The organism is Mesorhizobium sp. WSM4842, assembly GCF_055901575.1.
This window is the reverse complement of the sequence record NZ_CM148372.1, coordinates 1,134,714-1,190,058: the sequence shown is the minus strand read 5'-3', so window position 1 is coordinate 1,190,058 and position 55,345 is coordinate 1,134,714. Positions and strand designations below refer to the sequence as shown.

57 protein-coding genes (2 of these 57 only partly in view) are annotated in these 55,345 nt (G+C 63.3%); 20 read left to right on the top strand and 37 right to left on the bottom strand.

The window, feature by feature from the left end:
• On the top strand, window positions 1–212 hold the 3' end of the coding sequence (locus AC0NIE_RS05570) for a ubiquinone biosynthesis hydroxylase (RefSeq protein ID WP_473486011.1). It extends 1,051 nt beyond the left edge of the window; the window shows 212 of its 1,263 coding nt (coding positions 1,052–1,263); its start codon lies off the left edge, out of view; the stop codon is at window positions 210–212.
• Window positions 213–257: 45 nt separating this feature from the next.
• Here AC0NIE_RS05570 and AC0NIE_RS05565 read toward each other — a convergent pair whose 3' ends face one another.
• Together AC0NIE_RS05565 and AC0NIE_RS05560 are read right to left on the bottom strand one after the other, a co-directional pair.
• Window positions 258–785, bottom strand: a complete 528-nt coding sequence (locus AC0NIE_RS05565; protein WP_473485916.1) for a hypothetical protein — start codon at window positions 783–785, stop codon at window positions 258–260.
• A 114-nt stretch (window positions 786–899) separates the two neighbouring features.
• Entirely contained in the window at window positions 900–1,256 is a 357-nt protein-coding gene (locus tag AC0NIE_RS05560) for a YciI family protein (protein ID WP_095495584.1), read from the bottom strand.
• A gap of 409 nt (window positions 1,257–1,665) precedes the next feature.
• On the opposite strand from AC0NIE_RS05560, the gene AC0NIE_RS05555 reads away from it, so the two are divergent.
• Window positions 1,666–2,091: an OsmC family protein gene (locus AC0NIE_RS05555; protein WP_135934169.1), complete on the top strand. Its 426-nt coding sequence runs from the start codon at window positions 1,666–1,668 to the stop codon at window positions 2,089–2,091.
• Window positions 2,092–2,225: 134 nt separating this feature from the next.
• On the opposite strand, the gene AC0NIE_RS05550 is transcribed toward AC0NIE_RS05555, so the two are convergent.
• The 6 genes from AC0NIE_RS05550 to AC0NIE_RS05525 all read right to left on the bottom strand — a co-directional run bounded on the left by AC0NIE_RS05550 (window position 2,226) and on the right by AC0NIE_RS05525 (window position 7,399).
• Window positions 2,226–2,867: a YceH family protein gene (locus AC0NIE_RS05550; protein ID WP_473485917.1), complete on the bottom strand. Its 642-nt coding sequence runs from the start codon at window positions 2,865–2,867 to the stop codon at window positions 2,226–2,228.
• A 216-nt stretch (window positions 2,868–3,083) separates the two neighbouring features.
• Window positions 3,084–3,863 (bottom strand): succinate dehydrogenase iron-sulfur subunit, encoded by a 780-nt coding sequence (locus tag AC0NIE_RS05545; protein WP_473485918.1) that lies wholly within the window; start codon window positions 3,861–3,863, stop codon window positions 3,084–3,086.
• 64 nt (window positions 3,864–3,927) lie between these two features.
• Window positions 3,928–5,766 (bottom strand): succinate dehydrogenase flavoprotein subunit, encoded by a 1,839-nt coding sequence (gene sdhA / locus AC0NIE_RS05540; RefSeq protein WP_473485919.1) that lies wholly within the window; start codon window positions 5,764–5,766, stop codon window positions 3,928–3,930.
• Between the two features lie 3 nt (window positions 5,767–5,769).
• On the bottom strand, window positions 5,770–6,144 hold the full coding sequence (sdhD, locus tag AC0NIE_RS05535; RefSeq protein ID WP_473486012.1) for a succinate dehydrogenase, hydrophobic membrane anchor protein: 375 nt from the start codon (window positions 6,142–6,144) through the stop codon (window positions 5,770–5,772).
• A gap of 23 nt (window positions 6,145–6,167) precedes the next feature.
• A complete protein-coding gene (gene sdhC, locus AC0NIE_RS05530) occupies window positions 6,168–6,587 on the bottom strand; it encodes a succinate dehydrogenase, cytochrome b556 subunit (protein ID WP_473485920.1) in 420 nt (139 codons plus the stop codon).
• Between the two features lie 467 nt (window positions 6,588–7,054).
• Window positions 7,055–7,399 carry a hypothetical protein gene (locus tag AC0NIE_RS05525; RefSeq protein ID WP_473485921.1) on the bottom strand — a complete coding sequence of 115 codons (345 nt, stop codon included), beginning with the start codon at window positions 7,397–7,399 and terminating at the stop codon, window positions 7,055–7,057.
• 228 nt (window positions 7,400–7,627) lie between these two features.
• On the opposite strand from AC0NIE_RS05525, the gene AC0NIE_RS05520 reads away from it, so the two are divergent.
• The gene (locus AC0NIE_RS05520) at window positions 7,628–7,981 is read left to right on the top strand and encodes a hypothetical protein (RefSeq protein WP_473485922.1); all 354 of its coding nucleotides are present in this window, start codon (window positions 7,628–7,630) and stop codon (window positions 7,979–7,981) included.
• Here the strand turns inward: AC0NIE_RS05520 and AC0NIE_RS05515 are convergent.
• A complete protein-coding gene (locus AC0NIE_RS05515; protein WP_473485923.1) occupies window positions 7,965–9,188 on the bottom strand; it encodes a GGDEF domain-containing protein in 1,224 nt (407 codons plus the stop codon). The genes AC0NIE_RS05520 and AC0NIE_RS05515 overlap by 17 nt on opposite strands.
• A 79-nt stretch (window positions 9,189–9,267) precedes the next feature.
• Complete coding sequence (locus AC0NIE_RS05510; RefSeq protein ID WP_473485924.1) at window positions 9,268–10,464, bottom strand: GGDEF domain-containing protein; 1,197 nt, start codon at window positions 10,462–10,464, stop codon at window positions 9,268–9,270.
• A gap of 154 nt (window positions 10,465–10,618) precedes the next feature.
• Here AC0NIE_RS05510 and AC0NIE_RS05505 point away from each other — a divergent pair, with 154 nt between their 5' ends.
• Window positions 10,619–10,930 (top strand): hypothetical protein, encoded by a 312-nt coding sequence (locus AC0NIE_RS05505; protein WP_095495597.1) that lies wholly within the window; start codon window positions 10,619–10,621, stop codon window positions 10,928–10,930.
• A 72-nt stretch (window positions 10,931–11,002) separates the two neighbouring features.
• Here the strand turns inward: AC0NIE_RS05505 and leuC are convergent, their stop codons facing one another.
• From leuC to rplS, 5 genes are all read right to left on the bottom strand, one after another.
• Window positions 11,003–12,412, bottom strand: a complete 1,410-nt coding sequence (gene leuC, locus AC0NIE_RS05500; RefSeq protein WP_473485925.1) for a 3-isopropylmalate dehydratase large subunit — start codon at window positions 12,410–12,412, stop codon at window positions 11,003–11,005.
• Between the two features lie 432 nt (window positions 12,413–12,844).
• Window positions 12,845–13,480 (bottom strand): class I SAM-dependent DNA methyltransferase, encoded by a 636-nt coding sequence (locus AC0NIE_RS05495; protein ID WP_473485926.1) that lies wholly within the window; start codon window positions 13,478–13,480, stop codon window positions 12,845–12,847.
• Between the two features lie 57 nt (window positions 13,481–13,537).
• Complete coding sequence (locus tag AC0NIE_RS05490; protein ID WP_473485927.1) at window positions 13,538–14,353, bottom strand: amino acid ABC transporter permease; 816 nt, start codon at window positions 14,351–14,353, stop codon at window positions 13,538–13,540.
• 245 nt (window positions 14,354–14,598) lie between these two features.
• Window positions 14,599–15,396 carry a transporter substrate-binding domain-containing protein gene (locus AC0NIE_RS05485; protein WP_029349350.1) on the bottom strand — a complete coding sequence of 266 codons (798 nt, stop codon included), beginning with the start codon at window positions 15,394–15,396 and terminating at the stop codon, window positions 14,599–14,601.
• A gap of 263 nt (window positions 15,397–15,659) precedes the next feature.
• Entirely contained in the window at window positions 15,660–16,199 is a 540-nt protein-coding gene (rplS, locus tag AC0NIE_RS05480; protein WP_473485928.1) for a 50S ribosomal protein L19, read from the bottom strand.
• A 335-nt stretch (window positions 16,200–16,534) separates the two neighbouring features.
• Here rplS and AC0NIE_RS05475 point away from each other — a divergent pair, with 335 nt between their 5' ends.
• Entirely contained in the window at window positions 16,535–17,287 is a 753-nt protein-coding gene (locus AC0NIE_RS05475; RefSeq protein ID WP_473485929.1) for a sulfite exporter TauE/SafE family protein, read from the top strand.
• Here the strand turns inward: AC0NIE_RS05475 and trmD are convergent.
• Together trmD and rimM are read right to left on the bottom strand one after the other, a co-directional pair.
• On the bottom strand, window positions 17,269–17,967 hold the full coding sequence (gene trmD, locus AC0NIE_RS05470) for a tRNA (guanosine(37)-N1)-methyltransferase TrmD (protein ID WP_473485930.1): 699 nt from the start codon (window positions 17,965–17,967) through the stop codon (window positions 17,269–17,271). The genes AC0NIE_RS05475 and trmD overlap by 19 nt on opposite strands.
• A complete protein-coding gene (gene rimM / locus AC0NIE_RS05465; protein ID WP_473485931.1) occupies window positions 17,964–18,563 on the bottom strand; it encodes a ribosome maturation factor RimM in 600 nt (199 codons plus the stop codon). Before rimM ends, trmD begins: the two co-directional genes overlap by 4 nt.
• A gap of 133 nt (window positions 18,564–18,696) precedes the next feature.
• Here rimM and AC0NIE_RS05460 point away from each other — a divergent pair, with 133 nt between their 5' ends.
• Together AC0NIE_RS05460 and AC0NIE_RS05455 are read left to right on the top strand one after the other, a co-directional pair.
• Window positions 18,697–19,635 (top strand): tyrosine recombinase XerC, encoded by a 939-nt coding sequence (locus AC0NIE_RS05460; protein WP_473485932.1) that lies wholly within the window; start codon window positions 18,697–18,699, stop codon window positions 19,633–19,635.
• Between the two features lie 115 nt (window positions 19,636–19,750).
• Entirely contained in the window at window positions 19,751–20,818 is a 1,068-nt protein-coding gene (locus AC0NIE_RS05455) for a TraB/GumN family protein (protein ID WP_473485933.1), read from the top strand.
• A 721-nt stretch (window positions 20,819–21,539) separates the two neighbouring features.
• Here AC0NIE_RS05455 and lpdA read toward each other — a convergent pair.
• The 9 genes from lpdA to mdh all read right to left on the bottom strand — a co-directional run bounded on the left by lpdA (window position 21,540) and on the right by mdh (window position 32,598).
• Complete coding sequence (gene lpdA / locus AC0NIE_RS05450) at window positions 21,540–22,946, bottom strand: dihydrolipoyl dehydrogenase (RefSeq protein ID WP_473485934.1); 1,407 nt, start codon at window positions 22,944–22,946, stop codon at window positions 21,540–21,542.
• 39 nt (window positions 22,947–22,985) lie between these two features.
• Window positions 22,986–23,741, bottom strand: a complete 756-nt coding sequence (locus AC0NIE_RS05445; RefSeq protein ID WP_473485935.1) for an SDR family oxidoreductase — start codon at window positions 23,739–23,741, stop codon at window positions 22,986–22,988.
• Window positions 23,738–24,256, bottom strand: a complete 519-nt coding sequence (locus AC0NIE_RS05440; RefSeq protein ID WP_473486014.1) for a hypothetical protein — start codon at window positions 24,254–24,256, stop codon at window positions 23,738–23,740. The genes AC0NIE_RS05445 and AC0NIE_RS05440 overlap by 4 nt, the downstream gene beginning before the upstream one ends.
• A 45-nt stretch (window positions 24,257–24,301) precedes the next feature.
• A complete protein-coding gene (gene odhB, locus AC0NIE_RS05435) occupies window positions 24,302–25,603 on the bottom strand; it encodes a 2-oxoglutarate dehydrogenase complex dihydrolipoyllysine-residue succinyltransferase (protein ID WP_123148798.1) in 1,302 nt (433 codons plus the stop codon).
• Between the two features lie 50 nt (window positions 25,604–25,653).
• A complete protein-coding gene (locus AC0NIE_RS05430) occupies window positions 25,654–28,641 on the bottom strand; it encodes a 2-oxoglutarate dehydrogenase E1 component (RefSeq protein WP_473485936.1) in 2,988 nt (995 codons plus the stop codon).
• Window positions 28,642–28,780: 139 nt separating this feature from the next.
• On the bottom strand, window positions 28,781–29,683 hold the full coding sequence (gene sucD, locus AC0NIE_RS05425; RefSeq protein WP_473485937.1) for a succinate--CoA ligase subunit alpha: 903 nt from the start codon (window positions 29,681–29,683) through the stop codon (window positions 28,781–28,783).
• A 54-nt stretch (window positions 29,684–29,737) separates the two neighbouring features.
• Window positions 29,738–30,109: a cupin domain-containing protein gene (locus tag AC0NIE_RS05420; RefSeq protein WP_254017006.1), complete on the bottom strand. Its 372-nt coding sequence runs from the start codon at window positions 30,107–30,109 to the stop codon at window positions 29,738–29,740.
• A 295-nt stretch (window positions 30,110–30,404) separates the two neighbouring features.
• The gene (sucC, locus tag AC0NIE_RS05415) at window positions 30,405–31,598 is read right to left on the bottom strand and encodes an ADP-forming succinate--CoA ligase subunit beta (protein ID WP_473485938.1); all 1,194 of its coding nucleotides are present in this window, start codon (window positions 31,596–31,598) and stop codon (window positions 30,405–30,407) included.
• A 31-nt stretch (window positions 31,599–31,629) separates the two neighbouring features.
• On the bottom strand, window positions 31,630–32,598 hold the full coding sequence (gene mdh / locus AC0NIE_RS05410) for a malate dehydrogenase (RefSeq protein ID WP_473485939.1): 969 nt from the start codon (window positions 32,596–32,598) through the stop codon (window positions 31,630–31,632).
• A 218-nt stretch (window positions 32,599–32,816) separates the two neighbouring features.
• Here mdh and AC0NIE_RS05405 point away from each other — a divergent pair, with 218 nt between their 5' ends.
• A complete protein-coding gene (locus tag AC0NIE_RS05405; protein ID WP_473485940.1) occupies window positions 32,817–33,245 on the top strand; it encodes a GNAT family N-acetyltransferase in 429 nt (142 codons plus the stop codon).
• Window positions 33,246–33,456: 211 nt separating this feature from the next.
• On the opposite strand, the gene zapE is transcribed toward AC0NIE_RS05405, so the two are convergent.
• Together zapE and AC0NIE_RS05395 are read right to left on the bottom strand one after the other, a co-directional pair.
• Complete coding sequence (gene zapE, locus AC0NIE_RS05400; RefSeq protein WP_473485941.1) at window positions 33,457–34,653, bottom strand: cell division protein ZapE; 1,197 nt, start codon at window positions 34,651–34,653, stop codon at window positions 33,457–33,459.
• 81 nt (window positions 34,654–34,734) lie between these two features.
• The gene (locus AC0NIE_RS05395; RefSeq protein ID WP_473485942.1) at window positions 34,735–35,274 is read right to left on the bottom strand and encodes an AprI/Inh family metalloprotease inhibitor; all 540 of its coding nucleotides are present in this window, start codon (window positions 35,272–35,274) and stop codon (window positions 34,735–34,737) included.
• 262 nt (window positions 35,275–35,536) lie between these two features.
• Here AC0NIE_RS05395 and AC0NIE_RS05390 point away from each other — a divergent pair, with 262 nt between their 5' ends.
• Window positions 35,537–36,577, top strand: a complete 1,041-nt coding sequence (locus tag AC0NIE_RS05390; RefSeq protein WP_473485943.1) for an MBL fold metallo-hydrolase — start codon at window positions 35,537–35,539, stop codon at window positions 36,575–36,577.
• On the opposite strand, the gene AC0NIE_RS05385 is transcribed toward AC0NIE_RS05390, so the two are convergent.
• Complete coding sequence (locus AC0NIE_RS05385) at window positions 36,574–37,833, bottom strand: flavin-containing monooxygenase (RefSeq protein ID WP_473485944.1); 1,260 nt, start codon at window positions 37,831–37,833, stop codon at window positions 36,574–36,576. The two genes, AC0NIE_RS05390 and AC0NIE_RS05385, sit on opposite strands and share 4 nt — an antisense overlap.
• Before the next feature lie 197 nt (window positions 37,834–38,030).
• Between AC0NIE_RS05385 and AC0NIE_RS05380 the strand changes: the two genes are divergently transcribed.
• From AC0NIE_RS05380 to AC0NIE_RS05350, 7 genes are all read left to right on the top strand, one after another.
• On the top strand, window positions 38,031–38,192 hold the full coding sequence (locus tag AC0NIE_RS05380) for a DUF1328 domain-containing protein (RefSeq protein WP_473486015.1): 162 nt from the start codon (window positions 38,031–38,033) through the stop codon (window positions 38,190–38,192).
• A gap of 175 nt (window positions 38,193–38,367) precedes the next feature.
• Window positions 38,368–39,252, top strand: a complete 885-nt coding sequence (gene dapF, locus AC0NIE_RS05375; RefSeq protein ID WP_473485945.1) for a diaminopimelate epimerase — start codon at window positions 38,368–38,370, stop codon at window positions 39,250–39,252.
• Window positions 39,252–40,589 carry a tRNA (N(6)-L-threonylcarbamoyladenosine(37)-C(2))-methylthiotransferase MtaB gene (mtaB, locus tag AC0NIE_RS05370; protein ID WP_473485946.1) on the top strand — a complete coding sequence of 446 codons (1,338 nt, stop codon included), beginning with the start codon at window positions 39,252–39,254 and terminating at the stop codon, window positions 40,587–40,589. The genes dapF and mtaB overlap by 1 nt, the downstream gene beginning before the upstream one ends.
• Window positions 40,590–40,600: 11 nt before the next feature.
• Window positions 40,601–42,310 (top strand): signal recognition particle-docking protein FtsY, encoded by a 1,710-nt coding sequence (ftsY, locus tag AC0NIE_RS05365; protein ID WP_473485947.1) that lies wholly within the window; start codon window positions 40,601–40,603, stop codon window positions 42,308–42,310.
• A gap of 62 nt (window positions 42,311–42,372) precedes the next feature.
• The gene (locus AC0NIE_RS05360) at window positions 42,373–43,047 is read left to right on the top strand and encodes a septation protein A (RefSeq protein ID WP_473485948.1); all 675 of its coding nucleotides are present in this window, start codon (window positions 42,373–42,375) and stop codon (window positions 43,045–43,047) included.
• 16 nt (window positions 43,048–43,063) lie between these two features.
• Window positions 43,064–43,684, top strand: a complete 621-nt coding sequence (locus tag AC0NIE_RS05355; protein ID WP_473485949.1) for a pyridoxamine 5'-phosphate oxidase family protein — start codon at window positions 43,064–43,066, stop codon at window positions 43,682–43,684.
• A gap of 35 nt (window positions 43,685–43,719) precedes the next feature.
• Complete coding sequence (locus AC0NIE_RS05350) at window positions 43,720–44,253, top strand: NADPH-dependent FMN reductase (RefSeq protein WP_473485950.1); 534 nt, start codon at window positions 43,720–43,722, stop codon at window positions 44,251–44,253.
• 298 nt (window positions 44,254–44,551) lie between these two features.
• On the opposite strand, the gene AC0NIE_RS05345 is transcribed toward AC0NIE_RS05350, so the two are convergent.
• Complete coding sequence (locus AC0NIE_RS05345) at window positions 44,552–44,761, bottom strand: tautomerase family protein (protein ID WP_473485951.1); 210 nt, start codon at window positions 44,759–44,761, stop codon at window positions 44,552–44,554.
• A gap of 32 nt (window positions 44,762–44,793) precedes the next feature.
• Window positions 44,794–45,711, bottom strand: coding sequence for an SMP-30/gluconolactonase/LRE family protein (locus AC0NIE_RS05340; RefSeq protein ID WP_473485952.1), 918 nt, complete (start codon window positions 45,709–45,711; stop codon window positions 44,794–44,796).
• A gap of 309 nt (window positions 45,712–46,020) precedes the next feature.
• Here AC0NIE_RS05340 and AC0NIE_RS05335 point away from each other — a divergent pair, with 309 nt between their 5' ends.
• The gene (locus AC0NIE_RS05335; RefSeq protein WP_084646772.1) at window positions 46,021–46,188 is read left to right on the top strand and encodes a hypothetical protein; all 168 of its coding nucleotides are present in this window, start codon (window positions 46,021–46,023) and stop codon (window positions 46,186–46,188) included.
• 93 nt (window positions 46,189–46,281) lie between these two features.
• Here the strand turns inward: AC0NIE_RS05335 and AC0NIE_RS05330 are convergent, their stop codons facing one another.
• From AC0NIE_RS05330 to ccmA, 5 genes are all read right to left on the bottom strand, one after another.
• On the bottom strand, window positions 46,282–47,325 hold the full coding sequence (locus tag AC0NIE_RS05330; protein WP_473485953.1) for a DUF2332 domain-containing protein: 1,044 nt from the start codon (window positions 47,323–47,325) through the stop codon (window positions 46,282–46,284).
• 15 nt (window positions 47,326–47,340) lie between these two features.
• Window positions 47,341–47,919 (bottom strand): DsbE family thiol:disulfide interchange protein, encoded by a 579-nt coding sequence (locus AC0NIE_RS05325; RefSeq protein ID WP_473485954.1) that lies wholly within the window; start codon window positions 47,917–47,919, stop codon window positions 47,341–47,343.
• Window positions 47,916–48,083, bottom strand: coding sequence for a heme exporter protein CcmD (gene ccmD, locus AC0NIE_RS05320; protein WP_029349414.1), 168 nt, complete (start codon window positions 48,081–48,083; stop codon window positions 47,916–47,918). The genes AC0NIE_RS05325 and ccmD overlap by 4 nt, the downstream gene beginning before the upstream one ends.
• Before the next feature lie 137 nt (window positions 48,084–48,220).
• The gene (ccmB, locus tag AC0NIE_RS05315) at window positions 48,221–48,886 is read right to left on the bottom strand and encodes a heme exporter protein CcmB (RefSeq protein ID WP_473485955.1); all 666 of its coding nucleotides are present in this window, start codon (window positions 48,884–48,886) and stop codon (window positions 48,221–48,223) included.
• Between the two features lie 211 nt (window positions 48,887–49,097).
• Window positions 49,098–49,700, bottom strand: coding sequence for a heme ABC exporter ATP-binding protein CcmA (gene ccmA / locus AC0NIE_RS05310; RefSeq protein ID WP_473485956.1), 603 nt, complete (start codon window positions 49,698–49,700; stop codon window positions 49,098–49,100).
• Window positions 49,701–49,986: 286 nt separating this feature from the next.
• Between ccmA and acnA the strand changes: the two genes are divergently transcribed.
• On the top strand, window positions 49,987–52,677 hold the full coding sequence (acnA, locus tag AC0NIE_RS05305) for an aconitate hydratase AcnA (protein ID WP_473485957.1): 2,691 nt from the start codon (window positions 49,987–49,989) through the stop codon (window positions 52,675–52,677).
• Window positions 52,678–52,749: 72 nt separating this feature from the next.
• On the opposite strand, the gene AC0NIE_RS05300 is transcribed toward acnA, so the two are convergent.
• Window positions 52,750–53,442, bottom strand: a complete 693-nt coding sequence (locus AC0NIE_RS05300; RefSeq protein ID WP_473485958.1) for a ceramidase domain-containing protein — start codon at window positions 53,440–53,442, stop codon at window positions 52,750–52,752.
• A 177-nt stretch (window positions 53,443–53,619) separates the two neighbouring features.
• Between AC0NIE_RS05300 and AC0NIE_RS05295 the strand changes: the two genes are divergently transcribed.
• Complete coding sequence (locus AC0NIE_RS05295) at window positions 53,620–54,399, top strand: DUF1223 domain-containing protein (protein WP_473485959.1); 780 nt, start codon at window positions 53,620–53,622, stop codon at window positions 54,397–54,399.
• Window positions 54,400–55,045: 646 nt separating this feature from the next.
• On the top strand, window positions 55,046–55,345 hold the 5' portion of the coding sequence (locus tag AC0NIE_RS05290) for a DUF2794 domain-containing protein (RefSeq protein ID WP_473485960.1). 87 nt of this gene lie beyond the right edge of the window; the window shows 300 of its 387 coding nt (coding positions 1–300); its start codon is at window positions 55,046–55,048; its stop codon lies beyond the right edge, outside the window.

Here is a 55,345-nt window from a genome sequence, read left to right as displayed (position 1 = left end):
AGCAGTGGCGGCGTTTCGACACGCTGCAGATGGGCATCACCACCGATGTCCTGAACCGGCTGTTTTCCAACGACATCGGCCCGTTGCGGGCCGTCCGCGACATCGGCCTCGGCCTCGTCGAACGCATGCCGCGCTTGAAGGATTTCTTCATCCGCCAGGCGTCCGGACTGTCCGGCAACACGCCGAAACTGCTCAAGGGCGAGGCGATCTGAACCCGGAAGGGCGGCAAACCAATATTGAGCGTCAGGCAATTTCGTTCAGTTGACCTCGAAGCCCAGCTTCTGCCGCAGCCGCAGTACCCGCTGGTCGGATATCTTCAGGGGCTGTTCACCAGCCTGCGCCGCGCGGTTCACCATCTGCAGCAAATCGTTTCGCTCAGTCACATCCAGACGTTCGCGCAGGAACGGCGCCAGCTTGTCGATGACGATCGTGGCATCGTCGATCTGTGACGCCGCCCATTTGGCGTAGACCACGGCCTCATCGGTCTTCTTGTCGTTCGCAATCTCCGAAATCACCGACCGAATCGCGGCTTCGCGCTGCGGCAGGACAGGGCCGTTCTCGGAAACGATGGCGGTGATCAACGTCGCGGCCGCCACGACCGGATCGTCGATCGCCGTCAGCGGTGAGAGCGCTGCCTGCTTGCGCAGTCTCTTGCGGCGAATGTTCCCTTGGACACGCCCGACGACCTCCGCGACCTCGCGCGCCGCATCGTTCATGGCCTTCATCCGATACCACCAGAATGCCGCCGCTCCCAACAGCCCAATTGCAGCAATCAGTATATGCATGCCCGTGATCCCCAAACCGCGGCGACGATAGGAGAAGTGCTGCCTCGCTTCAACACGCAAAAATTGCGCGCGCCGAAGAAATTTGATTCAGCCGGACGCAAAACAGAATAATCGCTAGGACCCCGGCACGTTGTAGATCGCCCTGACCTCGATCGTGCCGATTTCGGCCAGCGGGATGCCGCCGGCAATCTCCAGCGCCTCGTCGATATCCCCGGCCTCGATCATGACGAAGCCGAGCAATTGCTCCTTGGTCTCGGCGAAAGGGCCGTCTGTGATCAGCCGCTTGCCCTTGCGCCGGCGCACGGTTTTCGCGGTCTTCACCGACTGCAGCGCTTGCGCGATGATCAGCCGACCGCTTTGCTCCACCGATTTGTCATAGGCCAGCGAGTCGGCGTCGAGCTTGGCCAGCCTCTCCGGGCTCATTGCATAAAGGTCTTTTTCCTCACCATAGACTAGGCAAACGTATTTCATCTCTCATCTTCCTTGTTGTGACGAACCGTTGGCAACCAAGGTCTCAGCCGGGCTTTTGAGCGCCGCATGATCGACAAGTGACACCGTAACCCCGATGATGGCGACTGCCACAAGCAGTCGACCGAAACCGGAAGGTGACTGATGCAACCAGTCGGCTTCTGTCCAGCAGCCTTTCGGCCGGTGTGCCTCCAGTGAGCAGAAAACAGACTATTCATGTGATCCTCCATCCGGCCACGAAATCAGGGGCCGCCCGCAGGACGACCGAGGCGGATGGAAGTCGACATTTTTGCACGTGGATTTTTTTAACGCGTCGCCATTGACGCGAAAGCACGGGTGGCCTTCGTGCCCACGCGCGCTATAGTCGATCAGACGCCGATCACGGCTCAGCCACCACATCAAGGAGGAATTCATGGACCGCACCGCAAACGCTGTCTGGAAAGGCAATCTGAAAGAGGGCAAGGGCACGCTCGACACGCAGAGCGGGACTCTGAAAGGCACGCCTTACTCGTTCAAGATGCGCTTCGAGGACGAGAGCGGCAAATCCGGCACCAATCCGGAGGAACTGATCGCGGCGGCGCATGCCGGTTGCTTTGCCATGCAGCTTTCGCATGTCCTGGCCGAGAACGGCACCCCCGCCACCGAACTCGACGCCAAGGCCGTGGTGACGCTGGTTCCAGGCACCGGCATCACCGGCAGCGCGCTCACGCTGGTCGGCAAGGTGCCGGGCATCGATGCCGCGAAATTCCAGGAGCTGGCCGAACAGGCCAAGGCCGGGTGTCCGGTTTCGAAGGCGCTCGGCGCCATCAAGGTTTCGCTCGACGCCAAGCTCGGCTGAGCAGATGGCATGAGGTGATAAACGCCGGCTCCAGGGCTGGCGTTTTCATTTGTGGGGCGTCGGTGATCCTTAACACCCCCTCTGTCCTGCAGGACAGACGGGGGTGCTGTCCATCCGACGCCTCAAAAAGGTCGTTAGCTTGCTTCGCCGGTCAGCGCGTCAATTCGTGCGCGCAATTGTGCGACCTCTTCCTCGAGAGCCTGCACGCGCGCTTCGAGGTCCGAAGCCGGCGACGGTGATTGCAGGGGCGTTGCAGCCACCGCTGGCGTCTGCACCGGCCCGCCCAAGAGATGCACATAGCGGTCCTCACGCTGGCCGGGACCACGATCGATCTGCTGAACGAGCGGCGGCTTGCGGCCGATCAACAGGTCGAGATTGCTGCGAAGCTCGTCGATGGAGGGTAACCGCGCCATGCGCTCGCTGCGCGCCAGCAATTCATGCGCGGTCTGCGGACCGCGCAGCAACAGCAGCCCAAGCAGAGCGATCTGCGCCGAAGTCAGCGAAAAGCGCTGCGCAACGACATGCTCGTAACGCTCGACGCGCGAGGCAAAGACCTGCCTGACCAGGCCCTTGTGCTCGAGCTGGCCAAGTGCTCGTCTCACCTCGACAAGCTCAACCGACATCACCGGCTCGCGCGCCGTCTTCTGGTTGGCGGCGGCATGCGCTGCATTGAGCGTCAGCGGGTAGATATCGGGCGTCAGTTCCCTCTTTTCGATCAGGCAACCGAGCACGCGCACTTCGACGGGAGAGAGGATGGGCAGTTCGGTGTCGGTCATTGGTCGGCTATCCTTTGAAGCTGGCGGGACAGCGCCCCCCCACTTGGGGGGAGATTGGATGTCACCTCGGCTTTCGCCAATCTCCAACATTGCAGACGGGGCGAGGTCGGTGAAGCTGCCAATCTCCCTCCTTGTGGGGGAGATGTCCGGCAGGACAGAGGGGGGCGCGAAGGATCACTACCGACGAGATGATCCCTGCAGCAACCCCGTCCGCCGCTACACCCTTCTCTCCACCATCATCTTCTTGATCTCGGCGATCGCCTTGGCCGGATTGAGGCCCTTGGGACAGGTCTGGGCGCAGTTCATGATAGTGTGGCAGCGATAGAGCCGGAACGGGTCTTCGAGGTTGTCGAGCCGTTCGCCCGTGGCCTCGTCCCGGGAATCGATCAGCCAGCGATAGGCCTGCAACAGCGTCGCCGGGCCGAGATAGCGGTCGCCGTTCCACCAGTAGCTCGGGCATGAGGTCGAACAGCACGCGCACAAGATGCATTCATACAGCCCGTCGAGCTTTTCGCGGTCCTCGTGGCTCTGCAGCCATTCCTTGGCCGGCTCGGGCGACACCGTCTTCAACCATGGCTCGATCGAAGCGTGCTGGGCGTAGAAATTGGTGAGGTCGGGCACTAGGTCCTTGACCACCGGCATATGCGGCAGCGGGTAGACCTTGATCGCGCCGGAAATGTCGTCGCAGCCCTTGGTGCAGGCGAGCGTGTTGGAACCGTCGATATTCATGGCGCAGGAGCCGCAAATGCCCTCGCGGCAGGAGCGGCGCAGCGTCAGCGTCGGGTCGATCTTGTTCTTGATGTAGAGCAGCGCGTCGAGCACCATCGGCCCGCAATCGTCCATGTCGACGAAATAGGTGTCCATGCGCGGGTTCTCGTCATCGTCCGGCGACCAGCGGTAGATGCGGTACTCGCGCAGATTGGTCGCGCCTTCCGGCTTTGGCCAGGTTTTCCCGACGTTGATCTTCGAGTTCTTGGGAAGCGTGAGTTCGACCATTACCTCAGGTCCTTTCGGATGACGAGCTTCAGCCCGGACCAAGTCCCGTTCACGGCGGCCATCGTCAATACACCCTGGCCTTGGGCGCGATTTTGGCCGGATTGATGCCGCCGTCTGCTTCCCTAAGCAGCGGCTCGGTGTGCACCGGCCGATAGCTGAGCGTCACCTCGCCGGCGTCGCTGAGCCGGGCCAGCGTGTGCTTGCGCCAGTTCGCATCGTCGCGCGCCGAAAAATCTTCCCGCGCATGCGCGCCGCGGCTCTCCTTGCGCGCTTCGGCGCCGTAGACCGTGGTGATGGCGTTGGCCATCAGATTTTCCAGCTCCAGCGTCTCTACCAGGTCGGAGTTCCAGATCATCGAGCGATCGAACACTTTTACGTCCTTGAGCTCGCCCCAGATCTGCGAAATGCGCTTGCAGCCGCTTTCCAGCGATTCCTGCGTGCGGAACACCGCCGCATCGTCCTGCATCGCCTTCTGCATTTTTTCCCGCAGCACGGCGGTCGGCGTCGAGCCGTTGGCATGACGCAGCCGGTCGAAGCGGTCCATGGTCTTCTCGACCGAGGCCTCATTGGGCGACGGGATCGCCGCGTTGCGGTCGATCACCTTGCCGGCTCGGATCGCCGCCGCGCGGCCAAACACCACCAGATCGATCAGCGAATTCGAGCCCAGCCGGTTGGCGCCATGCACGGAAGCGCAGCCGGCTTCGCCGACCGCCATCAGCCCGGGCGACACCTGGTCCGGGTTCAAGGCAGTGGGGTTGAGCACCTCGCCCCAGTAATTGGTCGGCACGCCGCCCATATTGTAGTGGACCGTCGGCAGTACCGGGATCGGCTCTTTGGTCAGATCGACGCCGGCAAAGATTTTTGCTGACTCCGAAATCCCCGGAAGTCTCTCGTGCAAAACGGCCGGATCGAGGTGGTCGAGGTGGAGAAAAATATGGTCCTTCCTCGGTCCGACGCCGCGCCCTTCGCGGATCTCCAGCGTCATGCAGCGCGAGACCACGTCGCGCGAGGCAAGGTCCTTGGCCGATGGCGCGTAGCGTTCCATGAAGCGCTCGCCTTCGGAATTGACGAGATAGCCGCCCTCGCCGCGCGCGCCCTCGGTGATCAGGCAGCCGGCGCCGTAGATGCCGGTCGGGTGGAACTGCACGAACTCCATATCCTGCAGCGGCAGCCCGGCCCGCGCTGCCATGCCGCCGCCGTCGCCGGTGCATGTGTGCGCCGAGGTCGCCGAGAAATAGGCGCGGCCATAGCCGCCGGTCGCCAGCACCACCATTTTTGCCGAAAAACGGTGGATGGTGCCGTCGTCGAGGTTCCAGGCGACGACGCCGGTGCAGGTGCCGTCCGGCTCCATCATCAGGTCGAGCGCGAAATACTCGATGAAGAACTGCGCATTGTGCTTCAGCGATTGGCCGTAGAGCGTGTGCAGCATGGCGTGGCCGGTACGGTCGGCGGCGGCACAGGTGCGCTGGACCGGCGGTCCCTCGCCGAAATTCATCATCATGCCGCCGAACGGCCGCTGGTAGATTTTCCCGTCCTCCGTGCGGCTGAAGGGAACGCCGTAATGCTCAAGCTCGTAGACCGCCGCCGGCGCCTCGCGAACCATGTATTCCTGTGCGTCGGTGTCACCGAGCCAATCCGAACCCTTGACCGTGTCGAAGAGGTGCCACTGCCAGTTGTCGGGGCCCATATTGGCGAGCGAAGCGGCGATGCCGCCCTGCGCCGCCACCGTATGCGACCGCGTCGGGAAAACCTTGGTGATGCAGGCGGTGCGCAGGCCCTGTTCGGCCATGCCGAGCGTGGCGCGCAGGCCGGCGCCGCCGGCGCCGACCACCACGACGTCGAATTTGTGGTCGACATAGCTATAGGCGGACGCCGTGTTGGCGTTTTTCGCGTCCTTGGCCAAAACTCAGCCTCCAAATGCCAGTTTGAGCAGGGCGAAGATCGATGCGACGCCGACCACTACGGGAAAGAATGTGTTGAGCGCCAGCAGCGCCAGTCTCATGCCCTCGCCATGCACATAGTCCTCGATGATCGCCTGCATGCCGAGCCGCATATGATAGAGCCCGGACAACAGCACCAGGGCCAGGACCAGCGCCACGAACGGGTTGGCAAGCGCGGCGCGCACTTCCGCATAGCCGGCGCCGTTCAACGCGATCAGGAAGCCGACGAAAAACAGGATCAGCGGGATGTTGGCGACCGCCGTCAGGCGCTGGCGCCAGAAATGCTCCGTGCCTTCGCGGGCGGAGCCGAGGCCGCGGACTTTCGCCAGCGGCGTGCGCATGTCGGTGTTGTGGTGGCTCACGATCAGGCTCCCCGCGCCATATAGCCGGCGATCCAGATCAGCAGCGTCAGTACAATCGAGCCGGCCAGCGTCGCCCAGGCGATCCTCGAGGCCGTATCCTTTTCAAGACCTGCCCCGGTGTCCCAGATAAGATGGCGCACGCCGCCCAGCATGTGGTGCATCAGCGCCCAGGTGTAGCCGAACAGCACCAGCCGCCCCAGCCACGAGCCGAAGGCCCAGTTGACGGCATCGAAGGTGGATTGCGAGCTCGCCGCCGCCATCAGCCACAGCGCGACGAGCAGCGTGCCGAAATAGAGCGCCCCACCGGTGATGCGATGGATGATCGACATCGTCATCGTGATCGGCGGTCGATAGACGGTCAGATGCGGCGAAAGCGGCCGTTCACGTCTGGCAAATTCGCGGGTGGCTGGTGATTTGCTCATGGCTCCCCCAGTTCGGTGTCTCTGGAGCCTCAGGTGGAAATGCGGCGTTACCGCTTCCGGATGCGACTTCGGACAGCCGGTTTCTAATGCTCTTTTTGCACCGCGTCAAAGCCGGAAAATCGTTTCGAAAACGTAATTTAGTCTGACTGAATAGCCCGTTTTCGCTTCAATCGATTAGGGCGCGACCCAAAGCCGGCGCAATGTTCGCTGCACTGCGGCATATCTGCCCGGCTTGGGCGTCCAGGGTGTGTTGAGATTCAGGTCAGGCCGAGTCGAAAATGGTAGCTTACGAGAACCGGAGCGGAGCGTACATTTCCGTACGTGAGCCCGCGCATGACCCCGCGGTCATGCGCAAAATCAAAGTTCTACTGCGTCCTTTGCGCGCCCAAGAGGGCGCACGGCGCTGTAGGTAAGCGGAGGAGGCTGCCAGTTGCAGGCCGGCCTCACCTGAATATCAATGCACCCGATTAGCGCTTGCAGGTCAGCGGCGTCTTCCCGCCCTTCATCACCAGCGCGTCGCGCCCGTCGATCACGATTGCGTCATGCGCCTCGCCGAAGCGGCTATTTTGATTGGCTGGTGAGGCCGGCAGGTCCTCGCTGGCGCCGTCCGGGCCAAGCACGCGAACCGAGGTGCCGAGATTTTCGATGGTGATCCTGGCGCCATCGGCGCAAGTGTAGGTCGCGGTGCGCGGCTGCGGCGAATCGGCGAGCGGATTTCCGGTATTCGGCGCATTGGTCTGCGACACGCAGGCAGCAGTGATCAGCAATGGGAAAAGCGCAGGCGTTATCCGAAACGTCCGGCCTAACGCCATATGCTGCCTCCCTACGCGTCAATCCAGCCGCGGTGGTTTGCCGAGATTACCCGCGCCACGCGATGGTGCGGGCAAGCATGGCCGAATGATGGCCGCAGCGCAGGCGCCGGATATTAACCATGTTTGCCGAGATCTGGCTGCCAGCAGGGGGCCGGCATCTTAACAAAGGTTAAGAAAAGGTTAATTTGTGATTCGAGCAAGACTCGCCTCTGACAAATGGGGGACGCCATGCGTTCGAATTCAGGCAGATCGCGCCTCCCGGCGCTCATCCTGGTGGCGGTGGCCATCGGCTTCGCAGCACCGGCACTCGCCGGGACGCGCGACCGCGTCTACGCCGATTCCTTCGGAAATCTCGTCATCGAGAGCGCCGCCGGTTACAAGCGCATCCTCGTTGGCGACGGCAACCTGGCCAAGGAGCTGTCGGACTACACCGGCGCCGGCCAGCCCAAAATCATCTATGAAAACGACGCGGATGACGTCAGCAGCCGCGACTGCTACCGGCCGCCGGTTTTCGTGAAGGGCCGCAGCTATATGTACGGGCTTTCCGACGGCGAGATGCCCGAGCTCAGCCCCTGCCGCTGATCTTCGGCCCGGCGTTGGCGACAGCCGTCTGCCGGGAGGCGATCGACCCTATCGAGATGCGCACGCAATTGCGTCCGCTGCCCTTCGCTTGATAGAGCGCTTCATCGGCGCGCTGCAGCAGGTCGGAAAACCCTTCGGCCGGGTGAAGCTCGGCAACGCCGAAGCTGGCGGTGCAACGATGGTGCGCCGGCAGACAGTCTATCGGCAGGGCCCCGAAAGCGCTGCTCGTGCCTTCGGCGAAGAGCCGCGCGGCGGCGAGGTTGGTTCCCGGCAGGATGATGGCGAATTCCTCACCACCGATGCGGCCGGCGACGTGGTGATCGGCGGCCGCATCACGCAGGAAGCCGGCAAAGGCCTCGATGACCCGGTCGCCGGACGCGTGGCCGAAACTGTCGTTGATGCTCTTGAAATGATCGAGGTCGGCGATGACCAGGGCGACCGGAATACCCTTGCGCACCGCGTCACGCATCGCGAGCTCGGCATGACGTTCGAAGCCGCCCCGGTTGAGCAGCCTTGATAGCGTGTCCGTCTCCGACTTCGATGTCGCCTCGGCGAGCACGTCACGGACCACAATGACCAGAATGAGAAGCGCGATTGTCATGCCGAATACAGTGCCTAGTGATTGCGACACCAGAGCGTAGTTGCTGTGCAGATAGGCCTGCGGATTGACACCCCAGCCGCCCAATGCATGGGCGATGAACGGCTTGCTCACGAATTGCAGGGCGCTGGCCGCCAGAACGGCCATCAGCGCACGGTCGAGCCAGTCGCGTCTTTGCCTGGACGACCAGACGATGGCGACGCCTACGAACTGCATGGCCGCATAGGGAAACTGGTAGGCCATCATGCGGGCAAGCGACTGGCGCGGCAGGTCCTGCACGAAATACACGGCCACGGTGGCCGCAAACAGGAAGACGAACATCGGCGCCCAGGGCGGCGCCACACCGTATTTATGGGCAAGCCCGCCATTGAAGGCGATGGTGGCGCCAAGGAAAACGGCGAAGCCCGCGACGACCGCGGGTCGCGCATTGTCGAAGACCGGAATGCTGAACTCGATGGCGAAATAGGCCATCCCGAGCAGATAACCGAAAACCAGCCAGCGCGCCGGCGCGCGCGCCGCATCGTTGAACGAGATGGTCATGAAGGCAGCCGCCAGCAGGCCGGCCACGAGCAGGTTGATTGCAAGGATGAACTCTGCACCGCCGCCCATGTGGTTTTTCGCACTCCCTGCGCCAGCAAATCACAAACGGGCGAAAAAGACGTTAACGCGAGCCCGGGCGCGGATGCGATCAGCCAGCTTTGAGCGGTTCCACAACGAACACCGTTTCCGACTGGTCATAGGACAGGCGCACGCTGTCGCGGCCGTTTCGTTTGGCTTTGTAAAGCGCCTCGTCGGCGCGGCGCATCAGCGGCTCCAGCCCTTCCTCGCCGGTGCGGGCCGTCACGCCGAAGCTCGCGGTCACTCTTGTGCCGGACGGGAGCCCGTCGACGCTGCCCGCCGAATAGAGCGCGCGAATGGCTTCGGCAAACAGCCTTGCCGCGCCAAGGTCGCTCAGCGGCAAAAGCACTGCGAACTCCTCGCCACCGATGCGGCCGGCGACGCCGCTGGTGCCGGCAGCCGATAGAAGCTTGGCGGCGAAGTCGGCGATCACGCGATCGCCCGCCGCATGACCGTGCAGATCGTTGAGCGCCTTGAAATGATCGAGGTCGGCGAGCACTAGCGCGACCGGAAGTTTGGCGGTGGCGCAGTGCTGCAGGAGAAGCGTGGCGCGCTCCTCGAAGCCGCGGCGGTTGAGCAGGCCCGACAACGGGTCGGTATACGCTTCGGCCTTCAGCGCTTTCATCACATCGAGTGCAGCCGCGCAGAACAGGCAAAGCGCGATGAGCAGCGACAACAGCGCATGCGACAGCAGCGCCGTCGTCCAGTAGGACGAGGCATAGAACCCGTCATAGCTTTGGTAAGGTCCATGCGCGATGACGATGACGAGGGTGCGCACGAAGAAGTTCAGCCCGGAAAGCAGCGACAGCACGAACAGTATCATTTCCGTCGGCCCGCTGTCGCGCACCACGCGCAGTTCGGCGGCGACAACCAGGCTGAGGCCGCCGAAAGCGAAATTCATCACCAGGATCCGCCAGGTGAGATCCGGCTGGATGAACATGAACCAGCAAAAAGCGGTCAGGCCGCCGCTCGCCAGAACGCCAATCGCAGCAAAGGGCACGCGCCGTCCATAACGTGTCACGATCGCGCCGGCGAGACCACAGGCGGCGATGGTGAAGCAGATGTTGGAGAGCAGCTTGGTCGGCGCCATGCCGATGGGCAGCGTGAAATACTGCAACAGGAAACCGGCCGCCGAAAGCCAGTAGCTGGCGGCCAGCACGGCCAGATAGGGGCGGTGACGCTGATAGAACCACAGCACGAGAAACACCGCGCCGAGCACAAGCGCGATCATCGGGTTGAGCAACCCTATCAGCAGACCGGTGTCCAAAGGACCGTGCCCCCACGCTTCCGTAGAGAAGACCTTAGAGCGGAAGCCCAAACAAGCGGTTAAGCAGAGTCGGACATGGTCGCCCATGAAGCTGCTGCACGGAACTTGAAACCGCGGCCGGCGTTTTCCAGCAGCAATCGATGGAGACGCTTTCATGGCCGATACGATCATGCTGACCGATCACGAGGCAATTCGCTCATGGGCCGCGTCACGCGCCGGATTTCCGGCAATCGTCGATGTATCGCCCGAAACAGGCACCCAAGCCATGCTGAGGCTGGTTTTCGGCCAGCACGCTTATCAGGACCAGGATCAGGCCGAACGCCCGGCCAACGCCGGCGGCTACGAACTGGTCGAATGGGACGAATGGTTCAAGCTTTTCGACGAACGCCAGCTGGCGCTCGTGGTGGCAAAGGATCAACCCGGCCGCCGTGAGCAATTCCACGAATTCGTTAGGCGCCCCGGCTGAAAGAAAGGGCCCGAAACGCGTTGCGGCTCGGGCCTGGCATGCTTTCATATACGGACTGTGGCAGCCCTGCGTTTATTTCCACTCACGGATGTCGACGAAATGGCCGGCGATCGCCGCCGCCGCCGCCATGGCCGGCGACACCAGATGGGTACGGCCCTTGAAGCCCTGACGGCCCTCGAAATTGCGGTTCGAGGTCGAGGCGCAGCGTTCATGCGGCTTCAGCCGATCGTCATTCATGGCAAGGCACATCGAGCAGCCCGGCTCACGCCAATCGAAGCCGGCGGCGACAAAGATCTTGTCGAGACCTTCTGCTTCCGCCTGCTCCTTGACCAGACCGGAGCCCGGCACGATCATCGCATCGACATGCGGGCTGACTTTCTTGCCCTCGACCACCTTGGCGACGGCGCGCAGATCTTCGATGCGGCCGTTGGTGCAGGAGCCGATGAAGACGCGGTCGAGCGCGATATCGGTGATCCTGGTACCCGGCGTCAGCCCCATATAGTCGAGCGCGCGCTGCTTGGAGGTGCGCTTGTTCTCATCGGCGATATCGTCGGGGTTCGGCACGATGCCCTGAACCGAGACGACGTCCTCGGGCGAAGAGCCCCAGGAGACGATCGGCGGCAATTTCGCCGCGTCGAGCACGACCACCTTGTCGAAATGCGCGCCCTCGTCGGACTGCAGCGTCTTCCAGTAAGCGAGCGCCGCATCCCACGCCTCGCCCTTGGGGGCACGCGGCTTGTCCTTGACATAGGCGAAGGTCGTCGAGTCAGGCGCGATCAGGCCGGCACGGGCGCCGCCCTCGATCGACATGTTGCAGATGGTCATGCGGCCTTCCATGGACAGCGCGCGGATCGCTTCGCCGGCATATTCGATGACATAGCCGGTGCCGCCGGCAGTGCCGATCTCGCCGATGATCGCCAAAATGATGTCCTTGGCGGTGACGCCTTCCGGCAGTACGCCGTCGACGCGCACCAGCATGTTCTTGGCCTTGCGCTGGATCAGCGTCTGCGTGGCCAGCACATGCTCGACTTCCGAGGTGCCGATGCCATGCGCCAATGCGCCGAAAGCGCCGTGCGTCGAGGTGTGGCTGTCGCCGCAGACGATGGTCATGCCGGGCAGCGTAAAGCCCTGCTCAGGACCGATGATATGGACGATGCCCTGGCGGATATCCTTCTCGGAATAATATTCGACGCCGAAATCCTTGGCGTTCTTGGCCAGCGCCTCGACCTGGATGCGGCTTTCCTCGTTCTTGATGCCGAACTTGCGCTCCGGCGAGGTCGACACATTGTGGTCGACCACGGCCAGCGTCTTTTCCGGATGCCGGACCTTTCTGCCGGTCATGCGCAGGCCTTCGAAGGCTTGCGGGCTGGTCACTTCATGGACGAGATGACGGTCGATGTAGAGCAGGCAGGTGCCGTCGTCCTGGCGGTCGACGACATGGTCGTCGAATATCTTGTCGTAGAGGGTGCGCGGTGCGCTCATGTGCGTAAATCCGTCGATAAAAATGGGAAAGGACAAGCGCCGGCTAGCCGGCGAACACGGCCTAGCGAAGTCGGCTGGTCAGAGCGCCGGAAACGCGCGCCGAGAATCGCGACGGCAGGCGTTTTCTGTCCTGCAGCACGAAGCCCTTGTAAGCCGGATCGCCAAAAAGCTGTTCCATGGCGTGGCTCATATCAATCTTTTGGCTTTTCGGCAATCGCGGCTGCCTGGCGCGGCTCTGCCTTCTCCCCTTGTGGGAGAAGGTGGATCGGCGCGCAGCGCCGAAACGGTTGAGGGGTGTTGGACGGAGTGCGGTTGGTGCCAAGCTGGAACACCGCTCATCCGACCGAGCGGAGCCTGTCCTCGGGCTTGCCGGAGGCAAGACCCGTGGGCTCGGCCACCTTCTCCCACAAGGGGAGAAGGAAGAAGCGCCACTTAAACCACCTCAAACACAAATGTCTTCACCAGCGCCTCGGGCTCGGCGATTGCATAGCAGCGGAACCACGGGCTTTCCTCGACCGACCGCCATTTTTTGTCGCGCTCCAGCTCGGCAAGGACGTCACGAAAGCCGCCGCTCTCAAACACTTGGTCGCGAACGGTGAAGATGGCGTGGCCGCCCCTCTTGGTGATCCGCACCAGTTCATGCAGGCCGGAGGCCGGCGCGTGGCTGATGGTGAACACGCCGGTCGAGAAGAAGGCCCGGAAATACCCGTCCGGCCAAGGCAGCGGACCGCCAAGCATCGCCTGTTTCAGCTCGCTGTAGGCCTGGCGGCTGCCGGCGATGTCGAGCATTTCATCCGACAGGTCGAGCCCGGCGATGTCCTGATAGCCGAGCGCTTTGAGCGATGGTCCCGACAGGCCGGTGCCGCAGCCGGCGTCGAGCAGCGGCCCCTCGCCTGATGGCACATGGCGCGCCACCCAGGCGGCGATCAGGAACGGCAGGAGATAGCCGAGCGAGGCGGTTTCGCTGTCATAGGTCGCAGCCCATGCGGCATAGGCTTGCGCCAGCGCTTCCGGCGTGTCGGCCGTATAGACGGACTCCAAGGCCGCATTGGCTTTGTCGATGATCATGGGCCTGACCCTCCAAAATGCATTGGCTGCAATCGTAGCGCCGTCTTCGCCTGCCGGCTATTCCTCATGCTGGCGGCGCAGCCGTTGCTCCAGCGCCCGCAAGGCCAGCGACAGGCCGACCGTCAGGATAAGATAGATATAGGCGACGATCGAATAGGTCTCGAAGAAGCGGAACGACCCGGCGGCGTAGATCTTGCCCATCTGGGTGATGTCGGCGACGCCGAGCACCGAGACCAGCGAGGAATCCTTGACCATGGCGACGAAATCATTGCCGAGCGGCGGCAGGATGGTGCGGATCGCCTGCGGAAATACGATCAGCCGGAAACGCTGCGTGCGCGTCAGCCCCAGCGCCTTCGCCGCCTCGATCTGGCCCTTCTCCACTGCCTGGATGCCGGCGCGGAAGACCTCCGAGATGAAAGCGGAGTAGCCGATGGTCAGCGCCATGATGGCGCGCCACAGCAACGACACGTCGCGCACCAGCAGTTCTGCGAAGAGACCCGCATTTTGCAATGGCGCGGTCAGCGCGTTCCACGCCGCGACGAAGGCCGGCGCCCCGGCAAAGGCGATCCAGAACAACAGCACCAGCATCGGCACGCCGCGGATGATCTCGACATAGAAGCGGGCAATCTGGCGCAGCCAGCGCGACCCCGACAGTCCCATCAGCGCAATGCCGAGCCCGATTGCCGAGGCCAGCGCGAAGGCGACCATTGTGACGAAGACGGTGATGCCGATGCCCGTGGCGACGGTCGCGAAAACCTGGGCGTAGAGGTCGCTTGCCGCAATGAAGATGGCAGCGGCCACGGCGAGCGCCGCCGCCACGGCAAGCCACCAGGGGAAGTCGGTTTTGGAGGTTGACGATGCTGGCGTTGCCATCAAGGCGCGCCGACGAAACAACGTCGAGCCAAGTGGCCCCCCTCTGTCCTGCCGGACATCTCCCCCTCAAGGGGGGAGATTGGCAGCCTTGACGTCGCCGCCCATTCTGCAACGCTGAAAATTGGCGAATGCCGATCTCCCCCCTTGAGGGGGAGATGTCCGGCAGGACAGAGGGGGGTGCCTTGGCGCAGAGTCAGCGCGAATCCCGGCGCACGATCGTCACGAAAAGCGCGCCACAAAGGAAATCACTGCCCCATCTTGTAATCAAGGAACCATTTCTTGTTGAGCGCGTCGAGCGTGCCGTCGGCCTTCAGTGCGGCGATCGCCGCGTTGACCGGTTTCACCAGATCAGAGCCCTTGGGGAAGATGAAGCCAAAATCCTCGGTGCCGAGCGGTCCGCCGATCAGCTTCAGCCCGCCATTGGACGCCTCGACATAGCCCTTGCCGGCAGTGCCGTCGGTCAGCACGACATCGACGTCGCCGGTCTTCAGCGCCTGCACCGTCGCGCCGAACGTCTCGAACAGTTTGATGCGCGGGTTCTGCTCATTGCCGTCGAGCACGCTGTAGACGGCGGTGTAGAAGGGGGTGGTGCCGGCCTGCGCGCCGATCAGCCCATCCTTGAAGGCGCCAAACGTCTTGGCGTCGGTGAAGCGCTTCTCATCGCCGCGCACCAGCATGAACTGTTCCGAGCGCATGTAGGGGTCGGAGAAATCGACCTTCTGCTTGCGGTCGTCCTTGATGGTGATACCGGTCATGCCGATGTTGTACTGGTTGTCGGAAACCGCCTGGATCATCGCGTCCCAAGAGGTGTTCTGGTACTCGACCTGGAAATTGAGCCGCTTGGCGATCTCGTTCATCGCGTCATATTCCCAGCCGATCTGCTTGCCGGTCTTGGCGTCGATGAACTGCAATGGCGGATAGGCGTTCTCCGTCACCACCACCACCTTCTTGCCGCCGAGATCGGGCAGCGCCTGCGCCAGGGCGGCGACCGGCGCAAGTATCAGAGCCAACAGGCCGGCCAACAGCAGTTTCGATTTGGTCATGGTACACCCCGAGAAATTGAACGGCCTCGACATGGTCGAGGCTTGCAGGAAAATCCGGCGCCGACTTTAGCTTTCCGCAAGCGCCTTGCAAGCCGGCTTGATGCGCCGCTTTGCGCGAAAATGAATTCCCATGCTTTCACCAAACGATTACGGAACGATCCGTTTCGATTGCGTACCAACGCGGCCCGGCAAAATCGAATCCATCCCGCGAAACAAAAAGGCGGCCGAAGCCGCCTTTTCGAAACATGGGTTTTGAAGACGCGTTATTCGGCGACAGCCGCTTCCGCGGCCTTGGCGGCCTCGTCGGCAGCCTTCTTCTCGGCGGCGTCCTGCGCCGCCTTCTCGGCGGCCAGCGCCTGGGCGGCGGCAACCTTCTCGGCCTCGATGCGGGCCTTCTCGGCGTTCAGCGCATCGCGCTCCTCATCGTTCAGCTTGCGGGCGCGCACGCCGGTGTTTTCCGAAATGCGGGCCGATTTGCCGCGACGATCGCGCAGGTAGTAAAGCTTGGCGCGGCGCACCTTGCCGCGGCGTACGATCTCGACGCCCTCGACCATCGGCGAATAGACTGGGAACACGCGCTCCACGCCTTCGCCATAGGAAATCTTGCGAACGGTGAAATTCTCCTGGAAACCGGCGCCGGCGCGGGCGATGACGACGCCCTCATAGGCCTGGACGCGGGTGCGGGTGCCTTCGGTCACGCGGACCTGGACGCGCACGGTATCGCCGGGCTGGAATTCGGGAAGCTTGCGCTTGGCTTCGATCTTGGCGGCCTGTTCGGCCTCGAGCTGACGGAGGATATCCATCTCTACAAATCCACTTCTTGTTCTTCCGACAGTCAGAGCGTCCGACACTCGCCTTGCAGTTGCATCGACCGCTCGGCTATGCCCTTTGTTCGAGACCATCTGGGGTTCGAGAACATCGGGCAGGGGCGACTACACCGTCATTGTTGACGGGTCCGGCAGATTGTTCTTCCGGTTCGGCGCGCACATACAGCTATTTCGACGCTTTGTCACGCCTTCGCCGTGTCTTTTTTGGTCGTTGGCCGACATTGCAATCTTTCAGCGCAGGGGTTGCGTCTAAGGCCCAAGCTTTTTAAGCCGGGTAAAATGTGACTTTCCTCCGGCGGCAATACCCCTCCATGCCAGTTCTCGATGCGGCGCTGCTCTTTTTCGCGGGCTTTCTCTCAGGTGCCGTCAACGCCATAGCCGGCGGCGGGACGTTCATAACCTTCGGCGCCATGTCGCTGGTCGGCTTGCCGCCGATCGTCGCCAACGCCACCTCGTCGCTGACACAGTTTCCCGGCTACATCACCTCGACGCTCGCCTACTGGTCCGACATCAAGCATTTCTGGCGCACGGCGTTGCTGCTCGGCCTTATCTCGGCTTTCGGTGCGCTGGCCGGTGCGCTCATCCTTCTGGCGCTCGACAATCCGTCGTTCCGCGCCCTGGTGCCCTGGCTGTTGCTGGCGGCAACCGCGCTGTTCGCCGCCGGGCCGTGGCTGAGACCGGCGCCCAAGCCGGAGCGTGAGGCCGCGGTGGGTTCGCTGGTCGGTTCCCTCGCGCAGTTCGCCACCGCCGTCTATGGCGGCTTCTTCGGCGCCGGTATGGGCGTCATGATGCTGGCGACGCTCGGCCTCACCCAGGCCGGCGACTATCACCGCCTGAACGCGCTGAAGAACATGCTGGCAGTGGTCATCGCGGCGGTATCCATCCTGGTCTTCGTCTCCGGCGACGTCATCGCCTGGCGGCAGGCGATCGTCATGATACCGGGCGGCGCGCTGGGCGGCTATGCCGGCGTCTGGATCGCCAAACGCGTGCCGCAAATTGCCGTGCGCGGCTTCGTCGTCGGGGTCGGCGTGTTCCTGGCCTTTTACTATTTCACCAGGGGGTGAGCAGCTAACAGGTCCGGCCGCCGCTCCCTAGTCAGTCTTTCCGACTCGGCGCGCCGCCATGCGGCGATCTTCTTGTGATTGCCCGAGGTGAGAACCTCGGGGATTTGCCGGCCCTCGAATTCCTGCGGCCGCGTGTAGTGCGGATGTTCGAGCAGGCCGTTTTCAAAGCTCTCTTCATCGCCCGACACCGCATTGCCCATCACGCCGGGCAACAGCCGCACCACGGCGTCGAGCAGCACCAGCGCTGCCGGCTCGCCGCCGGACAGGATGAAGTCGCCGACCGAGACCTCCTCCAGCCCCCGCGCCTCGATAACCCGCTGGTCGACGCCTTCGAAGCGTCCGCAGACGATGACGATACCCGGCCCGGCGGCCAGTTCGCGCACACGCACCTGCGTCAGCGGTTTTCCACGCGGACTCATTAGCAGCCGTGGCCGTGGATCGCCCGGTGGCGAGGTATGGTCGATCGCCTTGGCCAAAACGTCGGCGCGCATCACCATGCCGGCGCCGCCGCCGGCCGGCGTGTCGTCGACGGTGCGGTGGCGATCGGTGGCGAAATCGCGGATCTGGATCGCTTCCAGCGACCATGTGCCGGCCTCCAGCGCCCGGCCGGCCAGCGACAGGCCGAGCGCGCCGGGAAACATCTCCGGATAGAGCGTCAGCACCGAGGCGGAAAAACTCACCGGTTGCCCCCGGCGTCCTTCGGTCCGCGCGGCCTGCCCTTCGGGTCGAAACCGTCGCGGCCGGGAGCATCGCCGTCTTCGTCATCGATCAAGCCCGCCGCCGCCGGATCGATGCGGACGAAGCCGTCTTTGATCGACAAGTCAGGCACGGCGGCCTGCGTGAACGGGATCAGCACGCCTTTGCGCCCCGCCAGCGTCACGTCGAGAATGTCGCCGCCGCCGAAATTATGCACGGCGACGACCTTGCCGATGTCAGCACCGGTATCGTCCCGGACCGTTAGACCGACGAGATCGGCATGATAGAATTCGTCCTCTTCGCCGTCGTCCGGCAGCATCGAGCGATCGACGAACAATTCCGTGCCGACGAGCGCCTCGGCGGCGTTGCGGTCGCTGATGCCCTTGAAGCGCACCACCACAACGTTATTGGCCGGCCTGATGTCGACGATCTGGAAGGCGCGGCCATCCCTGGCATAGAGCGGCCCATAGTCGGCCAGCGCCAACGGATCGCCGGTGAAGGTCTTCACGCGCAATTCGCCCTTGATGCCGTGGGCGGCGCCGATCACGGCCATCTGGACGGGGTTTTGCGGTTTGGTCATCGGTGGAAAAATCCTTTGGCCTTGCTCTAGCTCCACCCTCTTGTCATTTCAATGACGCGGCTCTTCACCGCTTCCTAACCCGCCTGCCGGAAGATGGCCCAGAATTGGAAGAACGAAATATCGGAAGAGCGCGATGCAGGAATTCCTTATCCCGGCCAGACCAGACCTTCAGGCGGCCCGCGAGAGCTGGCTGAAGATGCTGGCGCGCGAACGCCGGCTGTCGCCGGAAACCGTGGAAGCCTATGAGCGCGACACGCGCCAGTTCCTGCACTTCCTGACAGGCCATTGCGGCGGTTCGCCCGGCATTTCGGATATCGCCGATCTGCGCCCGGCCGATCTGCGCGGCTTTCTCGCCGCCCGCCGCGCCGGAGGCGCCGGCGCCCGCACGCTCGGACGCGGGCTCGCCGGCATCCGCTCGCTGCTGCGCTTTCTGGAGCGGCGCGGCCTCGCCAATGCGGCGGGTGCTGCGGCACTGCGCGCTCCGCGGCAGCCGAAGTCGCTGCCCAAGCCGCTGACGGCAAGCGATGCGAAACACGTCGTTTCGGTGGAGGGCCAGCTGGCGGAGGAACCGTGGATGGCTGCCCGCAACGGCGCCGTGCTGACGCTGCTCTACGGCTCGGGCCTGCGCATTTCCGAGGCGCTCGGCCTGTCCGGCGCCGATCTGTCGTCGCCTGATGAAACGGTGCTGCGCGTCACCGGCAAGGGCGGCAAGACCCGGCTGGTGCCGGTGCTGCCGATCGCGCTGCGGGCGATTGCCGAATACCGCCGGCTCTGCCCCTATCATCTCGACCCGAAGGGCCTGCTGTTTCGCGGCGCCCGCGGCGGCCCGCTCAACCCGGCCATCGTCCAGCGCGACATGGCCAAGCTGCGCTCGGCGCTCAATCTGCCCGACACCGCCACGCCGCACGCCTTGCGCCATTCCTTCGCCACGCATCTGCTTGGGCGCGGCGGCGACCTGCGCACCATCCAGGAATTGTTGGGCCACGCCAGCCTGTCGACGACGCAGATCTATACCGGCGTCGACACCGCGAGGCTGCTCGAAGTCTATGAAGCGGCCCATCCGCGGGCGTAATCGACGCATGATTTCGCAAAGTTGCAGCCAGGATATCAGCCGTCGAACGATGTCCGAGACAATTTTGCTGCGCCGGTTAACCGTTTCGCCGTTCTTTGTCTCTAAAAAGCGGACCATGAAACGCGTCATTGCCATCGCCGACCGCACGGCCCTTGCGTCGTTGAAGCTGCTCGTGGCGCTCAACGTCCTGTTTTTTCTCTCTTTCCTCATCATCGCGCTGCTCGCCGCCGGCAAGGCGCGCGCCGAAACCCCGGTCTGCGCCGGTGCCGACATGCTGTCGACCTTGCAGAAGGACGACCCCGCCACCTACCGCAAGATCGAGACGGAAGCGGCCGCAACACTGAACGGCAAGGGCCTGTTGTGGAAACTGGAAAAGGCGGGCGAAAGGCCGTCCTTCCTGTTCGGCACCATGCACATGACCGACCCGCGCGTGACCACGCTGCCGCCCGCCGCGCAAAAGGCCTTTGACGCCGCCGACACTGTCGTCATCGAGACCACGGAGGTGCTCGATCAGCAGAAGATGATGGCGGCGTTCCTGAAAGAGCCGGAGCTGATGATGTTCACCGACAGCACCACGCTGTCCTCGCTGCTGTCGCCGGACGATGCGGCGGCGGTGAACAAGGCGCTCGACGCGCGCGGCATCCCGCCGGCGAGCGTCGCCAAGATGAAACCGTGGATGCTGTCGACCATGGTCGCGCTCCCGGCCTGTGAACTGGCCCGCCAGGCCGGCGGCGCGCCGGTGCTCGACATCAAGCTCGCGCAGGACGCCAAAGCCTCAGGCAAGGCCGTCGATGGGTTGGAGACCGTCGCCGACCAGCTTCGCGCCATGGCCTCGCTGCCGCTCGCTTTTCACATGAAGGGCCTCGTCGACACATTGAAGCTCGGCAACAGGGTGAACGACGTCAACGAAACCATGATCGTGCTTTACCAGCGCGGCGACATCGGCATGCTCTGGCCGCTGTTTCGTGCCGTCCTCCCCGGCGGCGAAGACGATTCGGCGGGCTATGCCGCCTTCGAGGAAACCATGATCACCCGCCGCAACAAGGTGATGATCGATCATGCCGGGCCGATCCTCGCCAAGGGCAACGCCTTCATGGCGGTCGGCGCCTTGCACCTTCCGGGCGCGGAAGGCCTGGTCGAAGATTTCCGCAAGGCCGGCTACACCGTCACTGCCGTCGACTGAGTTGCACGGTCGAGTTGCAAACCCGGCAAGACGTGATTCGGGGCGATGCCTTTCCCGAATCACGAAAAGCTTGTCTCAGTACAAGAAGGTCGAAAGGTTTGTTTTGGCTCGATTGCTGCGAATTTTGCGAGTAAAGTGCGTGCGGACAAACGATTCTCGGCGAAGATTGCCCTGTTTTCGGCGTTTTCGACCCCTAGCGTGAAACCTGTTCGACGATTGCGCGTTGATGTGTGTTGATTGATACTTTTCATCCCACGGAGGAGACTTTTATGGCGAATCCAAACGACCCGTACACCACTCCGACGCCCCCTCCCAAGTCGGGTGGCGGCAGCACCGGCTGGCTGATTGCCCTGGTTGTCGTTATTCTGGCTATTGTCGCTTACTATGTTTTTGGAAGAAGCGGTGAGGCGCCAGCGCCTGCTGAACCGCCGGCCGCAACCACGCCGGCCCCGGCGCCAGCGCCCGCGGAACCGACGCCTGCTCCGGCAGAGCCTGCGCCAGCCCCGGCACCTGCAGAGCCTGCGCCAGCTCCGGCACCCGCAGAGCCTGCTCCGGCGCCTGCCCCAGCACCTGCTCCGGCGCCTGCAGAGCCAGCGCCTGCCCCGGCGCCCGCACCAGCCCCGCAGTGATCGGCTGCTGACTCCAAATATGAACGGCCCGCTGAAAAGCGGGCCGTTTTGCTTTGAGCCGTCAGATGGCTGCCGGAGTAGCTTGGGAAGGCCTACATGTGGATCGGCTTGAAGAAGGTCGCCAGTGCCGCTTCCTTCACCGCTTCCGACATCGTCGGATGGGCGTGGCAGGTGCGGGCAAGATCTTCCGACGAGCCGCCGAACTCCATCAGCACCGCCGCCTCGTGGATCATCTCGCCGGCGCCGAAGCCGACAATGTGGACGCCGAGCACGCGGTCGCTCTGCTTGTCCGCCAGGATCTTGACGAAGCCGTCGGTGTGCAGCATGGCGCGCGCCCGGCCATTGGCGCTGAACGGAAACTTGCCGGCCTTGTAGTCGATGCCTGCCGCCTTCAGCTCTTCCTCGGTCTTGCCGACCGAGGCGATTTCCGGATTGGTGTAGACGACGTTCGGAATCACCTCGTAATTCACATGGCCGGCCTGGCCGGCAATGATCTCGGCCACCGCCACCCCCTCGTCCTCCGCCTTGTGGGCGAGCATCGGCCCGGCGATGACGTCGCCGATGGCGTAGATGCCGGGTACATTGGTCTTGAGATGGCCGTCCGCCTTGACCCGGCCGCGCTCGTCGACCTCGACCCCGGCCTCCTTCAGCCCGAGACTGTCCGAATAGGCCCGGCGTCCCGTCGCTATCAGCACCGCATCCGCCTCGATCGTCTCGGCCGCGCCGCCCTTGACCGGCTCGAAGGTGACGGTGGCGCCCTTCTTGGCCTTGGCGACACCGGTCACCTTGGCGCCGAGCCTGAATTCGATGCCTTGCTTGGACAGCATGCGCTGGAATTGTTTGGCGACCTCGCCGTCCATGCCACCCAGTATGGCGTCGAGGAACTCGACGACGGTCACCTTGGCACCGAGCCGCGCCCATACCGAGCCGAGCTCCAGCCCGATGACGCCGCCGCCGACCACCACCAGATGGCCCGGCACCTTGTCCAGCGACAGCGCGCCGGTCGAGGACATGATCACCTTCTCGTCGATGTCGACCTTGACCCCCGGGATGCCCGTGACGTCGGAGCCGGTGGCGATGACGATGTTCCTGGTCTCGATCTCCTCGACCTTGCCGCCCTCGCCGGTCACCGACACTTTTCCGGCGGACAGGACCTTGCCGGTGCCGCGAAAGCTGTCGATCTTGTTCTTCTTGAACAGGAAGGCGACGCCGTTGACGTTGGACGCCACTGTCGCGTCCTTGTGCGCCATCATCTTTTCCAGGTTGAGCTTGGGCGCGCTGATTTCGACGCCCAACGTATCGAAGGAATGGCCGGCCTCGGAAAATATCTCGGAGGCATGGAGCAGCGCCTTGGACGGGATGCAGCCGATATTGAGGCAGGTGCCGCCGAAGGTCGGGTTCTTCTCGACCACCGCCGTCTTCAGGCCGAGCTGCGCCGCCTTGATGGCGCAGACATAGCCGCCCGGTCCCGATCCGATGATAACGACGTCATAAGCCATGATTTATCCTTCTGGTCTGGTACTCAGCCTTGGCTGGGATTAGCGGCCGCCGCCCACTTCCAAATTCGCGCCTGTCGTAAAGGACGCCCCGTCCGACAGGAGCCAGAGAATTGCCGCGGCGACCTCTTCGGCGGTTCCCGCCCTTTGCATGGGTACGAGGTGACGCATCCTGTCGACCCGATCCGGCTGCCCGCCGGAGGCGTGAATTTCGGTGTCGATGATCCCTGGACTGACGGCGTTGACGCGGATGCCTTCGCCGGCCACTTCGCGCGCCAGGCCAATCGTGAACGAATCGATGGCGCCCTTCGAGGCGGCGTAGTCGACATATTCGCCCGGCCCGCCAATTCTTGCGGCAATTGAGGAAACATTCACGATGGCGCCACCCTTGCCGCCATGGCTGGTCGACATGCGCTTCACCGCTTCGCGGGCACAGAGCATGGCGCCAATGACATTGATGCGCATCATGCGCTCCAGCCTTGCCCCGCTCATTTCGTCGACACGCGCTCTCCGGTCGACCACGCCAGCATTGTTGACGAGCGCATCGAGCGGGCCGCAGGCGCGATCAATCCTCTCGAACATCGCCTGAATATCGGCCTCGCTGCCGACGTCGCCCTTGATGGCCAGCGCTTCGCCGCCATCCTGCTCGAGCGCCCCGACAAGTGCTGCGGCGGCAGCCTCGTTCGATGCATAGTTGATCGCGACGCGGTATCCGGCCCTGGCGGCAAGCCTGGATGTGGCAGCGCCGATGCCGCGGCTGCCGCCGGTCACCAGCAGCACTTTTTTGGCCACGCTCATTCCTGACAGCCCTTCAACGAAAAAACATCCCACGGCACCTTTGAAAACCCGTTGGCGCCATAGGCGGTCGACCTCTGCAGCGACGGTCCGAGGTCGGGAAAGATCAGGGTCTTCGGCGCGTCCACGCCCTCGGCCGGCAGCAGAGCGATGTTGCCCTTGTCATCAGCACTGTAGACGACCCCCTCCCACAGCGTGCAGGCGGCGAGCTCGTCGCCGGTGACATCGCCTGTCGGGCATTTGTACATTAGCGAGCCATGCGGCCGCGCTACGCCTTGCGTCCACATGACGATGCCGTCGAGCACGACGCCATTATCGAGCACCATCTTGAACGTGTTGGTGACAACAGCCGATCCCCCGGTCGGCCTGAAATCGATCTCGGCCGCACCTTCGGCATCGCCATAGACGGCGAGCTCGAGCGGGCAGGCGGCAAAGGCTGCCGATCCCGTCTGCGCAACGCCGGCCGCGAGCACAGCTGCGAAAAACACCCTGGACCGGAAATGCGCGGAACTGGTCATCATTCGGTGGCGCAGATCCATTCCCCGGCTCACCTCGACCGGCCCCTAGAGGTCGAGCACCAGCCGCTCCGGATCCTCCAGGCTTTCCTTGACCCGGACCAGGAAGGTCACCGCTTCCTTGCCGTCGACGATGCGGTGATCGTAGGAGAGCGCCAGATACATCATCGGCCGGATCACGATCTGGCCGCCAACCACCACCGGCCGCTCCTGGATCTTGTGCATGCCCAGGATGCCCGACTGCGGCGCGTTGAGGATCGGCGTCGACATCAGCGAGCCGTAGACGCCGCCGTTAGAAATCGTAAACGTGCCTCCTTGCATATCCGCCACGGAAAGCTTGCCGTCACGCGCAGCGATGCCCAACCTGCCGATGTCCTTCTCGATCTCGGCGATCGACATCTGGTCGGCGTCGCGCACCACCGGGACGACGAGGCCTTTTTCGGTGCCGACGGCGACGCCGATATGGGCGTAGTTCTTGAAGATGATGTCGGTGCCGTCGATCTCGGCGTTGACCGAAGGGATTTCCTTCAGCGCATGGGTGACGGCCTTGGTGAAGAAGCCCATGAAGCCCAGCTTCACGCCGTGCTTCTTCTCGAACACGTCCTTGTATTTGGTCCTGAGCGCCATCACCGCGCTCATGTCCACCTCGTTGAAGGTGGTCAGCATGGCGGCGGTCGACTGCGCTTCCTTGAGGCGGCGCGCGATGGTCTGCCGCAGCTTGGTCATGCGCACGCGCTCTTCGCGCGACGCGTCATCGGCCGAGGACGGCGCACGGGCAGCGACCGGTGCAGGCGCCTTCGGCGTCTCGGCCGGTTGCGACGGCGCGCCCCTGGCGATTGCGTCGAGCACGTCGCCCTTCAGCACCTGGCCGCGCTTGCCGGAACCCGAGACCTGGTCGACCGCGAGATTGCTCTCGGCCAGCAGCTTCGCCGCCGCCGGCGCCGGCGGCATCGTGCGGGCCTCGATCGGCCCGGCATCGCCGGCGATCTTGGCGGTCTCGGCCGCGGCTTGCTTGACAGTCGATGCGGCGGTCGGCGCCGAGGCCTGCGATACCGCGTCCTGTTTCGGTTCTGGAGTTGACGCCTTCGCGGGTGCTGCCGCTTTTGCCCCGTCGCCCGCCGAAATCATGCCGAGCAAAGCGCCGACCTCGACCGTCTCGCCCTCCTTGACCGCGATCTCGCTAAGCGTTCCTGCGGATGCGGCCGGCACTTCCACCGTTACCTTGTCGGTCTCGAGTTCGACCAGCGGCTCGTCGGTGGCGATCGCGTCGCCCACCTTCTTGAACCATTTGCCGATGGTCGCCTCGGTGACGGATTCGCCAAGAGTGGGGACGCGGATTTCGGTAGCCATTGTGCCTGTCCGTTTTTCTGTCGGTTCTGTTCTATTCGCCCGGCTCTGTTCTATTCACCGAGCGCGTCTTCGAGCAAGGCGGCAAGCTGGGCGAGATGCTTCGACATCAATCCGGTCGCCGGCGACGCGGCGGCCGGCCGGCCGGTATAGCGCACCCGCTGATGCTTGGCATCGATATGCGCCAGCACCCATTCCAGATAGGGATCGATGAACGACCAGGCGCCCATATTCTTGGGCTCCTCCTGGCACCACACCATCTCGGCATTGCGAAAGCGTGACAGTTCGGTGATCAGCGCCTTGGCCGGGAACGGATAGAGCTGTTCGACGCGCAGCAGATAGATGTCGTTGATGCCGCGCTTCTCGCGCTCCTCGTAGAGGTCGTAATAGACCTTGCCCGAGCAGAGCACGACACGGCGGATCTTCGAATCCTTGGTGAGCTTGATCGCCTGGCCGGGGAGCTGCTGGGCATCGTCCCACAACAGCCGGTGGAACGCGCTTTCGCCCGACATCTCCGGCAGCGTCGACACCGCCCGCTTGTGGCGCAGCAGCGACTTCGGCGTCATCAGGATCAGCGGCTTGCGGAAATCCCGCTTCAACTGCCGCCGCAGGATGTGGAAGTAGTTGGCCGGCGTCGTGCAGTAGGCCACTTGCATGTTGTCTTCGGCGCAAAGCTGCAGGAAGCGCTCGAGCCTGGCCGACGAATGTTCCGGCCCCTGGCCTTCATAGCCATGCGGCAGCAGGCAGACGAGGCCCGACATTCTGAGCCATTTGCGCTCGCCCGACGAGATGAACTGGTCGAACACCACCTGGGCGCCGTTGGCGAAATCGCCGAACTGGGCTTCCCAAAGCGTCAGCGCCTTCGGCTCGGCCAGGCTGTAGCCGTATTCAAAGCCGAGCACGGCCTCTTCCGACAGCATCGAGTTGATGACCTCGAAGCCGGCCTGCGCCGCCGACAGATTGTTGAGCGGGATATAGCGTGTCTCGTCGCGCTGGTCGTAGAGCACGGAGTGGCGTTGCGAGAACGTGCCGCGTTCCGAATCCTGTCCGGACAGCCGGACCGGATTGCCGTCGAGCAGGATGGCGCCGAAGGCCAGAGCCTCGGCCGTCGACCAGTCGATGCCCTCGCCCGACTCGATCGCCTGGCGGCGGTTCTCGAGAAACCGCATGATCGTCTTGTGGGCCGCAAAATCCTTCGGCACCTCGGTCAGCTTCTTGCCGATCTCCTTCAGCGTCTTGACCGGCACGGCGGTCTTGCCGCGCCGCTGTTCGTCCTGGTTGTCGGCCGTGCGCAGACCGGACCAGGCGCCATCCAGCCAGTCGGCCTTGTTGGGCTTGTAATGCTGGCCGACCTCGAATTCCTGCTCGAGATGTGCCCGCCAGTCGGCCTTGAGCTTGTCGAATTCGGCCTGGGTGAGGTGGCCTTCGGCGATCAGCCGGTCGGCATAGATCTGCACCGTCGTCTTGTGGCTGCGGATGCTGCTATACATGATCGGCTGGGTGAAGGCCGGCTCGTCGCCTTCGTTGTGGCCGAAGCGGCGATAGCAGAACATGTCGACCACGACAGGCTTGTGGAACTTCATGCGGAATTCGATCGCCACCTTGGTGGCATGGACCACGGCTTCCGGATCGTCGCCATTGACGTGGAAGATCGGCGCCTCGATCATCTTGGCCACATCCGAAGGATAGGGCGACGAGCGCGAGAAGCGCGGATTGGTGGTGAAGCCTATCTGGTTGTTGATGATGAAATGCAGCGTGCCGGCGACGCGGTGGCCGCGCAGCCCCGACAGGCCGAGGATCTCGGCAATCACGCCCTGGCCGGCAAAGGCGGCGTCGCCATGCAGGAGCAGCGGCAGCACCTTGGCGCGCTCTTCCAGTGGCACGATCTCCTCGCGGCTGCGGCCGAACAGCGAGTCCTGCTTGGCCCGCGCCTTGCCCATTACCACCGGATCGACGATTTCCAGATGCGAGGGATTGGCGGTCAGCGACAGGTGCACCTTGTTGCCGTCGAACTCGCGGTCCGACGAAGCACCGAGATGGTACTTCACGTCGCCCGAGCCCTCGACCTCGTCGGGCGCGGCAGAGCCACCCTTGAACTCGTGGAAGATGGCGCGGTGCGGCTTGGCCATCACCTGGGAGAGCACGTTCAGCCGGCCGCGATGCGCCATGCCGAGCACGATCTCCTTCATGCCGAGCTGGCCGCCGCGCTTGACGATCTGCTCCAGCGCCGGGATCAACGCCTCTGCGCCGTCGAGGCCGAAGCGTTTGGTGCCCTTGTACTTGACGTCGATGAACTGCTCGAAGCCCTCGGCCTCGACCAGCTTCTGCAGGATCGCCTTCTTGCCGGTGGCGGTGAAGGAGATCTCCTTGTCGGTGCCCTCGATGCGCGCCTGGATCCAGGCCTTCTCCTCGGGATCGGAAATATGCATGAACTCGACGCCGAGCGTCGAGCAATAGGTGCGGGTCAATATGTCGAGCATCTGACGGATGGTGCCGAATTCGAGCCCGAGCACATTGTCGAGGAAGATCGGGCGATCGTAATCGGCGGCGGTGAAGCCGTAATTTTCCGGCGACAGCTCGTTGTAATCCTCGAGCGGCTTGGCGATGCCGAGCGGATCGAGATTGGCGTGCAGGTGGCCACGCATGCGGTAGGCGCGGATCATCATGATGGCGCGCACGGAATCGCGCGTCGCCTGATGCACGTCGGCGTCCGAAAGGGTGACCCCGTTCATCACCGCCTTGTGCTGGACCTTCTTCTCGATGTGCTTCTCGACGATGCCCCAATCACCGTCGAGCGCCGACACCAATTCGCCATTGGCCTGCAGCGGCCACGAGGGCTTGGCCCATGAGGCGCCCTTGGCATTCTTGCGGACATCGCCGGCGTCGTCCTTCAGCGCCGCGAAGAAATCCTGCCATTCGGGGTCGACCGAAGAGGGATCGTCCTCATAGGCGGCGTAGAGCGCGTCGATATAATCGGCATTGCCGCCATAGAGGAAAGAGGTAAGCGAAAATTGGTCGTTGGCCTGATCGTGTCTTGCCATTTTTTTCCGCGGAGCCTGGCTCCGTCTCCTTTTCCGAAGGGGAGTAAGGGAATAGGGTAGTAGGGCAGTAGGGAAAGTGGCAATTGTCGCCACTCGTCCCGTTCTTCCTATTCCCCTACTCCCATACTGCCCTACTCCCTTAACCTTTGATCGCTTCGACCAGCGTCGTGCCCAGCCGTGCTGGCGACGGCGATACCTTGATCCCGGCCGATTCCATCGCCGCGATCTTGTCTTCCGCGCCGCCCTTGCCACCGGAAATGACCGCTCCCGCATGACCCATGGTGCGGCCGGCCGGGGCCGTGCGCCCGGCGATGAAACCGGCCATCGGCTTCTTGCGGCCACGCTTGGCTTCGTCCTTGAGGAACTGCGCGGCGTCTTCCTCGGCCGAGCCGCCGATCTCGCCGATCATGATGATCGACTGGGTCTCGTCGTCGGCGAGGAACATCTCCAGCACGTCGATGAACTCCGTGCCTTTGACGGGGTCGCCACCGATGCCGACGGCGGTGGTCTGGCCGAGGCCGACATTGGTGGTCTGGAACACAGCCTCATAGGTAAGCGTTCCCGAGCGGGAAACAACGCCGACCGAGCCCTTGCGGAAGATGTTGCCGGGCATGATGCCGATCTTGCATTCGTTGGGGGTCAGGACGCCGGGGCAATTGGGGCCGATGAGCCGCGATGTCGAGCGGTCGAGCCGCGCCTTGACCTTGATCATGTCGATCACCGGGATGCCCTCGGTGATGCAGACGATCAGCGGGATCTCGGCTTCGATCGCTTCCAGGATCGCCTCCGCGGCGCCCGCCGGCGGCACATAGACGACAGACGCATTGGCGCCGGTCTTCGCCTTGCCTTCAGCGACGGTGGAAAAGATCGGCAGCGTCTCGCCCTTGGCGCCGGTCCACGTCTCACCACCCTTCTTGGGATGGATGCCGCCGACCATTTTTGTCCCGTGATAGGCCAGCGCCTGCTCCGTATGGAACGTGCCGGTCTTGCCGGTCAGGCCCTGCACGAGGACCTTGGTATTCTTGTCGACGAGAATGGACATGGTGGTCCTTTTTACAAACCGTTGATGGAGGAAGGCTGCGCGGTCATCGTCAGGTCAGAGCCGCTTGAGATCGGCGACGGTGAGGTCGCTTTTGGCGTTGCCGGTGTTGAGCGTCGTCGCAGGCTCGAACATCAGCACCACCGGCTCCTCGCTCAGCGAGCGCGGCCGGTGCTCGACCGACCGCGGCACCACGATGAATTCGCCGCTGCCAAGTTCCACCGTGCCGTCGCGGAAATCGATGGCAATGCGGCCGCGCAGCACCAGGAACGCCTCGTCCTCATTGTCATGCGCGTGCCAGTCGAAGACATCGCCGAACTTGGCGATCTTGACCTGGGCATCGTTGACGTCACCGGCGATATGCGGATCAAAGACCTTTTTGATCTTCTGATCCGCCGCCTCGACCAGGTTTATCTTGTGCGGAGGCATTACGATTGGACCCAAACCTGAAATTTTTCAAACACACCGTAAAGAGACGTGCAAAGACCGCCCACCAACATGGTCCACGCGATTGGCCTGAATACCCAAAGAGCAATTCCAACGAAGACCGGTCGAAATTGCCTCTGAAATTCAAACTGCCCAGGCAGAAACAGACCGTACTTTATCGCCTTTTTTTCATCGCCCCACCCGGCTATGACTAAGGCAACCACACAAAGCCAAACAAGTCCCATTCCCATGAGGGCCAAGCCACCGATCAACGGAGAAACTGGTTGGCCCATCAGGCTCAGCCCTTCACCGCCGCCACGATTTTCTTCGCGGCATCGTCGAGGTCGTCGGCCGAGACGACGTTGAGCCCGCTGTCGTTGATGATCTTCTTGCCGAGTTCGGCATTGGTGCCTTCCAGCCGCACCACCAGCGGCACTTGCAGCCCGACTTCCTTGACTGCTGCGATCACGCCCTCGGCGATGATGTCGCACTTCATGATGCCGCCAAAAATGTTGATCAGGATGCCCCTGACCGCCGGATCCTTGGTGATGATCTTGAACGCCGCCGTCACCTTCTCCTTCGACGCACCGCCGCCGACATCAAGGAAGTTGGCCGGTTCGGCGCCATAGAGCTTGATGATGTCCATCGTCGCCATGGCGAGGCCGGCGCCATTGACCATGCAGCCGATATTGCCGTCGAGCGCGACATAGGCGAGGTCGTGTTTCGACGCCTCGATCTCCTTCTCGTCCTCTTCGGTGATGTCGCGCAGCTCCATCACGTCGGGATGGCGAAACAACGCGTTATTATCGAACGACACTTTTGCGTCGAGCACGCGCAGCCGGCCGTTCTTCATGACGATCAGCGGGTTGACCTCGAGCAGGCTCATGTCCTTCTCGAGAAAGGCTTTGTAGAGGATCGGGAACAGCGTCTCGCCGTCCTTGGCGGCGTCGCCGTCAAGCTTCAGCGCGCCGTTGAGTTCTTTCAAATCAGCCGCCGTCACACCCTTTTCCGGGTCGATGGCGAGGGTGATGATCTTTTCCGGCGTGTCATGGGCGACCGCCTCGATGTCCATGCCGCCCTCGGTCGAAACGACGAAGGCGATGCGGCCGACGGAGCGGTCGACCAGCAGCGACAGATAGAGTTCGCGCTCGATGTCGGCGCCGTCCTCGATATAGAGGCGGTTGACCTGCTTGCCCGCCGGGCCGGTCTGCTTGGTGACCAGAGTGTGGCCAAGCATTTCCTTGGCGTTAGCGACCACTTCGGCCACCGACTTCGCCAGCCTGACGCCGCCCTTGGCGTCGGGGCCGAGTTCCCTAAACTTGCCCTTGCCGCGGCCGCCGGCATGGATCTGGCTCTTCACCACATAGAGCGGGCCGGGCAACGCCTTGGCGGCGGCTTCCGCCTCGCTTGCCCTAAACACCGGCACGCCTTCGGCCACCGGTGCGCCAAAGCCCTTCAGCAGCGCCTTGCCCTGATATTCATGGATGTTCATGCTAGATATCTCCGGGTCAATTGGCGGCGGGTCACTTGGCGGCGAGTTGCGGAGCGATCTTGACGCAGGCCTCGCACAGGCCCTGCACCGCCGCCACCGAACTGTCGAACATCTTCTGCTCGGCCTTGCCGAGCTCGATCTCGATGACGCGCTCGACGCCGCCGGCGCCGATCACCACCGGCACGCCGACATAGGTGTTCTTGACACCATACTGGCCGGAGAGATGCGCAGCACAGGGCAGCACGCGCTTCTTGTCCTTGAGATAGGCTTCGGCCATGGCGATCGCCGAGGCGGCCGGTGCGTAGAAGGCCGAGCCGGTCTTGAGCAGGCCGACGATCTCGGCGCCGCCGTCTCGGGTGCGCTGCACGATCTGGTCGAGCTTTTCCTTCGAGGTCCAGCCCATCTTGATGAGGTCGGGCAGCGGGATGCCGGCGACCGTCGAATAGCGGATCATCGGCACCATGGAATCGCCATGGCCGCCGAGCACGAAGGCGGTGACATCCTCGACCGACACCTTGAACTCCTCGGCCAGGAAGTAGCGGAAGCGCGAACTGTCCAGCACACCGGCCATGCCGACGACATGGCTCTTCGGCAGTCCGGAGAACTTCTGCAGCGCCCAGACCATGGCGTCGAGCGGGTTGGTGATGCAGATGACGAAGGCTTTCGGCGCGTATTTCTTGAGACCCGCGCCAACCTGCTCCATGACCTTCAGATTGATGCCGAGAAGGTCGTCGCGGCTCATGCCGGGCTTACGCGGCACGCCGGCGGTGACGATGCAGACGTCGGCGCCCTCGATGCCGGCATAATCGTTGACGCCGACCAGCCTGGAGTCGAAGCCATCGACCGGCGACGACTGCGCGATATCCAGCCCCTTGCCTTGCGGGATGCCCTCGGCGATATCGAACAGCACAACGTCGCCGAGATCCTTGAGGCCGATCATGTGGGCGAGCGTGCCGCCGATCATGCCCGAGCCGATGAGCGCTATCTTGTTGCGTGCCATGTGAGGATGTTGTCCCTTTAGACTGTGACGGCGCCATGACGGCGTCGAAGAAGCGGGCCGGAATGCTGCGGGGAAGCCGCGAATTTTCGCCGCCCCCAATAGCCCCAGCGCGGAAGAAATTCAAACGATTATTTTGGAGTGAACAATTTCAATCGGTTAGAAACAACGGGAATTACGTAAGCGTCAAAAGAATTGAGCCGACTTGGGAAAGTTACGCAATGAAGATGGAAATAAGAAGGCTGTTTCCCGGCGATGACACCCTTGTGATGCGGGTCGCCGAGGACGTGTTCGACGAGCCGGTCACGCCCGATCGCCTTGCCGCCTATCTCGCCTCATCAGGTCATTTCATGATTGTGGCATTGGCCGATGGCATAGTCGTCGGCCAATGCGCGGCCGTCATCCACCGCCACCCGGACAAGGTGAGCGAACTCTACATCGACGAAGTCGGCGTGGCGCCGGCCTTCCAGCGCCAGGGCATAGCGACGAACATGCTCGACGCCATGTTTGAGCTCGGCCGGGAGCATGGCTGCGAGGAGGCGTGGGTCGGCACCGAGCCGCACAATGTCGCGGCGCGCGCACTTTATGAGGCGCGGAATGAGCCGCACGGGCCGGCGGAGGCGTTCGTGATGTATGTGTATCGACTATAGGCGCCGGCGGGACAGCGCCCCCCTCTGTCCTGCCGGACATCTCCCCCACATGGGGGGAGATCAGCAGCTTCGACGCTCCGCTCACGCCTGCGACGTTGGAGATTGGCTGGCGAAAGATGACGGCCAATCTCCCCTCTTGTGGCTCTTGTGGGGGAGATGTCCGGCAGGACAGAGGGGGGCGCGAAGGATCGCGACCTTCCGGAGACTATCTTCAGGCCCGAGCCTGCTGCGCTTCGGTCAGCGTCGCCTTCTGCCTCTCCACCCAGTCCTCAAGCCATTCATGGCTCTGCATCTCGATCAGCCGTGACGCTGTGCGCTCGAACTCGAACACCTCGGCGCCGCGCTTGGCCGTATACAGCTGCGGTGGCGGTGCAGCGGCGCTCATTACCAGCCGCACATGATGGTCGTATAGAGTGTCGATCAGCAGGATGAAGCGCTTGGCCTCGTTGCGCATGCCTTCGCCGAGCACCGGCACATGATCGATGAAGACGGTCGAGAAGCGGCCGGCAATCGCCAGGAAATCGCGGGCGCCGAGCGGTTTTTCGCAAAGATCGGCAAAGGAAAACCGCGCCGCTTCGCCGGCGGCACGCGGCACCACGACCTGCCGGCCCTTTACCGTCAGCATAGCCTCGGCCGCCGGCCTGCCATGCGTCATCACTTCCCAGGCCTCGTCGAGAACAGCATCGGCGGCGGCATCGGCGGGGGTGACATAGACTGGCAGGCGGCTGAGCTTGTCCAGCCGATAGTCCTTGTCGGCGTCCAGCGCCAGCACCTGCGCATGCCGCTCCAGGATGCCGATGAAGGGCAGGAAAAGCTTGCGGTTCAAGCCGTCGCGGTAGAGATCCTGCGGCGCGACATTGGACGTGGCGACCAGCACGACGCCGTTGGCAAACAGCGCCGAGAACAGCCGGGACAGGATCATCGCATCGGCGATGTCGGTGACGGAAAACTCGTCGAAGCAAAGCACCCAGGCTTCCTCGGCCAACGTGCGGGCCACCGGCGCGATCGGGTCGTCTTCCCTGACGGTGCCCTCTTTGCGCGCCTGCCGGTGCTTCTGGATACGGTCCTGCACATCGGCCATGAAGTCGTTGAAATGCACACGGCGCTTGCGCCTGACCGGCACCAGCTCGAAGAACATGTCCATCAGCATGGTCTTGCCGCGGCCGACGCCGCCATGGATGTAGAGGCCCTTGACGGGCTCGCGCGTCTCGCGCTTACGGGCGAACAGCCAGCCCAGCGCGCTCGATTTGTGCGCCAGCCGCTTTGCCGAGATCTCATCGATCAGCCGGTCGAGTGCCGCGACGATCCGCTCCTGCGCCGGATCGCGGTCGATCAGGCCTGACACAACCAGATGGTCGTGGCGCTGCCGGACGGTCGCATGGGTCTGAAGGCCGTCACGCAGATGCATCGGTCACGTCGTTCTAGAGCAATTCCAAGAAAAGTATGTCTCGGTTTTCCGTCGGATTTGCGTAAAAATAAATGGGGCGGGTCAGCCTCTTGTAAGCGAGATCGGCAGGCCGTTGGAAGTTTGGCCGTCGAATTTCTCTCCGCCCGAGGAATAGAGCCGTGCCAGCGTGCCGCCATTCTCGTCGTACAGCGTCAACTGCTTGCCGGCGACGTTCCAGGACTTAATGCCGTTGATCGGCGCCGGGCAATGCAGCGGCCCGGCCCGGTAGCCGGCGCCGAATTTGGTCTGTGGCGTCGCCACCTGGCAGCTCTGGCCGGAGACGCTGGCCTTCCACACGCCGGCGACGCTGGAGGCGGTAAGATCCGCAGCCCCGGCCGGAGCCGTCCCGCCCGGTGGCAGCGAAGCCACCTCGGAACCTTGCGGCGCCGTTGGAAATTTCGACGGGTCGGCAGTGCCGGGCGCCGCCGGCGGCGGCAGCTGATTTGCGGTCACCGTGCCGGAGGGCGCGGCCTCAAGCGGCGACGGCTGCTGGTCCATCGACGAGAATCGTGACGTTGAACAGCCGCTCGCAACGAGCGCGGCAAGCGATACGGCCAGCAGACCGGTTTTCGAAAAATTCATTTCAAACCTCCGTCGGATCCGGCTCGGGCTGCCGTCCGCACAATCTCCCATCACCAAGATGGAGAAGGTGGCGAAATTTCAACCCGATATGGTTAAAATACTTTTTGCGGCAGCATCTGTTGCAATTTTACCACAAAATACATGCAGCCTAAAAGCCTGCCCTGTAGGTCTGACAGAGGCGCGCAGCTGTTTTGCTGGACAGGCGTGCTCCTGGCATTCGGCCGCCAAATGCTTGCGCCAGCCGGGTCCGGTCCTATCTCTGATGAAACGGAACCCTGCCGGAGGCGAAACCTTGGCTGCGAGAAAAAGAGCCGCCAATCGCTATTACAGCGGCCCGCCGAGCGATCATTTCGACGGCACCTTGTTCTTCAATCCCAACGGCAAGCTGCCTGCCCGCTTTTCCGATCTTTTGAAGTGGCAGTTGGGCGGCGAACGCTCGAAATGGCCGGCGGCGAATCCAAGTCCGTTTCATCAGGCGACACCGGCCAAACGGATCGACGGCTCCGAACTGAGGCTGACCATGGTCGGCCATTCCTCGCTGTTCATCCAGACAGCCGGCCTGAACATTCTCACCGACCCGGTCTGGTCGCGGCGCGTCTCGCCGCTCTCCTTTGCCGGGCCGAAACGGGTCAATCCGCCGGGCATCGCCTTTTCCAACCTGCCGCCGATCGACCTCGTATTGGTCAGCCACAACCACTACGACCATCTCGACCTCGCCACGCTGAAGCGGCTGAAGACGAAGCACGACCCGCTGGTGCTGACGCCGCTCGGCAACGACGCCATCATCGACGATGGCGTTCCCGGCATGCGGCTTTCCGCGCATGACTGGGGCGAGCGGGTCGATATCGGCAAGGACGTCGCCGTCCATGTCGAGCCGGTGCACCACTGGTCGGCGCGCGGCACCCGCGACCGGCGCATGGCGCTGTGGGCGGGTTTTGTGGTCGAGACGCCAGGCGGAAAGGTCTATTTCGCCGGCGACACCGGTTTCCACGAGGGCATCAACTACCGGCTGATGGCCGAAAGGCACGGCGGCTTCCGCCTCGCCATCCTGCCGATCGGCGCCTACGAGCCGCGCTGGTTCATGGCGCCACACCACCAGAATCCGGAGGAGGCGGTGCAAGGCATGCTTTTGTGCAACGCCGCCCATGCTGCCGGCTGCCACTGGGGCACGTTCCGGCTCACCAACGAGCCGATCGACGAGCCGGCCAGAAAGCTGGGCGAGGCCTTGGATGACCAGGGCGTCCCTCGCGAACGCTTTCGCGCCCTGCGTCCCGGCGAGGTCTGGGACGTGCCGGCGGTCTAGACAGTCGACCGGCTTCGCCGCGCAGGGAATCCCAAGGCTTCCATGTGCCTGGCTATATAGGCGGCGTCGCGACCTACGTACGAGAGAAGGCCGGAGCCAAAGGTGTGCATCCAATGGAGGCCAAGAAAATACAAGCCAGGAAACGCTGTCACGCCACGCTGTTGAACGGGTGCACCGCGCGCATCGAAAATTGGCAAATCCATCCAGTTGTAGTCGAAGAGATATCCCGTTCCCCAGACAACCGAGCTGACGTTCTCGCCGGCAATATCGACTGACCGGGCATCGCCGATTTCCGCCGGGATTGGAGTTAGTGAAAGTTCATCGCTGTCGCGAATGTGGTCTGAGACTTCACGTTTGTCTGCCAACGTCTCCGCAGCGGAAACAAAATCGTCATAAGACTTGTCGGCTTCAGCCAAAATCTGGCAGGCATCGTCGGCAATCGACAGTTTTCCATCGGCGCATCCGAGCACACGTCCCAGCACCGTTCCGCCGTCGCGGGCGAAGCGGCGGACGTTCATATCGTAGCCGCCGTTGACGCCGGTTACGACCGTCGAGGGGGGATACCGCCGCTCCGGGAAACTGTCGATGGTGATCTCGAAACGTCCCATTTTGTCGAACCACCACAAAACATCCTTGCCGCGATAGCGCCGAGGCACCCGACGATGGGGGCTGAACGAAAGATAGACCTTGCGCCCGGATTGCTGGAGTTCATCGGCTATCTGGCTTCCAGATGCGCCGCTGCCCACCACAAGCACCGCTCCGGGGAGAAGCTCGTCGGGGCCGCGGTACTTCGAAGCGTGAACCTGATAAACGGATCGAGGCAAATTCCTGGCGGCAGCCGGAACCATCGAACGCTGGAACGGGCCCGTCGCCACAATGACATGGCGGGCTGTCATGCTGCCGGCGTTTGTGTCCAATGCATAATCGCCGGCATCCCTCTGCCAGAGCCTCGTGACTTCGACACCCTGGCGAACCGGAGCTGCAATTTTTGCTGCATAGTCCTCGATGAATTGCGAGATTGCGGTGTGATGGGCAAACCCTTCCGGCTCAGGGGCCTGATAAGAAAGCCCAGGAAGCTCAATCGACTGGTTGATGAATTGAAATCGAAGCGAATCCCAACGCTCCGTCCGCCAGCGTTCGGCAATACGAGCGCGTTCCAACACCACATGCTTTCGTTCATGCTGCTGAAGATAGTAGCTCATGGCGAGCCCCGCCTGGCCGCTACCGATGATGATCGTATCGCAACGTTCAGCCATTGATTAAAGACTTATCGAGCCGTCAAAACCCAACCATACGAGTGCCGACTTTCTTATCGTCGGCGAGGCGGCCATGCCCGCTACCATGTTGCCAGCTTTCGGTCGCTGGCCCTAGCAGAATCCAAGGAATTGGAACCCAAGCCATCGCAGACGCGTTTGTAGGCAGATCCACAACCGCCGGCTGCGAGGTTTTTCTCCTGATCAAATGGATCATGATTCTTCTGATCATCGCGGCCGCGGCGAGCCTGCTCGGCATGCCGGCGCTGGCCGGGGCCGCCGCCACCGGCGCCCGTATCCTCATCGGCATCGTGCTGATTATCTTCCTGCTGGTCATGCTCGGCGTCTTCGCGGTGGCGTAGACGCATCGGCCCGAAAATCGGAATCGATTTTCGGAAAGCACGATGCGCGGGTTCAAAGTGTCAGAGCGTACTTTGTGCGTCCAAGTGGACGCACGTCCCTCTGACGTCCGCACACTGGTAATTTCGGCCGGTATCCGCCATATAGGCGCCAAACCGGCATGAGACCTTTCGATCCATGGCAAGTACTGCCCCCTTCGCCAAGATGAACGGCATCGGCAACGAGATCATCGTTGCCGACATGCGCGGTCGCGCCGATCGGGTGACGCCGGCTGCCGCCCTTGCGCTCAATGCCGATGCGGCGACGAAATTCGATCAGATCATGGCGATCTACGACGCCAGGACTCCGGGCACCGCCTTTTTCATCGACATCCTGAATTCCGACGGAACCGGCGCGCAGGCCTGCGGCAACGGCATGCGCTGCGTGGTGCAGGCACTTGCCGCCGAGACCGGCCAGAAGACATTCGCCTTCGAGACCGTCGCCGGCATCCTCAACGCCGAAGAACATGCCGACGGGCTGATCTCGGTCGACATGGGCAAGCCGCGTTTTGGCTGGCAAGATATTCCGCTGGCCGAGGAATTCCGCGATACCCGCATGATCGAGCTGCAGATCGGCCCGATCGACGCGCCTGTTCTGCACTCGCCCTCGGTCGTGTCGATGGGCAATCCGCACGCTATCTTCTGGGTCGACCGCGACGTCTGGTCCTATGAGCTCGACCGCTTCGGCCCGCTGCTCGAAAATCACCCGATCTTCCCCGAACGCGCCAACATCACCATCGCACGGGTGACCTCGCCCGAGACGATGGTCATCCGCACCTGGGAGCGCGGCGCCGGCCTAACCAAGGCCTGCGGTACGGCGGCTTGTGCCGCCGTCGTCGCCGCCGCGCGCACCAGGCGGACCGGAAGCAGTGTCTCCTTGGTGACGCCCGGCGGCGGCTCCTTGCATGTCGAATGGCGCGGCGACGACCACGTCATCCTCACCGGCGCCGCCGAATGGGAATTTTCCGGCAGCTTCGATCCGTCGACCGGGGTGTGGGCCCGCGACACCGAAAGCGCCGCCTGATGGCTCCTCTTGCCAAGAAGGGTCCCGCTCTTTCCAGGGGCCCCACTCTTCCTAAAGGTGTTGACGTCGTCACCTTCGGCTGCCGGCTGAACACCTACGAATCCGAGGTGATGCGGCGAGAGGCGGAAAGCGCCGGCCTTGGCGCGCTGGAAGGCGGCGCCATCATCTTCAACACCTGCGCCGTCACCGGCGAGGCGGTGCGCCAGGCAAAACAGTCGATCCGCAAGGCCCGCCGCGAGAACCCGGCCACCCGCATCATCGTCACCGGCTGCGCCGCGCAGACCGAGCCGCAGAGTTTCGTCGCCATGGACGAGGTCGATCTCGTCCTCGGCAATGAAGAGAAGCTGAAGGCGCATTCCTATCGCGCGCTGCCGGATTTCGGCGTCAACGATACCGAGAAGGCTCGCGTCAACGATATCTTTTCGGTACGCGAGACGGCCGGCCACATGGTCGACGCCATCGAGGGCCGGGCGCGGGCTTTTGTCCAGGTGCAGAACGGCTGCGACCACCGCTGCACCTTCTGCATCATCCCCTACGGCCGCGGCAATTCGCGCTCGGTGCCGATGGGGGCCGTGGTCGAGCAGGTCGAGCGGCTGAGCGGCAATGGTTATGCCGAGATCGTGCTGACCGGCGTCGACATGACCAGTTTCGGCGCCGACCTGCCTGGCAGCCCGAGACTCGGCAAATTGGTCAAGACAATCCTGAAGCAGGTGCCTAGCCTAAAACGCCTGCGCCTCTCCTCGATCGATTCGATCGAGGCCGACGACGATCTGCTCGACGCCATCGCCACCGAGCCCAGGCTGATGCCGCATCTGCATTTGTCGCTGCAGGCGGGTGACGACATGATCCTGAAGCGGATGAAGCGCCGGCACAACCGGGATCAGTCGATCCGCTTTTGCGAGGATTTGCGCAAACTGCGTCCCGGCATCGTCTTCGGCGCCGACATCATCGCCGGTTTTCCGACCGAGACGGACGCGATGTTCGAAAAATCGCTGGAGATCGTCGAGGAATGCGGGCTGACGCATCTCCACGTTTTTCCGTTCTCGCCACGCGAAGGCACGCCCGCCGCGCGCATGCCGCAGCTTCGCCGCGAGGTGGTCAAGCAGCGCGCGGCACGGCTGCGCGCCGCCGGCGACGCCGCTTACCGCGGCCACCTTTCCTCGCTCACCGGAACGCGCCAGTCGATCCTGGTCGAGCGCGATGGGCTCGGCCGCACCGAAGGCTTCACGCTTGCCGCGATCTCTGCCGGCGCGCCGGGCGAAATCGTTGAGGCTGATATCGTCGGCCATGACGGTATCAGACTGATCGCGGCGCCGCTTGCCGCCCGCGCCGCCTGAGACGCAAAAACATGGCTGGTTTTCTCAAGAAGATATTTTCGTTCGGCAAGAAGGAAGTGGTCGAGGAGCGGATCGACGAGACCACGCCGCTGCCGCCGATCAAATGGGACGCTCTGGAGGCGCTGAAACCGGCGACGGAGCAGGCCGTTCCGGAATTTTTGAAACGCGAAGAGCCCCGGCCCGAGGCAGAAGCTGCGCCTCCGCCACCGGTCGAGGCGGAAGCACCGCCTGCGCCGCTACCGGCGCCTGTTGAAGAGGCCGAGCCCGCTCCGATCATTTCCCCCGAGCCACAAATCCAGCCGGAGCAGGCTTCGGTCGAGGAGCCAAAGCCCGAGCCCGCTCCTACCGTTCCGCCCGAGCCAGAAATCCAGACAGAGCCTGCTCCGGTCGAGGAACTGCGGCCGCCGGAGCCGGAGCCCGAAGAAATCCCGGCCGCTCCCGTCATCGCTGAGCCAGTTCCTGCACCAGAGCCGCAGGAAATTCTTGAGCCCGAGCCGCAGCCGCCAGAAATCGCCCCGTTCCAGCCGGAAAAACAGCCGGAGCCGGAGTCCGTCGAAATGCCGGCACCGCCCGCCGAGGCCCCCTCAACTGCGCCCGAGCCTGAGGCGCCGCCGGCCGAAATCCCGCCCCCCATTCGCCAGCCGGCGCCGATCGAGGCGAAGCCGGTGCTTGCCGAGATCGCACCCGAGCCGGAGGCCGTTCCGCAACCACCGCCGGAGCCAAAGCCGGCCCCCGGCAAGGTCACTGTAACCAAGAAGGTCGAGCAGAAAGCGGAGCCGCAGAAGGCGCCGGGACCGGGACCGAAACGCTCCTGGTTCCAGCGCATGAAGGAGGGGCTTGCCCGCTCTTCCCGGGAACTGTCCGGCAACATCGCCGGCGTCTTCACCAAGCGCAAGCTCGACGAGGACACGCTGCAGGATCTGGAGGACGTGCTGATCCGGGCCGATCTCGGCATGGAGACGGCGTTGCGCATCACCGATTCGCTGGCCGCCAGCCGCTACGGCAAGGACGTCTCCGAGACGGAAGTCCGCGCCATCATGGCGAGCGAGGTGGAGAAGGTGCTGACCCATGTCGCCATGCCGCTGGAGCTTGACCTCAGCCACAAGCCGCATGTCATCCTTGTCGTCGGCGTCAATGGCACAGGCAAGACCACGACCATCGGCAAGCTGGCGGCAAAGCTGACCGACGGCGGCCTGTCGGTGATGCTCGCAGCCGGCGACACATTCCGCGCCGCGGCAATAGAGCAGTTGAAGATCTGGGGCGAGCGCACCAAGTCGCCGGTCATCGCCTCCAAGCTTGGCGCCGATGCGGCAGGTCTTGCCTACGACGCGTTCGAACAGGCCAGGCAAGCCGGCTCCGACGTGCTGATCATCGACACCGCCGGGCGGCTGCAGAACAAGACCGAGCTGATGGCGGAGCTGGAAAAGATCGTCCGGGTGCTGGGCAAACTCGATCCGGAGGCGCCGCACACCGTGCTGCAGACGGTCGACGCCACCACCGGCCAGAACGCACTCAACCAGGTCGAGATTTTCCGCAATGTCGCCGGCGTCAACGGCCTGGTGATGACCAAGCTGGACGGCACGGCACGCGGCGGTATTCTGGTGGCGATCGCGGCAAAGCACAAATTGCCGGTCTATTTCATCGGCGTCGGCGAACAGGTCGACGACCTCGAACCTTTCTCCGCAAGCGAGTTCGCCAGGGCGATCGCTGGAGTGGCATAACAAGCATGATCCCAAGAAGTTGCAGACTTCTTGGACAGGATCTTGCGCAAGAAGGAAAGCCTATGAACCCGCGCATCCTCGAACGCGACCCGTCCGACCCGCAGAAACAGAAGAAGGAAGGCGTCAATCCGCTGCTCAAGCTGGTGCTGGAGCTCGGCCCGCTTATGGTGTTCTTCTTCGCCAACGCCCGCGGCGCATGGCTATCGCAGAAATTTCCGGCGCTGGCTGAGCTCGGCGGGCCGATCTTCGTCGCCACCGGCCTGTTCATGGCCGCGACCGCGATCGCGCTGATCGCGTCCTGGCTGCTCACCCGCACCTTGCCGATCATGCCGATGGTGTCGGGCGTCGTCGTCTTCGTCTTCGGCGCGCTGACGCTCTACCTGCAGGACGACATCTTCATCAAGATGAAGCCGACCATCGTCAACATGCTGTTCGGCGGCGTGCTGCTCGGCGGCCTGTTCTTCGGCAAGTCGCTGCTCGGCTATGTCTTCGATTCGGCGTTCAGCCTCGATGCCGAGGGCTGGAAGAAACTAACCTTCCGCTGGGGCCTGTTTTTCCTGTTCCTGGCCCTTGTCAACGAAGTGGTCTGGCGGAATTTCTCCACCGACGCCTGGGTTACCTTCAAGGTATGGGGAATCATGCCGATCACGCTTCTTTTCACCTTCAGCCAGATGCCGCTGATCATGCGCCATTCGCTTGAAGGCAAGACCGGAAACGAAGAGAAGGCCGGCAAGTAACGGTTAGGGAGAGGGCATGGAATTCGTCACCACGCGCGAAGAGCTGAGAACGATCTACAAGACGCCTCGGCCGACCGACGGCTCGATCCGCAAGGAACTGACGGCGTTGGATGGCCACAGCCGTTCCTTCATCGGCAAAAGCCCCTTCGTGCTGATCGGCTCCTCCGACGGCACCGGCAATGCCGATGTGACGCCGAAGGGCGACAAACCGGGCTTTGCCGCCGTGCTCGATGAGAAGACCATCGCCATCCCCGACCGGCCCGGCAACAACCGGCTCGACACCCTGGAGAACATTCTTCTCAACCCCTCGGTCGGGCTGCTCTTCCTCATCCCGGGCATGAACGAGACGCTGCGCGTCAACGGCGACGCCCGCATCACCGTCGATGCGGCTTTGCGCGAGCGACTCGCCGTTGACGGCAAGGAACCGCAAAGCGTCGTCCTGGTGACGGTCAAGGCCGCCTACATGCATTGCGCCAAGGCTTTCATGCGCTCCGATCTGTGGAGGCCCGAAACCTGGTACGACCGTGCGACGCTGCCGACGCTCGGCCAGATCCTGCGCGACCAGCTGGCGCTCGCCGAGACCGTCGAGGCGACCGACCGCTGGCTGGACGAAAGCTACAAGCAGACGATGTGGTAGGCTTTTCCCGACGCGATTCCAGACTGGCATCACCCTTGCTCAACATCCTGGCCATCTCTGGCAGCCTGCGGGCCGCCTCAACCAATTCGGCGTTGACCGTGGCCTTGGCGCAAAATGCGCCGACTGGTTGCCGCGTCGCCGCCTATGACGGGCTAGGCCGCTTGCCGATCTTCAATCCGGATGACGAAGGCGAACGGACACCGCCGGAAGCCTCAGTGCTGATCGATGCCGTAACCAGTGCCGACGGCGTCATCGTCTCCTGCCCGGAATACGCCCATGGTGTGCCGGGCGGGCTGAAGAACGCGCTCGACTGGCTGGTCTCACGCGACGCCGCTGTCGCCAAGCCGGCCATGCTGGTGCACGCCTCGCCGCGCTCGCTGTTTGCCCGCGCGGCTCTGGCCGAGATCATGCGCACCATGTCTTTCGCGCTCTATGAGGAAGCTGCGCTCGAAATCGCCCTGCTCGGCAAGAAGCCTCCGGAGGTGGAGGAAATCCTGGCGGAACCGGCAAACCGGCTGGCGATGCGCAGCGCCATTTCGGCCTTCGCCGACTTCATCCGCTCGCGTTAAGTGGCGGCCACCGTGCTTTCGTTGTCCCGGAGCGGAGCGAACGCGAACCGAGCATCGGCGATCCTTCGCGCCCCCTCTGTCCTGCCCTCTTTGCCACCACTTGGCATCTCCCCCACAAGGAGGGAGATTGGCCGTCATCCGCTTTCGCCAACCTCCATTGTTGAAAGACGGGCTAGGCGACGAAGCTGCCGATCTCCCCCAAGGGGCCTTGAGGGGGAGATGCCCGGTAGGGCAGAGGGGGGCGCTGTCCCGCAGGCCTCTTGCAAACTTCCGCGCCGCTGCCGTGCCCGTCGGGAGATTAGCCCTTCCGTCTCAGCGTCTCGACATCGGTCTCACCGACGAACCAGTCGCGCGCATTGACCTCCTCGAAGACCACCCAGACATCGTTGCTGGTCAGGCCGGTGGCACCGACGATCGCCGCGGTCACCTGGGCAGCGATCGCCGCTTTCTTGCCCGAGGGGTCATCGGCAATCACCTCCTTGACGAGGCGGATGTTCACGAATGGCATGGAGGCCTCCCTGGATGTTGCTTGACGGCCGCTCAAAATGTCTTGGCGCCGTTGACCATCAGCCGGACCATGTAGAGCGAGGTCGTGCCGGCGATGTAGAGGCAGTTCAGTTTGTTGCCGCCGAACACGCAATTGGCGACGACTTCCGGCACCTTGATTTTGCCGATCAGCGTCCCGTCGGGATCGTAGCAATGGATGCCGTCGGCGGCGCTGGTCCAGATCCGCCCTTGATCGTCGAGCCTGAAACCATCGAACAGGCCGGCCGTGCAGTCGGCGAAGACCTTTCCGCCGGAGACCTTCTTGCCACCCTCGTCGATATTGAACACCCGCATATGCGCCGGGTACTGCGTGCCATGGGTGCGGCCGGTATCGACGACATAGAGCTTGCTCTCGTCGAGCGAGAAGGCGAGCCCGTTGGGCCTGACCATGTCGGTGATCACCGCGTCGATCTCGCCGGTTCCGGGATCGGCCCGGTAGACATGGCAGGCGCCGATCTCACTCTCGGCCTTGTCGCCCTCATAATCCGTATCGATGCCGTAGGTCGGGTCGGTGAACCAGATCGAACCGTCGGACTTGACAACCGCATCGTTGGGCGAGTTCAGCCGCTTGCCGCGCCATTTGTCGGCGATGGTGGTGATCGAGCCGTCATGCTCGGTGCGGCTGACCCGGCGGCCCGAATGCTCGCAAGTGACCAGCCGGCCCTGCCGGTCGACGGTATTGCCGTTGGAATTGCCGGACGGCTGCCGGAACACGCTGACACTGCCGTCGGTCTCGTCGTAGCGCAGCATGCGGTTGTTGGGGATGTCGGACCACACCACATAACGGCCGGCCGCAAACCAGGCCGGCCCTTCCGCCCACCGGCATCCGGTGAACAGCTTGTCCACCTGCGCATTGCTGTTGAACAGCCGCGCAAAACGCGGATCGAGAATTTCGTAGTCTTCGGCGGCCATGGTTTCCTCCCGTTCATGCAAAATCGCTAGTGCCGGCGCGATCAAGCCAGCCGGCGATCAATATGGCAAGATCGTTGATGTCGGCCTCACCGCATCTTGAGACATCGGAGCAAAACGCGGCAAGGCCGACCTCGCTCAAATGATAGGGCCCAAATTGATGGCGCTCATGCGCGGTTAACCGGCTATGCGTCCAGCGCAATGGTGCATTGCAACATCTTCTTTTTGCAGTGCATCATAACTATGTCATGCTGCGTATCGATCAGGGAGGAACAACCTGCCGCAACAATGCGGCGCAGAAGGAACCTCGCTATGATTCTCGACAACCTCATGAGCCGCGCTCGCACCAGCATCGCCAAGCGCCGGCAATACAACCGCCTCATCGCCGAAATCGACTCTTTTTCCAGCCGCGATCTGGCCGACATGCGCGCCGACCGCAGCGAAATGCTCTACCAGGTCCACAAGCAGATCTACGGCTGAGGCGAACGCATGATCCCGAACCGAAGGTCAGCGCAGCAAAAAGTTGCAGACTTTTCGGACGAGATCATGCGCAACCAGAACTGTTTGATCGGCTTAGCCGATCCATTCGATCCAGCGGCCGTGGTAATCGCAACGGGCCAGGCGGCGTGTCTCGCCGCCGGGCCATAGAGTGAGGCTGAGCACCGCCCATGGCTTTGTGGGATCGCGCGGCTCCATCCTCAGCCTTGCGATAGGCGCAGCCGCCGTGGCCTGTCTGCCCGCCTGCTCCAGGGTGGCGGTGATGGCATCCTTGGTCGCCTGCGGCAGGTATTGCCACATGGTCGAATGATAGAGCACGAAGGTGCCGCCCTGCTGCCGCGTGGCCAGTGCCTTCTCGATAAAATCCGCCGCGTCCGCTTTGACAAGTAGCGGTGGAAACTTTTGGGCAAGTGACAGCGCGGCGTCGAGCCGGGCCAGCCGCGCTGCCTGATCGGCCCAGACGTAAGACCGAAGCCGTAAGCGCGCCGCTGCGTCGGCAACATCGATCGGCGCGATGTCGCAGCCGGCGCGATGGCGGACGTCGATCGCTCCACCAAGCGGCACAGCGAGGCCGCGCACCTCCGGTGCCAACCGCACGGGGGAGGCCGGGTCTCCCCACTCGGCATCGCGGTAAAGGTAGTGAAAGCTGTCGAACAGGAGATTGAGCCCGGCGCTGGCGCCGATCTCGCACAGATCCAGCGGCAGGCCGGTTTCCCGCGCCACCGTCAGAAATCCAGGCAGCAGCATCGCCGACCGGGCGATTTCATTGGTCTGCGGCGCGCCGGCGAGGCCGGCGATGATCTGATCGTCGGACCGCGCAATTACCTCCGGCAGCACCGCCGCGATCTCGGATTCGCGTGTCTGGTTGGGCGGATAGATCAGTGCCAGCTGCTCACTGGCACCCGTCAGGACCAACCCATGCAGCGCGCCGCAGAGCCGCAATGCGAGGCCGTCGGCGCGCGCGTCGCCCGGCCAGCCGAGCACCGCCTGCCCGGCCCTGGTGTTTGCGTCGAGAACCTTGGCCAGCGCACGGCATAAATTCGCGGTGAAGGGCGAGCCAAGTCCATCGCAGGCTTTCGCCTGAGCCAGAAGATGTTCGCGGATGTCTCGTTCGTCCATCGCGTTTCCGGTGTCTCAGCCGGGCGCGGCCAGCGCCTTCTCGATCTCCGGCAAAAGCAGCGTCTGTGCCGAGCCTGGCGTCAGCGGGCCGACATGTTTGTAGGCGATCTTGCCGTCCTTGCCGATGACGAAGGTTTCCGGCACGCCGTAGACGCCCCAGTCGATTGCTGCGCGCCCCGCCGCGTCGACGCCGATCGCCTGGAACGGGTTGCCGAGATTGCCGAGGAACCTGCGGGCGTTTTCCGGCTGGTCCTTGTAGTTGAGCGCGGCGATGACGAAGCGCTTGTCCTGCGACAACGCCAGCAGCACCGGATGTTCGTCGCGGCATGGCCCGCACCACGACGCGAAGACGTTGACCAGCGTGACATTGCCGGCGAACTGCTTGGAATCGAGCCCCGGCAAATTCATGCCCTCCAGCGCCGGCAGATTGGTCTGCGGCGCCGGCAGGCCGATCAGCGCCGATGGCACTTCCGAAGTGTCGCGACCGGACAACAGCTGCGTCAGGAACAGCCCCGCCAGCCCGAGGAAAATCAGCAACGGCAACAGCACGATCAGGCGCCGCCCGCGCGCCGGCGTTTCCGTCTCCATGCTCATGATTTCCCCGCCTTGTCGGAGCGCCGCCGCACGCCGGAAGCTTCCAGTTCGGCGAGGTCCCTCTTGCGTGCACGCTGGTCGAACAGGATCCAGCCGATCAGCCCGGCCAGAACCACGGCCGTGATGGCATAGGCAGCGGTCACATAAAGGGCGTGTACGCTCATATGGGTAGCTCCGCCGGCGCAAAAACTTTCAACCGGACCATTCCGCTTCGTTCGAACATGCCTTCCCTTAACCTTGCGCCATCGGCTTCGCAATCGACGGCAGCGCCGCAGCCTTTGACGTCAGGCGGCCGTCTAATTTAGTCCGCCCCATGACGCAGCGCCAGCGCTGCCGCAACCGGCCCCAGCACGGCAAGAAACAAGGTCAGCGCGGCGAGAATGAGGAAAGGCTGCAGGAACGGATCGGGGTTGGCCACCGCGCCATAGCTTGCCGAGACGCCGAAGATCAGCACGGGAATGGTAAGCGGCAGCACCAGCACCGAGATCATCAGCCCGCCGCGCGGTAGCGCCACCGCCACCGCCGCACCGGCAGCGCCGATGAAGGTGATCGCCGGCGTGCCGACCAGAAGGGTCAGCGCCGTGGCGCCGATGCCGATCGGCTCCATATTCATGAACAGGCCCAGCAAGGGCGCCGCGATGACCAGCGGCAGCACGCTTCCCGCCCAATGCGCCAGGCATTTCGTCAGCACGGTCAGCGCCAGCATCTGCCGTTCGTCGCCGAGCACCAGCAGATCGAGCGAGCCGTCCTCCCGGTCGGCCTGGAACAATCGGTCGAGACCGAGCAGGCAAGCGAGCAACGCGCCGATCCACAGGATCGCCGGGCCGATTCGGGCTAGCAGATTGAGGTCCGGCCCAACGCCGAAGGGGATCGTGGCGATCACCGCGAGAAAGAAGATCACTCCGGTCAGCGCCCCGCCGCCGGCCCGGATACTCAGGCGGATATCGCGCAGGAAGAGGGCTAGCATGGTGTGAGATGCCTTTGCCCAGGCACCCCCCTCTGTCCTGCCCTCTTTGCCACCACTTGGCATCTCCCCCGCAAGGGGGGAGATTGGATGGCACTTCGGCTTTCGCCAATCTCCATCCTTGAAAGATGAGCGCAGCGACGAAACCGCCGATCTCCCCCCTTGCGGGGGAGATGTCCGGCAGGACAGAGGGGGGTGGGCGGGAGCGCCGACATCAACCGGTCATCCTCAATTCTTGCGCCCCCCCAAGCCCCAGCGGCAGATGCGTGGCCGCCACAACGATCCCCCCGTCTTCAAGATGCTTCCGCATCAGCACGGCGAATCGCTCTTCCGAAGCCTTGTCCAGCCCGGCCGTCGGCTCGTCGAGCAGCCACAGCGGTCGCCGGCTGACCAGCAATTTTGCGATCGCCGCGCGGCGACGTTGCCCGGCGGAGAGATAGCCGAACGGCAGATGGCCGATACCATCAAGCCCGACCGTTTCCAGCGCCTGTTCAGCGCTCAAAAAATCTGCGCCCAAAAAATCGCGCCAGAAGCGCAGATTTTCCGCCACGCTCAGCGCCGTCTTCATCGCGTTCTGGTGGCCGAGATAATGGCAGGCCGAGGCTACCGACGGAAAATCCTCAGCGCCACCTTCGAGAAGCAAACGGCCTGCCGCCACCGGCAGCAGCCCGGCAACTACCCTGAGCAGCGTCGATTTCCCCGCGCCGTTCGGCCCGGTGACGATCAACGCCTGGCCTTTTTCCAGGGCAAAACCGATGCCGGAAAAAATCGTCTCGCCGCCGCGTTCGCCGCCCAGATTTTCGGCGATCAGCCGCATTCCTTGCCCGTCCCGAAAACACCGCGCCACGGCAGCTGCCGCATCGCACAAAATAGCCGTTCGACTGTCTAGAACTATTCCAGGAAATTCTCTATATCCGGGTCATCCGTGCCAGCGGTCGGCACGGGAAGCGAATTAGCGCCGAACCAGCGCACGCGCCGCCTTGAACGGCTCGGGTTGGCTGGGAACGGACAGCGGAAATGGCCGTACCCGCACCTTTGCGCGTGATTGCATGCCCATCGGCGTCCGTTCCCGTTCAGGCTGAACAGACAAGGACGGATCGCACGTGTCAAAATCCCTCGATAGTTTCAATTGCCGTCGCACGCTGACCGCGGGCGGCACCGACTATGTTTATTACGATCTTGTCGAGGCCGAGAAGAACGGCCTCACCGGCATCGGCCAGTTGCCCTATTCGATGAAGGTGCTGCTGGAGAACCTGCTGCGCAACGAGGACGGCCGTTCCGTCACCAAAGAGAGCATCCAGGCGGTCGCCGGCTGGCTGACCGACAGGGGCACCGCCGGCGTCGAGATTGCCTATCGCCCGGCCCGTGTGCTGATGCAGGATTTTACCGGGGTTCCGGCCGTGGTCGACCTGGCCGCCATGCGCGACGCCATGGCTTCGCTCGGCGGCGACCCGCAAAAGATCAATCCGCTGGTGCCGGTCGACCTGGTCATCGACCACTCGGTCATCGTCGATGAGTTCGGCACGCCGCTGGCTTTCGCCAGGAATGTCGAGCTTGAATACGAGCGCAACGAGGAGCGCTACAAATTCCTGAAATGGGGCCAGCAGGCCTTCCGCAATTTCCGCGTCGTGCCGCCCGGCACCGGCATCTGCCACCAGGTCAATCTCGAATATCTCGGCCAGGTCGTGTGGACCAACACTGAAGGCGGCGAAACCACCGCCTATCCCGACACCTGCGTCGGCACCGATTCGCACACCACCATGATCAACGGCCTTGGCGTGCTCGGCTGGGGCGTCGGCGGCATCGAGGCCGAGGCCGCGATGCTCGGCCAGCCCGTCTCCATGCTGTTGCCCGAAGTCATCGGCTTCCGCCTCACCGGCAGACTGAGGGAAGGCGTCACCGCCACCGATCTCGTGCTCACCGTCACCCAGATGCTGCGCAAGAAGGGCGTCGTCGGCAAGTTCGTCGAGTTCTTCGGTCCGGGTCTGTCCAACATGACGCTGGCCGACCGCGCCACCATCGGCAACATGGCGCCCGAATATGGCGCCACCTGCGGCTTCTTCCCCGTCGACGGCGAAACCATACGCTACCTCACCATGTCCGGCCGCGAGGAAAACCGCATCGCGCTGGTCGAGGCATACGCCAAGGCGCAAGGCATGTGGCGCGATACCGGCTCGGCCGACCCGGTCTTCACCGACCTGCTCGAGCTCGATCTCGGCGATGTCGTGCCGTCGATGGCCGGCCCCAAGCGTCCGGAAGGCCGGGTCGCACTGGAAGACATTCCGGCCGGCTTCGCCAAGGCGATGGAGACCGAATACCGGAAGGCCGCCGAAATCGAGAAGCGCTACGCCGTCGAAGGCACCAACTATGATCTCGGCCATGGCGATGTCGTGATCGCCGCCATCACCTCCTGCACCAACACCTCGAACCCGAGCGTGCTGATCGGCGCCGGGCTGCTGGCGCGCAACGCCAACCGGCTCGGGCTCAAGCAGAAGCCATGGGTCAAGACATCGCTGGCGCCGGGCAGCCAGGTCGTCGCCGAATATCTGGAGAAGTCCGGCCTGCAGAAGGAACTCGACCAGATCGGCTTCAACCTGGTCGGCTTCGGCTGCACCACCTGCATCGGCAATTCCGGCCCGTTGCCGGCGCCGATCTCCAAGACCATCAACGATAAAGGTTTGATCGCTGCCGCGGTCTTGTCCGGCAACCGCAATTTCGAAGGCCGCGTCTCGCCCGACGTGCAGGCGAACTACCTCGCTTCGCCGCCGCTGGTCGTCGCCCACGCGCTGGCCGGGACCGTGACCAAGGATCTGACCTCCGAGCCGCTCGGCGAGGACCGTGACGGCAACCCGGTCTACCTCCGGGACATCTGGCCGAGCTCGGTCGAGATCCAGGAGTTCATCGAGAAGAACGTGACGCGCGAACTGTTCGCCCGCAAATATGCCGACGTCTTCAAGGGCGACGAATACTGGCAGAACGTCAAGGCGCCGGAAGGCCAGACCTACGCCTGGGACGACCATTCGACCTATGTGCAGAACCCGCCCTACTTCGCCGGCATGACATCAGGCTTCGGCACAATCGGCGACATCAAGGGCGCCCGCGTGCTCGGCCTGTTCGGCGACAAGATCACGACCGACCACATCTCTCCGGCCGGCTCGATCAAGGCGGCCTCGCCGGCCGGCAAGTATCTTACCGACCATGGCGTCGGCGTCGCCGACTTCAACCAGTACGGCACGCGGCGCGGCAATCACGAGGTGATGATGCGCGGCACTTTCGCCAACATCCGCATCCGCAACCACATGCTGGGCGAGAACGGTCGCGAAGGCGGCTACACCATCCACTATCCGTCGAAGGAAGAGAGATCGATCTACGACGCCGCCATGGAGTACAAGAAGGAAGGCGTGCCGCTGGTCATCTTCGCCGGTGTCGAATACGGCAACGGCTCGTCGCGCGACTGGGCGGCCAAGGGCACCAAGCTGTTGGGTGTTCGCGCCGTCATCTCTCAGTCATTCGAGCGCATCCACCGCTCGAACCTGGTCGGCATGGGGGTCATCCCCTTCGTCTTCGAGCAGGGCACCTCATGGGCCTCGCTCAACCTCAAGGGCGACGAACTGGTCGAGATCGACGGACTGAGCGCCATCAAGCCGCGCCAGAAGATGGTCGCGAAAATCACCTATGGCGACGGCACGGTGAAGAACATTCCGATCATCTGTCGCATCGATACGCTGGACGAGCTCGACTACTTCAAGAACGGCGGCATCCTGCAATATGTGCTGCGCGACCTGGCAGCATAGAGAGGGGAGTACGGGAGTAGGGCAGTAAGGGAGTAGGGAAGACAATACCTATTCCCCTATTCCCCTATTCCCCTATTCCCCTATTCCCCTATTCCCCCATTCCCCTATTCCCCTACCGAAACGCGCCGCCGCCGCCAGCAGCACGCCGAGCATCAGCCCATTGAGGATGTGCCACAGGAAATGCGTGCCGAGCGGGAAGCTGCCGCAGACCAGCGGATCGATAATCCTGAAGATAACCGACACGACGAAGATCGCCGAGCCCGCCAGATTGTACCAGCCGGCGCGGTTGCCGCTCGCCGCCACTATGACGCCGAAGAAGGCGAGCGCCAGGAAGGGCGGCAGATAGCCGGTCGTGCCGTTCGATGCCTGGCGCAGCCAGTCCGGCACGGCCCAGGTCAACAACCCGGTGACGGCATAGAAGGCGACGAAGATGGCGACCGTCTTGCCCCATTTCATGCCGAGGAACCGGCGCAGGTTGAACAGCGTGTAGGCCAGCGTGAACCCGGCGATCGGCAGCACGTCGGCCCAGACCGTGCCGTGGTTGGCAAAGGTGTGGAACAGCGCCGAGCCGATGCCGATCGCCACCACCCACCAGGCCAGCACTTCGGCGAAGATGCCGGTGCCACGCCGGCGCACCTCCCGGACACCCCACAGGCCGGCGACAAGAAAAGCCAGATTGGTCAGTGCGTTGACCGGCTCGGCCCAGAGCCCCGGCCCGACCCGCTCGCAGTACAGGTCGACCGGCGTCAGGAGAGTTTGCCACATGCTGATTGTCGCCCGAATCGGTATCTACCCTGAAGTGTAGCCCGTCCATTGCGCCCTTGCAGTTGGTTACAGCGGTAAAATTTCACCGCAACGTGACTTCCCGTTGACTGCCGCTTCTGCCACATATTTCGCCAATCAGAATAAAGCCGGCCATCACCGGCGGGAGTCGAAACGGCTATGACACCTCGAAGACCATTGCGGCTTGCGGCATTGGCGCTGGCCCTCTCGGTGTTTGCCGGCGCTGGACTTGCCGGCAATGCGCTTGCCGGCGAGGCCGACAAGCCCCAGGCTGACAAACCTTTGGGCGTGGTCGAGCTCTTCACCAGCCAGGGTTGCAGTTCCTGCCTGCCGGCCGATGAATTCTTCGCCGAGCTTGCCACCAAGGAGAACATCGTCGCGCTCGCCTATCATGTCGACTACTGGGATTATCTCGGTTGGAAGGACACGCTGAGCCGCAAGGAGAACACCGAGCGGCAATATGAGTATATGCGCGCCTTCGGCAGCCGCTCGGTCTATACGCCGCAGGCCGTCATCAATGGCCGCAGCCATGTCAACGGCGCCCGCCGCAAGGAAGTCGACGGCGCGCTCGCCCGCATGGAAAGATCCGGCGAAGGCATGCGGGTCAGCATCAAGGTCAGCCGGACCAGCGACCGCGTCATCATCGACGCCGGCGATGCCGGGACCGGCCCCAGCGATGCCCATGTCGTCATCGTCTATTTCGACCCGCCGCAGACGATCAAGATCGGCAAGGGCGAAAACACCGGCCGCAGCATGACTTACTGGAACGCCGTCTCCGGCATCCAGACCGCCGGCATGTGGCACGGCAAGGCGCAGCGCTACGAATTGCCGATGAGCGTGATTACCAAGAAAGGCGGCTGCGCCGTGCTGCTGCAATCGGTGGGCAAGGACGGCATGCCGGGTCCCATCCTCGGCGCCGCCTTGATCCACAAGCCTTGAGCGGGGACCTCTCCTTCTCCCCTTGTGGGGCCCAAAGGGCGGGCGAGGCCCGCGACTCGCCCCGGGTGTGGATCGGCGCGCAGCGTCGAGACGGATGAGGGGGTGCTGGAAGGAATGAGGCGGCGGCGATTTCAAGCAAATTGCCAAGCTGGAACACCCCTCATCCGACCTCGCGGAGCCTGTCCTCGGGCTTGCCGAAGGCAAGACCCGTGGGCGAGGGCACCTTCTCCCACAAGCGGAGAAGGGAAGGCCGCGCGCATCACCCGGACATTAAAAAACCGACGTCAGCTTGCTTCTGACGCCGGTCATTTAGGTTTTGGGATCGTCGCACCCGATTTTTCCCAAGGAAAAACCGAGGTTGGTTCGATCCGACGCAGACCCGTGGGCGGGGGGCTTGGGGTTTACGAGCCAGTGCCGGACCGAACCGTCTCAGGCAACACCCGTAAATTCGTCGGACATTGGGGCATTAGCGCGGATAAAAGAAGGCCGAATTGTGGCGAAGCATCACCAATTCCAACGGGCGTTTTATAAACGTGACTGGACACCGGGGAAACGGTGCGGCGCCGCCTTGTTCGGCTGGGCTTGCAATTCCACGGCGAAAGCGCCAACTTTGGTTGGCGTGAGATTCATTCGAAGGGATCGAGGCATGACTGATCACGGCAGCGGGACGGAGGATGGGGACGCATCCGCAATACTGATCCCGCTGCATGAGGCAAGACACGAACGCCTCGACCAGCCGGTGCGGTTCGACCGGCGTGAATTGGACCAGATCCTGAGGCTTTACGGGCGCATGGTCGCCGCCAATGAATGGCGCGACTACGCCATCGACCAGCTCACCGACCGCGCCGTCTTTTCCGTCTTCCGTCGCACCAGCGAGGTGCCGCTGTTCCAGATCGTCAAGGATCCGAAGCTGGCGCGCCGGCAAGGCGCATTCGCCGTCATTGCC

Coding starts and splice junctions, on each gene's coding strand:
- AC0NIE_RS05565 (WP_473485916.1), bottom strand. CDS start 785: ATGCATATACTGATTGCTGCAATTGGGCTGTTGGGAGCGGCGGCATTC.
- AC0NIE_RS05560 (WP_095495584.1), bottom strand. CDS start 1,256: ATGAAATACGTTTGCCTAGTCTATGGTGAGGAAAAAGACCTTTATGCA.
- AC0NIE_RS05555 (WP_135934169.1), top strand. CDS start 1,666: ATGGACCGCACCGCAAACGCTGTCTGGAAAGGCAATCTGAAAGAGGGC.
- AC0NIE_RS05550 (WP_473485917.1), bottom strand. CDS start 2,867: ATGACCGACACCGAACTGCCCATCCTCTCTCCCGTCGAAGTGCGCGTG.
- AC0NIE_RS05545 (WP_473485918.1), bottom strand. CDS start 3,863: ATGGTCGAACTCACGCTTCCCAAGAACTCGAAGATCAACGTCGGGAAA.
- sdhD (WP_473486012.1), bottom strand. CDS start 6,144: ATGCGCACGCCGCTGGCGAAAGTCCGCGGCCTCGGCTCCGCCCGCGAA.
- sdhC (WP_473485920.1), bottom strand. CDS start 6,587: ATGAGCAAATCACCAGCCACCCGCGAATTTGCCAGACGTGAACGGCCG.
- AC0NIE_RS05525 (WP_473485921.1), bottom strand. CDS start 7,399: ATGGCGTTAGGCCGGACGTTTCGGATAACGCCTGCGCTTTTCCCATTG.
- AC0NIE_RS05520 (WP_473485922.1), top strand. CDS start 7,628: ATGCGTTCGAATTCAGGCAGATCGCGCCTCCCGGCGCTCATCCTGGTG.
- AC0NIE_RS05515 (WP_473485923.1), bottom strand. CDS start 9,188: ATGGGCGGCGGTGCAGAGTTCATCCTTGCAATCAACCTGCTCGTGGCC.
- AC0NIE_RS05505 (WP_095495597.1), top strand. CDS start 10,619: ATGGCCGATACGATCATGCTGACCGATCACGAGGCAATTCGCTCATGG.
- leuC (WP_473485925.1), bottom strand. CDS start 12,412: ATGAGCGCACCGCGCACCCTCTACGACAAGATATTCGACGACCATGTC.
- AC0NIE_RS05495 (WP_473485926.1), bottom strand. CDS start 13,480: ATGATCATCGACAAAGCCAATGCGGCCTTGGAGTCCGTCTATACGGCC.
- AC0NIE_RS05490 (WP_473485927.1), bottom strand. CDS start 14,353: ATGGCAACGCCAGCATCGTCAACCTCCAAAACCGACTTCCCCTGGTGG.
- AC0NIE_RS05485 (WP_029349350.1), bottom strand. CDS start 15,396: ATGACCAAATCGAAACTGCTGTTGGCCGGCCTGTTGGCTCTGATACTT.
- rplS (WP_473485928.1), bottom strand. CDS start 16,199: ATGGATATCCTCCGTCAGCTCGAGGCCGAACAGGCCGCCAAGATCGAA.
- AC0NIE_RS05475 (WP_473485929.1), top strand. CDS start 16,535: ATGCCAGTTCTCGATGCGGCGCTGCTCTTTTTCGCGGGCTTTCTCTCA.
- rimM (WP_473485931.1), bottom strand. CDS start 18,563: ATGACCAAACCGCAAAACCCCGTCCAGATGGCCGTGATCGGCGCCGCC.
- AC0NIE_RS05460 (WP_473485932.1), top strand. CDS start 18,697: ATGCAGGAATTCCTTATCCCGGCCAGACCAGACCTTCAGGCGGCCCGC.
- AC0NIE_RS05455 (WP_473485933.1), top strand. CDS start 19,751: ATGAAACGCGTCATTGCCATCGCCGACCGCACGGCCCTTGCGTCGTTG.
- lpdA (WP_473485934.1), bottom strand. CDS start 22,946: ATGGCTTATGACGTCGTTATCATCGGATCGGGACCGGGCGGCTATGTC.
- AC0NIE_RS05445 (WP_473485935.1), bottom strand. CDS start 23,741: ATGAGCGTGGCCAAAAAAGTGCTGCTGGTGACCGGCGGCAGCCGCGGC.
- AC0NIE_RS05440 (WP_473486014.1), bottom strand. CDS start 24,256: ATGACCAGTTCCGCGCATTTCCGGTCCAGGGTGTTTTTCGCAGCTGTG.
- odhB (WP_123148798.1), bottom strand. CDS start 25,603: ATGGCTACCGAAATCCGCGTCCCCACTCTTGGCGAATCCGTCACCGAG.
- AC0NIE_RS05430 (WP_473485936.1), bottom strand. CDS start 28,641: ATGGCAAGACACGATCAGGCCAACGACCAATTTTCGCTTACCTCTTTC.
- sucD (WP_473485937.1), bottom strand. CDS start 29,683: ATGTCCATTCTCGTCGACAAGAATACCAAGGTCCTCGTGCAGGGCCTG.
- AC0NIE_RS05420 (WP_254017006.1), bottom strand. CDS start 30,109: ATGCCTCCGCACAAGATAAACCTGGTCGAGGCGGCGGATCAGAAGATC.
- sucC (WP_473485938.1), bottom strand. CDS start 31,598: ATGAACATCCATGAATATCAGGGCAAGGCGCTGCTGAAGGGCTTTGGC.
- mdh (WP_473485939.1), bottom strand. CDS start 32,598: ATGGCACGCAACAAGATAGCGCTCATCGGCTCGGGCATGATCGGCGGC.
- AC0NIE_RS05405 (WP_473485940.1), top strand. CDS start 32,817: ATGAAGATGGAAATAAGAAGGCTGTTTCCCGGCGATGACACCCTTGTG.
- zapE (WP_473485941.1), bottom strand. CDS start 34,653: ATGCATCTGCGTGACGGCCTTCAGACCCATGCGACCGTCCGGCAGCGC.
- AC0NIE_RS05395 (WP_473485942.1), bottom strand. CDS start 35,274: ATGAATTTTTCGAAAACCGGTCTGCTGGCCGTATCGCTTGCCGCGCTC.
- AC0NIE_RS05390 (WP_473485943.1), top strand. CDS start 35,537: ATGAAACGGAACCCTGCCGGAGGCGAAACCTTGGCTGCGAGAAAAAGA.
- AC0NIE_RS05385 (WP_473485944.1), bottom strand. CDS start 37,833: ATGGCTGAACGTTGCGATACGATCATCATCGGTAGCGGCCAGGCGGGG.
- dapF (WP_473485945.1), top strand. CDS start 38,368: ATGGCAAGTACTGCCCCCTTCGCCAAGATGAACGGCATCGGCAACGAG.
- mtaB (WP_473485946.1), top strand. CDS start 39,252: ATGGCTCCTCTTGCCAAGAAGGGTCCCGCTCTTTCCAGGGGCCCCACT.
- ftsY (WP_473485947.1), top strand. CDS start 40,601: ATGGCTGGTTTTCTCAAGAAGATATTTTCGTTCGGCAAGAAGGAAGTG.
- AC0NIE_RS05360 (WP_473485948.1), top strand. CDS start 42,373: ATGAACCCGCGCATCCTCGAACGCGACCCGTCCGACCCGCAGAAACAG.
- AC0NIE_RS05355 (WP_473485949.1), top strand. CDS start 43,064: ATGGAATTCGTCACCACGCGCGAAGAGCTGAGAACGATCTACAAGACG.
- AC0NIE_RS05345 (WP_473485951.1), bottom strand. CDS start 44,761: ATGCCATTCGTGAACATCCGCCTCGTCAAGGAGGTGATTGCCGATGAC.
- AC0NIE_RS05340 (WP_473485952.1), bottom strand. CDS start 45,711: ATGGCCGCCGAAGACTACGAAATTCTCGATCCGCGTTTTGCGCGGCTG.
- AC0NIE_RS05335 (WP_084646772.1), top strand. CDS start 46,021: ATGATTCTCGACAACCTCATGAGCCGCGCTCGCACCAGCATCGCCAAG.
- AC0NIE_RS05330 (WP_473485953.1), bottom strand. CDS start 47,325: ATGGACGAACGAGACATCCGCGAACATCTTCTGGCTCAGGCGAAAGCC.
- AC0NIE_RS05325 (WP_473485954.1), bottom strand. CDS start 47,919: ATGAGCATGGAGACGGAAACGCCGGCGCGCGGGCGGCGCCTGATCGTG.
- ccmD (WP_029349414.1), bottom strand. CDS start 48,083: ATGAGCGTACACGCCCTTTATGTGACCGCTGCCTATGCCATCACGGCC.
- ccmB (WP_473485955.1), bottom strand. CDS start 48,886: ATGCTAGCCCTCTTCCTGCGCGATATCCGCCTGAGTATCCGGGCCGGC.
- ccmA (WP_473485956.1), bottom strand. CDS start 49,700: ATGCGGCTGATCGCCGAAAATCTGGGCGGCGAACGCGGCGGCGAGACG.
- AC0NIE_RS05300 (WP_473485958.1), bottom strand. CDS start 53,442: ATGTGGCAAACTCTCCTGACGCCGGTCGACCTGTACTGCGAGCGGGTC.
- AC0NIE_RS05295 (WP_473485959.1), top strand. CDS start 53,620: ATGACACCTCGAAGACCATTGCGGCTTGCGGCATTGGCGCTGGCCCTC.